Raw genomic sequence first — 57,671 nt, 5'->3', positions numbered from 1 at the left:
CGTACCCCAACGGCAAAGATGACATCAGAATTATGCATCGTCATGTTGGCTTCGTAAGTGCCGTGCATACCGAGCATACCGAGCGCCTGACGATGCGTGGCCGGGAACGCTCCGAGCCCCATCAAGGAAGAAGCCACCGGCAAATTCAGCTTTTCGGTAAGTGCACGCAGCTGCGTTTCACACTGAGCGTTCACCGCCCCGCCGCCAACATAGACCACCGGTTTTTTTGCCGACATCAGAGTCTGCAACGCTCGCTTAATCTGGCCCTTATGACCCTGGGTGGTAGGGTTGTAAGAACGCATGCTTACCGACTCCGGCCAGACATAAGGCAGTTTGTTGGCCGGGTTCAAAATATCTTTAGGAAGATCAACCACCACCGGGCCAGGACGTCCGCTTGCCGCCAGCCAGAAAGCTTTTTTCAACACTCCTGGAATATCTTCCGTCTGTTTGACCAGGAAGCTGTGCTTCACCACCGGTCGGGAGATGCCGACCATATCGCACTCCTGAAAGGCATCGTAGCCAATCAGCGAGGTCGCCACCTGACCGGAAAGCACCACCATTGGGATGGAATCCATATACGCAGTGGCGATGCCGGTAATGGCATTCGTTGCGCCAGGGCCGGACGTGACCAGCACGACGCCCACTTCACCTGTCGCACGCGCCAGTCCGTCGGCCATATGCACGGCGGCTTGTTCATGACGCACCAGAACGTGGTCGATACCGCCAACGGTATGTAGCGCATCGTAAATATCGAGGACCGCGCCTCCAGGGTAACCGAACACTTGCTTCACGCCCTGATCGATTAACGATCGGACGACCATTTCGGCGCCAGACAACATCTCCATGATTTGCCTCCAGGCTTATCGTTTCAGACGGACAGCAGAGACACACAATGCGCCGTCTTTTTTGTCAGGGTTACCCCTGGCGTTTTTTTATTGTGCAGAGTGACAGTTACCATAACCGCTCGCCGGAAGGCAGGCAATTAGCAAACCTGCGCCTGTACATAAACAAGAAAGAAGAAATATGAGGTATTAATATTTGTTATGGATAAATCCACTACGATAACGAAGAGTAGTGAGCTTTCATCATTTAAAACGGGAGAGGTGCAGTAATTCATGCATTTTTGCTGCTCTGCAAGGGCAGCAAAAAAAATAACAACAGGATAAAAGTTCAGTAATTAAAAGAAAATCAGGATAAATAACAGATTCACAGCTATTTATCCTGAAGGTAATTAGCGGCGACAAACGCTTACCAGCAGCTCTTCCATCCACTGATGACCTTTATCGCGCCCGGCGGCTTCATGCCAGGAAAGGTAGCATGTGCGCGAATTCAGATTCAAAGGCAGCGGCAATATTCGCAAGTTCAGCGGTCCGGCAAACTCTTCGGCCAACCAGCGCGGCGCAATGGCAACCAGTTGCGTCTGCGAGACAACATTTAAAACGCTGACCATCGCCATCCCCTGATAGGCCACGCAGGCCTGCCTGTCCGGAGTGTCATACCATGGCTGACTAAAGGATGCATAGCGATCAAGGGCAACCACGGCATGCTGTTCACGATAAATATCGCTTTCCAGCAGTGCGCCATGTAAACGCGGGTGAGTTTTGCTGGTCACCAGCACCATTTCATCTTTGAACAGTGGGATACAGGAAAATTCCGGACGGCGGAACTCTTCATAGCCAATAACGAACTCTGTTTCCTGGTAACGCAGCTGATGCTCTGTATTCTGATTAAGGGATGATTTGAAAACCAGATGAATATTAGGTGCGACCTGTTCAACTTTATTATAAATAAGCGAGGTCAGATAATTGTCGAGCGGGCTGCACACACACAAATGGAAAATACGTTCGCTGCTGGAGGAGTCGAAACCCGATCCCGGCAGCTCATTCTGCACTAACTGCAATGCCTGACGTACTGACGCAAACAGCTGAAATGCACGGGCAGTGGGCTGGATCCCACGTCCATAGCGAACAAACAATTCGTCGTTAAACATCACCTTAAGCCTGGCGACGGCGTTACTGACAGCGGGCTGAGACATCCCCAGCGACTGGGCGGCACGGGTGATGTTTTGCTCCTGCATCACCGCATCAAATACCGTTAACAGATTCAGATCCACCGTGCGGAGCTGCGGTTTTGCCCCATCCAAAGCGGCCGGTTTTTCAATTTTTTCTTCAGACATATCCTGCTCCACTGTCACGCTAAACTCCCTTTACTCGTCTGCAACAATAAATTTAAAAAATATGATTTATCACGCATATAAAACAAGAAAAAGAGAAATGTTACAAATTAGGAATATATAAATACCCGTCAACGGTGACAGGAGTAAGGTACAAGACAAGAGAACATGTTCAGATGAGTAAAAAAACATACCTGTCGATTAATGAGTCGAATGAAATCATAATTTACGCAAATAAACAATATGGCGTTCAGTTAAGGTATATTTAAGTTTTAATCAAATATTAATAGCACTTTAATTTAAATATTTAACATTTTACTATCAATGATATTACTTTCGCCTGCTTAACACGCTAAGCATTATGATAACGTAATGAAAGTTAACACATTCACAAGCTGGATGTATTGTTTCTAAAGTTTACGTAATTGCAATGAAGTATATTCAAATAAGTCAGATGATGAATGCAACGGCATTACGCAGAAGAACAAAATTGCCGAAAAGGGAAAAACCAGCACAATAAGCTAATTCGCTTTTCGCGGGTCGACAGGCCGAAAGACCGTTTTCACCTTCCGGGGGTTGACATCGCCGAGCGTATCCAGTACCACTAAAAGCATATCTAATTTATCTGGGGCATGATTCATGATTCGCAGCATTCGTTTCACCGGTCTACTACTACTAAACGCATCCACTGTGCGCGGTAGACTGGCGGGCGAAATTCAGCATTGAATCGTTCTCTGGTTAAGACAAAAAACCCGCGCCACTGCGCGGGTTTTTTTATGCTCGTAGCAAGGCGCCCAAATTCAGACAAGGACCTAACCCATGAGCCAGCAAGTCATTATTTTCGATACAACCTTACGTGACGGTGAACAGGCATTACAGGCAAGCCTGAGCGTTAAAGAAAAATTGCAGATTGCTCTGGCCCTTGAACGTATGGGCGTAGACGTCATGGAAGTGGGTTTCCCGGTCTCGTCTCCGGGGGATTTTGAGTCTGTGCAGACCATCGCTCGCACCATCAAAAATAGCCGGGTATGTGCGCTGGCTCGTTGCGTAGAGAAAGACATTGATGTCGCAGCAGAGTCGCTGAAAGTTGCCGAAGCTTTCCGCATTCACACCTTTATTGCTACCTCACCGATGCATATCGCCACCAAGCTGCGCAGCACGCTGGACGAGGTGATTGAGCGCTCCATCTATATGGTAAAACGCGCCCGCAATTATACCGATGACGTTGAGTTTTCTTGTGAAGATGCAGGCCGCACGCCGATTGACGATCTGGCCCGGGTAGTTGAAGCAGCCATCCATGCGGGTGCCACCACCATCAACATCCCGGACACCGTCGGCTACACCATGCCGTTCGAGTTCTCCAATATCATTACCGGGCTGTATGAGCGTGTGCCAAACATTGATAAAGCGATTATCTCTGTTCACACCCATGACGATTTAGGCCTGGCGGTGGGTAATGCTATTGCCGCGGTCCATGCCGGTGCGCGTCAGGTGGAAGGCGCCATGAACGGTATCGGTGAGCGCGCGGGCAACTGTTCGCTGGAAGAAGTGATCATGGCGATCAAAGTGCGTAAAGACATCATGAACGTGCAGACCCGCATCAATCATCAGGAAATCTGGCGCACCAGCCAGACCGTCAGCCAGATCTGCAACATGCCTGTTCCGGCGAACAAAGCGATTGTGGGTACCGGTGCCTTCGCCCACTCCTCCGGTATCCACCAGGACGGCGTACTGAAGAACCGCGAAAACTACGAAATCATGACCCCCGAATCCATCGGTCTGAATCAGGTGCAGTTGAACCTGACCTCCCGCTCCGGCCGTGCAGCAGTAAAACATCGCATGGAAGAGATGGGATATAAAGATACCGACTACAACATGGATCACCTGTACGACGCCTTCCTGAAACTGGCCGATAAGAAAGGTCAGGTCTTTGACTACGATCTGGAAGCGCTGGCGTTTATCAACAAACAACAGGAAGAGCCAGAGCATTTCCGTCTGGATTACTTCAGCGTGCAGTCAGGTTCAAGCGATATCGCCACCGCCTCCGTCAAGCTGGCCTGCGGTGATGAAGTGAAGGCCGAAGCGGCCAACGGTAACGGTCCGGTGGACGCCATCTATCAGGCCATTAACCGCGTCACCGAGTACGACGTTGAGCTGGTCAAATATGACCTGACGGCGAAAGGCCAGGGCAAAAACGCGCTGGGTCAGGTTGATATCGTGGTCAACTATAACGGTCGCCGCTTCCACGGTGTAGGTCTGGCGACCGATATCGTCGAGTCCTCCGCTAAAGCGATGGTTCACGTTCTGAACAATATCTGGCGCGCCGCGGAAGTTGAAAAAGAGTTGCAACGCAAAGCTCAGAATAAAGAGAACAATAAGGAAACCGTGTAATGTCGAAGAATTACCATATTGCTGTGTTACCGGGCGACGGAATTGGTCCGGAAGTTATGGCACAGGCACTGAAAGTTCTGGAAGCTGTCCGCACTCGTTTTGCGATGAAAATTACCACCAGTCACTACGATGTGGGCGGTATCGCGATCGATAACCAGGGGACGCCATTGCCGCAGGCAACGGTGACCGGCTGTGAGAATGCCGACGCGATCCTGTTCGGGTCAGTAGGTGGCCCGAAATGGGAACACCTGCCGCCGGCTGAGCAACCAGAGCGCGGCGCGCTGCTGCCATTGCGTAAACATTTCAAGCTGTTCAGCAACCTGCGTCCGGCCAAACTGTATCAGGGGCTGGAAGAGTTTTGCCCGCTGCGCGCCGATATCGCCGCCAACGGCTTCGACATTCTGTGCGTGCGTGAACTGACCGGCGGCATCTACTTCGGTCAGCCGAAAGGCCGCGAAGGCAGCGGCCAGCACGAAAAAGCGTTTGATACCGAGGTATATCACCGTTTCGAGATCGAACGTATCGCCCGTATCGCATTTGAATCGGCGCGTAAGCGCGGCCATAAAGTGACCTCTATCGATAAGGCGAACGTGCTGCAATCCTCGATCCTGTGGCGCGAAATCGTTAATGAGATCGCGCAGGCGTACCCGGACGTTCAGCTCTCACATATGTATATCGATAATGCCACCATGCAGCTGATTAAAGATCCGTCCCAGTTCGACGTCCTGCTGTGCTCTAACCTGTTCGGGGATATTCTCTCCGACGAGTGCGCGATGATCACCGGCTCCATGGGGATGCTGCCGTCCGCCAGCCTGAACGAAGAAGGTTTTGGCCTGTACGAACCGGCAGGCGGCTCCGCACCGGATATCGCAGGCAAAAACATTGCTAACCCGATTGCCCAGATCCTCTCCCTGGCACTGCTGCTGCGCTACAGCCTGGATGCTGACGACGCGGCAACGGCCATCGAAAGCGCCATCAACCGCGCGCTGGAAGAGGGCATTCGCACCGGTGATTTGGCCCGTGGCGCGGCCGCAGTCGGTACTGATGAAATGGGTGATATCATCGCCCGCTATGTCGCTGAAGGGGTGTAATCATGGCGAAGACGCTGTACGAAAAATTGTTTGATGCTCACGTGGTCTTCGAAGCGCCTGACGAAACCCCGCTGCTCTATATTGACCGCCACCTGGTGCATGAGGTGACGTCACCTCAGGCATTTGATGGCCTGCGCGCGCACCACCGTCCGGTGCGTCAGCCCGGTAAAACCTTTGCGACGATGGACCATAACGTCTCGACGCAGACGAAAGACATCAACGCTTCCGGCGAAATGGCCCGTATTCAGATGCAGGAGCTGATTAAGAACTGCAAAGAGTTTGGCGTTGAGCTGTACGATCTGAATCACCCGTATCAGGGTATTGTCCACGTAATGGGTCCTGAGCAGGGCATCACCCTGCCAGGCATGACCATCGTCTGCGGTGATTCCCATACCGCGACCCATGGCGCGTTCGGCGCGCTGGCATTCGGTATTGGTACGTCGGAAGTTGAACATGTGCTGGCGACCCAGACCCTGAAACAGGGCCGCGCCAAAACCATGAAAATTGAAGTCACCGGCGAGGCCGCACCCGGCATCACCGCCAAAGACATTGTGCTGGCGATCATCGGTAAAACCGGCAGCGCTGGCGGTACCGGGCATGTGGTGGAATTTTGCGGAAGCGCAATCCAGGCCCTGAGCATGGAAGGCCGTATGACGCTGTGCAACATGGCCATTGAAATGGGTGCCAAAGCCGGCCTGGTTGCGCCGGATGAAACGACCTTCAACTATGTGAAGGGCCGCTTGCACGCTCCAAAGGCTCAGGATTTTGACGAAGCGGTCGCGTACTGGAAAACCCTGAAAACTGACGACGGCGCGGTGTTCGACACCGTTGTCACTCTGCGCGCTGAAGAGATTGCGCCGCAGGTCACCTGGGGCACTAACCCGGGCCAGGTTATCTCCGTTAGCGACAATATTCCCGACCCGGCCTCGTTCGCCGATCCGGTTGAGCGCGCCAGCGCAGAGAAAGCGCTGGCCTATATGGGGCTGAAACCGGGCGTACCCTTGACCGACGTGAGCATTGATAAAGTATTTATCGGCTCCTGCACCAACTCGCGTATCGAAGATTTACGTGCGGCGGCAGAAGTCGCGAAAGGCCGTAAAGTCGCGCCAGGCGTGCAGGCGCTGGTGGTTCCTGGCTCCGGCCCGGTAAAAGCGCAGGCGGAAGCCGAAGGTCTGGATAAGATTTTCATTGAAGCAGGCTTTGAGTGGCGTCTGCCAGGTTGCTCCATGTGTCTGGCGATGAACAACGATCGCCTGAACCCAGGCGAGCGCTGCGCCTCCACCAGTAACCGTAACTTTGAAGGACGCCAGGGGCGCGGTGGGCGCACACATCTGGTCAGCCCGGCAATGGCCGCGGCAGCAGCAGTGACCGGCCATTTTGCCGATATTCGCAGCCTGAAATAAGGAGACCATCATGGCAGAGAAATTTACCCAACATACTGGCCTGGTGGTCCCACTGGACGCGGCTAACGTCGACACTGATGCCATCATTCCGAAGCAGTTTTTGCAGAAGGTGACCCGCACCGGTTTTGGTGCGCATCTGTTTAACGACTGGCGTTTTCTCGACGACAAAGGCGAAGTGCCGAACCCGGAGTTCGTGCTGAACTTCCCGGCCTTTAAAGGCGCGTCGATTCTGCTGGCGCGGGAAAACTTTGGCTGCGGCTCGTCGCGCGAGCATGCGCCCTGGGCGCTGACCGATTACGGTTTCAAAGTGGTGATTGCACCGAGCTTTGCCGATATCTTCTACGGTAACAGCTTCAATAACCAGCTGCTGCCGGTGACCTTAAGCGATGAGCAGGTCGACGAACTGTTTACGCTGGTGCAGGGCAACCCAGGCATCACTTTTGAAGTGGATCTGGAAGCGCAGGTGGTTAAAGCCGGGGATAAAACCTACAGCTTTACTATCGACGCGTTCCGCCGCCACTGCATGATTAACGGCCTGGACAGTATCGGGCTGACCCTGCAGCACGAAGACGCCATTGCGGCCTACGAGAGCAAGCAGCCGGCCTTTATGGGATAAATTAATGGCCCGCAAAGCGGGCCATTAAAAAGACGCCTGAGCCAACCCGTCACACTGGAAAAGCGGGGGAAACTCCCCCGCCCTCGCCTTAACGTTTCACATCGCAAGCTAACACCGCCGCCAGCTCTGTATGGTCCTGTCTGAACCGCAGCTCGCACAGCGAGTCACGAACCATCCTGGTGAAAGTCAATAAAGTCATACAGATCATCAACAAACCTGACAGCAGAGTACGTTTTGGCATTCCAGCCTCCTTATTGCTTTACAGCGATGAAGAGGCTGCCCTCATAGGGTCAGTTACGTTGAGTGGGGCTTTCTTCTGTTCACCCTCCCGGCAATGCTTCAGGCAAACAGCCTCAAGCACCCGCGTAAACTCTATTCGTATTACGCCCTGCTGTCAGAACGGGCGTTCATTTCGTGAAGCCGCCTTCCAGAATTTCATTCTCTTTCACGCGCCAGGTGAGCACCAGCGCTACCAGCGAAATAGCCGCAATCACCCAGTACACCACAGAGTGGCCATAGCTTTGCGCCAGCGCTCCCTGAACGATCCCCGCCAGAATTACCCCGGTTGAAATGCTGTTGGTGAACAAGGTAGTGGCCGAGCCTGCGCGCCCCGGCATCAGATCCTGGAACCAGAGCATACCGATCCCGGCGACGATCCCGATAAAGACCGCATTAAACAGCTGCAGGGCAAGCAGCGCTTCACGGCTGTGAAAGAGGATCAATCCCAGATAAAACAGCGCGCCGGCCGCCACTGCAATCACCATCATTCGCCGCTTGCCAAAATATTTGACGTAATAGCCTGCAAGGATCATCGCCGGGATTTCCAGCCCGGCGGCAGTTCCCATTAAGATCCCGGCCAGCTTGTCCGGCAGCCCCAGATCGCTGCTGATCCACAATGGCATATCGATGATGTACATGGTGTTGCAGGTCCACATCAGCGTGGAGGCGATAAACAGCCTGCGAACATTCTTGTCCTTCCAGCCGCTGATCTGCGTCACCGGAACGGCGGTGGCCGACTCCACCCGGCTAACGGAAGGCAGCGCGAAGGCAATCAGCGCCAGGCTGATGGCAAAAATGGCTGCCGCAATGGTGAACATGGCGGTAAAGCCATAGTTGAGCGCCAGCATAAACGCCAGCGGCGGGCCGATGACCCACGCCAGCGAAAGCTGCGCACGCATCACCGAGCTGAACATCACCACCTCACGCGCGGAGCTGTCGGCATATTCCCGTGCCAGGGCAAACAGTTGCGGCATGGCGGTGTTGGCCAGCGAGGCCAGCAGCACGCCACAGGTTAACAACGTCAGATAGTGACGATTAAAGGCAAACAGCAGCGCGTTGCCAATCGCCATCGCGCAGCAAAAGAGGATCAGCCTGCGGCGATCGCCCTGGCTGTCTGAACGCTTCGCCAGCCACAGGCTGACCAGGATCCCGGCGACGGCGTTGACCGTGTAGAACAGGCCCACCCAAAACGGCTCGGCGCCCACCTCACGGCTCAGGAACAGACTCAGGGTCGGCGCCTGCAGTGCTCCGGCTACGCCCATCATAAAAGCCACCATTAAAAAAGCGGCATAAACACCGTTGAGACGGCGTCCCATTGTCATTAACCAGAGCATCACTGTTCCCTTTAGCGCACGTGAAAACGAAAAAAGCCAGCAGATAATACCTGCTGGCGTGGTGATTGGCACCAATACTCAGTCACACATGATTGAAGCAATTCAGCGTTCAGAGGTCGACGTTGTCACCTCCCACTGCATCAGATCTTCCAGTATTTTCAGCCGCTGCTCTGCACACCGGCGGGCCAGCCAGGACACTCCCTTTGTCGCTGAGAAGTACTGTTGGTAAAACTGATTTGTGGCAGACCTCTTCATGTTCACCTCCTCACTTCATCGAAGTGAATTATTGGCTTAATATAGGGATTAATAAATTGCTGATTTTTTGTCAGGAGTTCCCCTTTTATGCCTTCTGGTCGTCTGCAACAACAATTCATTCGCCTGTGGCAGTGCTGTGACGGCCAGACCCGGGACACCACGCTCAGCGAGCTGGCCGAGTTACTCAGCTGTTCGCGTCGTCATATGCGCACCCTGCTTAACACCATGCAACAGCAGGGCTGGCTGAGCTGGGAAGCCGAAGCCGGACGCGGTAAGCGTTCGCGCCTCACCTTCCTGTACACCGGCCTGGCGCTTCAGCAACAGCGGGCGGAAGATCTGCTGGAGCAGGATCGCATTGAGCAGCTGGTGCAGCTGGTGGGGGATAAAGCCGCGGTACGCCAGATGCTGGTCTCCCATCTCGGGCGCAGCTTCCGCCAGGGCAAGCACATCCTGCGCGTGCTCTATTACCGCCCGATGAAAAACCTGTTGCCCGGCAGCGCGCTACGGCGCTCCGAAACCCATATGGCCCGGCAGATTTTTAGCGGGCTGACGCGTATAAATGAGGAAAATGGGGAACTGGAAGCCGATATTGCCCATCACTGGCAGCAACTCTCTCCCCTGCACTGGCGATTTTTTTTGCGCCCCGGCATCCATTTCCATCATGGTCGCGAGCTGGAGATGACCGATGTCATTGCCTCGCTGGCGCGCATCCGGGAACTTCCCCTCTATTCACACATCAGCCGGATCCAGTCGCCCACCGCCTGGACTCTTGATATCCAGCTCACCCAGCCCGACCGCTGGCTTCCCTGGCTTTTGGGGTATGTGCCGTCGATGATCCTGCCGCGCGAGTGGGAAACGATGCACAATTTTGCCAGCCATCCGGTTGGCACCGGGCCGTACGCCGTTTCCCGCAACAATAATAACCAGCTGAAAATCCGCGCCTTTGAGGAGTATTTTGGCTATCGGGCATTGATTGACGAAGTAAACGTCTGGGTGTTGCCGGATATCAACGAAGAGCTGAGCGTCGGCCTGACGCTGGAGGGCCCCACCGAAGGAGAGAAAGCGGTGGAGAGCCGCCTTGAGGAAGGCTGTTACTATCTGCTCTTCGACGCCCGCTCACATCGCGGCGCCAGCGCCGAGGTACGCCAGTGGATAAGCCGGATCCTTTCACCTGCTAACCTGATTTATCAGGCCGAAGAGGTATACCAGTCCTACTGGTTCCCGGCGTATGGCCTGCTGCCGCGCTGGCACCATGCCCGCCCGGGACGGGGCGACAAACCGGCCGGGCTGGAGAGCATCACTCTGACGTTCTATCGTGAACATATCGAACATCGGGTGATCGCGAGAATGATGAGCGAACTGTTGGCCGCTGAGCAGGTGACACTGAACATTCAGGAAGTCAGTTACGAGGAGTGGCATCGCGGCGAAGCCGTGAGCGACATCTGGCTCAACAGCGTCAACTTCACCCTGCCGCTGGATTTCTCGCTATTCTCGCATCTGTATGAAGTGCCGCTTCTGCAAAACTGCATCGTGCGTGACTGGCAGCAGGACGCCGCCCAGTGGCGCGCAGGCGAGATGAATCTTGCGATCTGGTGTCAGCAGCTTCTGGCGCAACAGGCGATCGTCCCACTGATCCACCACTGGCTGATGATCCAGGGGCAGCGCAGTATGCGCGGTTTGCGCATGAACACCCTGGGCTGGTTTGACTTTAAATCAGCGTGGTTTGCGCCACCGGAACCATAACACTTTCGTAATATTCACCAAATCATTACAATACCGCCGTTCTCAACGGGGTGCTGCGTGAAAACGTGTGCTGAGAAAATACCCGTCGAACCTGATCCGGATAACGCCGGCGAAGGGATTTGAGGCTGTCGCTCAAAATCCTTTGCCACTCTCAAACAATGAGGTGCAAAGTGTTCAAAACTGTTCTTTCCCTGCTGGCGCTGGTTGCGCTGCCTGCCGTTGCCAGTCCTGTACTGATGGTCTACACCTACGACTCTTTCGCTGCCGACTGGGGCCCGGGTCCGGCGGTCAAAAAGGCCTTTGAAGCCGACTGCAAATGCGAGCTGAAGTTCGTGGCGCTGGAAGATGGCGTCTCGCTGCTGAATCGCCTGCGCATGGAAGGCAAAAACAGCAAAGCCGACGTGGTGCTGGGTCTGGACAACAACCTGCTGGAAGCGGCGACGCAAACCGGGCTGTTCGCCAAAAGCGGCGTGGCGACCGATGCGGTTAACGTCCCTGGCGGCTGGAAGAACGACACCTTTGTGCCTTTCGATTACGGCTACTTCGCTTTTGTCTACGATAAAAACAAGCTGAAAAATCCGCCGAAAAGCCTGAAAGAGCTGGTGGAGAGCGATCGGAAATGGCGCGTGATCTATGAAGATCCACGTACCAGCACCCCGGGGCTGGGCCTGCTGCTGTGGATGCAAAAAGTGTACGGCGATAAGACCCCAGAGGCGTGGCAGAAACTGGCTGCCAAAACCGTCACCGTCACCAAAGGCTGGAGCGAAGCCTACGGCCTTTTCCTGAAGGGGGAGAGCGATCTGGTGCTGAGCTACACAACGTCCCCGGCCTATCACATCATTGAAGAGAAAAAAGAGAACTACGCCGCCGCCGATTTTGCCGAAGGCCACTATCTGCAGGTTGAAGTCGCCGCCCGTACCGCGGCCAGCAAACAGCCGGAACTGGCTGAGAAATTCCTGAAATTTATGGTTTCCCCGGCGTTCCAGAGCGCCATCCCGACCGGCAACTGGATGTATCCGGTCACGAACGTGACGTTACCGGCAGGTTTTGAGACCCTGGTGAAGCCGCAAACCACGCTGGAATTTACCCCGCAGGACGTCGCCGGGAAACGTGCAGCCTGGATCAGTGAATGGCAACGCGCCGTCAGCCGCTGATCGCCGGCTGGTTACTCCCGGGGCTGCTGGCCGCCACCCTGATGGTGACCGTCGCCCTGGGGGCATTTCTGGCGCTGTGGTTTAACGCGCCTGCCACCGATGTCGCAGCGCTGCTACACGACAGCTATCTGTGGCACGTTATCCGCTTCTCTTTCTGGCAGGCGTTTCTCTCCGCCCTGCTCTCCGTCGTGCCGGCCATTTTTCTTGCCCGCGCCCTCTACCGGCGCCGTTTCCCGGGCAGGCAGGCACTGCTGCGCCTGTGCGCCATGACCCTGATCCTGCCGGTGCTGGTGGCGATATTTGGCATTCTCAGCGTCTACGGGCGTCAGGGCTGGCTGGCCACCCTTTGCCAGGCGCTCGGGCTGGAGTGGTCCTTCTCGCCCTATGGCCTGCAGGGCATCCTGCTGGCGCACCTCTTTTTCAATATGCCGATGGCGACGCGCCTGCTGCTGCAGGCGCTGGAAAATATTCCCGGCGAGCAGCGCCAGCTCGCCGCCCAGCTCGGAATGCGCGGCTGGTCATTTTTCCGCTTTGTTGAGTGGCCGTGGTTACGCCGCCAGATCCCGCCGGTCGCCGCACTGATCTTTATGCTCTGCTTTGCCAGCTTCGCCACCGTGCTCTCACTCGGCGGCGGGCCGCAGGCCACCACCATCGAGCTGGCCATTTACCAGGCCCTGAGCTACGACTACGATCCGGGCCGTGCAGCACTGCTTGCGATAGTGCAGATGATTTGCTGCCTCGGGCTGGTAATGCTGAGCCAGCGGCTGGGTAAAGCCATTCCCGTGGGCGCCAGTCAGCTCACAGGCTGGCGCGATCCGCAGGACAGCCTGCGGAGCCGTCTGACTGATGGCCTGCTCATCACCTTCGCCCTGCTGCTGCTGCTCCCGCCGCTGCTTGCGGTGGTGGTCGATGGCCTGAACCTCAACCTGCTTGCGGTGCTGCAACAGCCGGTGCTGTGGCAGGCGCTGGGCACCTCGCTGCGCATTGCGCTGGGGGCCGGGCTGCTCTGCGTGCTGCTGACCATGATGCTGCTGTGGACCAGCCGCGAGCTGTATGCCCGCCAGGCGTTCGTGGCCGGACAGGCTCTGGATCTCAGCGGCATGCTGATTCTGGCGATGCCCGGCATCGTGCTGGCGAGCGGGTTTTTCCTGCTGTTCAACAGCACCGTCGGCCTGCCCGAATCGGCCGATGGCATTGTCATCTTCACCAACGCCCTGATGGCGATCCCCTACGCGCTGAAAGTGCTGGAAAACCCGATGCGCGATCTCAGCGCCCGCTATACCCTGCTTTGCGGTTCGCTGGGAATGCACGGCTGGCAGCGACTGAGGATGGTAGAGCTGCGCGCCCTGAAGCGACCGCTGGCTCAGGCCCTGGCCTTTGCCTGCGTGCTGTCAATTGGTGATTTCGGCGTGGTGGCGCTGTTTGGCAATGATGATTTCCGCACCCTGCCGTTCTGGCTTTATCAGCAGATAGGTTCGTATCGCAGCCAGGATGGCGCCGTCACGGCGCTGCTGCTGTTGCTGTTATGCTTTGCGTTATTTACCGTTATCGAAAAACTCCCGGGGCGTGATGTTAAAACTGACTGATGTAACCTGGCTTTATCAGCACCTGCCGATGCGCTTCACGTTAACCGTGCGCCAGGGCGAGCTCATCGCCGTGCTCGGCCCCAGCGGCGCAGGGAAAAGCACGCTTCTCAATCTGATCGCCGGTTTTCTGCAACCGGCCAACGGTAGCATCACCATTGATGGCCATGATCACACGCGCACGCCGCCTGCTGCGCGACCGGTGTCGATGCTGTTCCAGGAAAACAATCTTTTTACCCATCTGACCGTGCGTCAGAACATCGGTCTGGGTATGCATCCGGGCCTCAGGCTGAGCGCCGGGCAACAGCAGAAGCTCAGCAGCATTGCGCTTCAAATGGGCATCAGCGATCTGCTGGAGCGCCTGCCGGGGGAGCTCTCAGGCGGTCAGCGTCAGCGCGTCGCGCTGGCGCGCTGTCTGGTACGTGAACAGCCCATCCTGCTGCTGGACGAGCCTTTTTCGGCGCTCGACCCCGCGTTACGTCAGGAGATGCTGTTGCTGGTCAAAGAGGTGTGTGAGCGCCAGCAGCTGACGATGTTAATGGTGTCGCACAGCGTGGAGGATGCGGTCAGAATCGCCCGCCGTTCGGTGGTAATTGCTGATGGCCGTATCGCCTGGGATGGCGATACGGAACAGCTGGCAAGCGGCAAGGCCAGCGCGTCGCGCCTGCTGGGGATCCACTAGCCGCGGTCAGCGGCTGACAACCTTGAGCAGGATCTCACCATATACCGGCATCAGCGGGTGGCGAACCAGCATCACCAGTGCCACCAGCGCCACGCCCAGCGTGACGGGCGCCAGCCAGAGTAAGCGCCCACGCGGCAGATATTCGCTCAGACGATCCGATCCCGCTTTCCCGCTGCGCCATAGTCGCCAGCAGAGCCATGCCGCCAGCCACAACAGCAGCGCGGTCGCCAGCAAGAGCCATTTAAAGCCCCCACTTTGAGCATCGGCAGGAATATCAATCGCCGCGCCGGCGAGGATACCCGGCAGGAAGTAAACCGGCGGCCAGAACAGGCAGCCAATCAGGTTCGGCACGATAAATTTTGACACCGGCAGATCCAGCATCCCTGCCACCATCGGCACCAGCGGGCGCGTCGGGCCGACAAAGCGCCCCACCAGAATCGTAAACATGCTGTGCTGATGCAGGGCGTGCTCGGTTTTATCGAGCAGGGCTTTGTTCTTCTTCATGAATGACCAGCGGTGCAGTGGCTTTTTAAAGCGCCAGCCCAGCCAGAATGAGATCCAGTCGCCCAGCAGACAGCCAATGATCCCCGCCAGCCACGCCTGCCAGAAGTTAACCTCCCCGCTGCCAATGAGCGCGCCGAGCCCGGCCATCATCACCGTGCCGGGCAGGATCAGTCCAACCAGCGCCAGTGATTCGAGAAAAGCCACTAACGCCACGGCGAAGAGCGAGTAAATAACGGACTGGGTAATGAAATGTTCCAGCAATGCCTGCATAACAGTTCCGGTCAGGTGACGAAGCAGGGATTCTGCGAAGAGCGCCCTGCGGCGTCAAGACAACAATTGTCTGAATAGTTTACCGGGTGTGAACAAGATCCAGCGAATTTGTTTAGTTTTATTTACTTTTTATTCGCAGCCCGCGCGGAATTCGCTCGGGCTGGCGCCGGTGCATTTTTTGAAAACCCGGGAAAAGTAGAGCTGATCCTCAAAGCCCACGTTGCGCCCGACGGTGGCGATCGGCATGCGGGTGGTGCTGAGCAGCAGTTTGGCCTGGCTGATGCGCTGATCTTCGCGCCAGCTCAGCACGCTCACCCCAAGCTGCTGACGGAACAGATGCGACAGACGCGACGGCGACAGGCAGACATGCTGGGCGACGCTGGCAATATCGAACTGGCTGTCTGCCAGATGATCGCTGATGTACTGACAGGCTTCGCGCACCCGGTGATCCAGCGGTGGGTTCAGCGATTCGTTGATCGCCTCCATCCGGCGCAGCAGCAGCTGCTCCAGCAAATTGATGGCCAGCAGTTCGGCATAGCGTCCGCCGGCCTGTCCGGCCTCGATGATCTGGGCAAAGAGTTCACGAAACTGCGGCTGATGCGCTTCATCCGGGCGATAAAAACCGGTATGGGCAAACATCGACGGCCAGGCCAGCCACTCCTGCCAGTAGGCGCGCGGACGGAAATAGACCCACTGGTGATACCACTCCCGGGCATCGGGATGACGGCCATAGTGATGAATTTCTCCCGGCGGGAAGAGCAGAATATCGCCCGGACGGCAGACAAAGGTCCGATCACCATTCTTGATGACCCCTTCTCCGCGCACGGTCAGGTTGAGGATATAGCCCTTCATCCCCAGCGGTCGGTCAACGTAAAAATCGAGATACCCTTCAGCCTCAATAGGCGTCAGTCCCGCAACCAGATGCGCGTTAAACGAGTAGCCCGGCAGCAGGGGATCGCTTTGTGTTTCAGCCATATTTTCAGTACTCCCGGCGGTCCCGAAGGAAACCATTTGTCCATATCATCAAAAGCGACATAAAAAGGGGGCACTTAAAGATCGAAAAGATATCAGCCCGCTTTTAGGTCCGCCATCATAACGCTTCCGTTGCGATTTATCCGTAACATCGAGCGGTTCGGCAGTAACAAAAGTGTCTATAACCACGGCAGAAATGTCCACATTGAATATTTGCACGGCGTCACACTTTCTCATGTCACAGCAAAATCATCCATAAGATTAGCGGATCCTGCCTGACGATTTTCCCCCTCACTCTCTAATGTTCATTCATATCTGTTTTTTGATGGAGCAACACCATGGCAATTGCAATTGGCCTCGATTTTGGCAGTGACTCAGTACGTGCCCTGGCAGTGGAGTGCACGACGGGTCAGGAGATAGCGACCAGCGTAGAGTGGTATCCGCGCTGGCAGGAGGGGCGCTTTTGCGATGCGCCGAACAATCAGTTCCGCCATCATCCACGCGACTATATCGAGTCGATGGAAGCGGCAATCAAAACCGTACTGGCAGAGTTAAGCGCGGAGCAGCGCGCTCAGATCGTCGGCATTGGCGTGGACAGCACCGGCTCAACCCCGGCGCCCATCGACGCCGACGGCCACGTCCTGGCGCTGCACCCGGCGTTCGCGGATAACCCGAACGCCATGTTCGTGCTGTGGAAAGACCATACCGCGGTGGAAGAAGCCGAAGCCATCACCCGTTTGTGCCATCAGCCGGGCAAAAATGACTACTCCCGCTACATCGGCGGCATTTATTCGAGCGAATGGTTCTGGGCGAAGATCCTGCACGTCACCCGTCAGGATCCGCAGGTGGCGCAGGCGGCCGTCTCCTGGATTGAGCTGTGTGACTGGGTACCTGCCCTGCTCTCTGGCACCACCCGCCCGCAGGCGATCCGTCGCGGTCGCTGCAGCGCCGGGCATAAATCCCTCTGGCATGAAAGCTGGGGTGGCCTGCCGCCTGCCGCCTTCTTTGATGAACTCGACCCGATCATCAACCAGAACCTCGACTATCCGCTCTTTACTGATACCTGGACGGCGGATATCCCGGTCGGCACGCTGTGCGCCGAGTGGGCGGAACGCCTTGGACTGCCACAGACCGTTGCCATCTCCGGCGGCGCATTTGACTGCCACATGGGCGCAGTCGGTGCGGGCGCACAGCCTAACACGTTGGTGAAAGTGATCGGCACCTCCACCTGCGACATCCTGACGGCGGATAAAGCCAGCGTCGGCGATCGCGCCGTGAAAGGCATCTGCGGCCAGGTCGATGGCAGCGTGGTGCCCGACTTTATCGGCCTGGAAGCGGGTCAGTCCGCCTTCGGCGACATCTACGCCTGGTTTGGTCGCGTGCTGGGCTGGCCGCTGGATCAGCTGGCCGCCGCCCATCCTGAACTAAAAACCCAGATTGCTGAGAGCAAAAAACAGCTGCTGCCGCAGCTGACGGATGCCTGGGCGAAGAATCCTTCCCTTGATCATCTCCCGGTGGTCCTCGACTGGTTTAACGGTCGCCGCACGCCGAATGCCAACCAGCGCCTGAAAGGGGTGATCACCGATCTCAACCTCGCCACCGATGCCCCGGCGCTGTTCGGCGGGCTGGTGGCTGCCACCGCCTTTGGCGCACGCGCCATTATGGAGTGCTTCACCGAACAGGGGATCGCCGTCAATGAGGTGATGGCCCTGGGCGGTATCGCCCGTAAGAACCCGGTGATCATGCAGGCCTGCTGCGACGTGTTGAACCGTCCGCTGCAGATTGTCGCCTCGGATCAGTGCTGTGCCCTGGGCGCGGCGATCTTCGCCGCGGTGGCGGCGGGCGTACATGCCGATATCCCGACGGCGCAACAGCATATGGCGAGCAAGGTGGAAAGCACCCTGCAGCCGCGCGCGCAGCAGGCGCAACGTTTTGAACAGCTTTATCAGCGCTACCAGCAGTGGGCGAAGAGCGCTGAGCAGCACTATCTCCCTGTCGCCGCCCCGGTTAAGAGCATCCCGGAATCTACGGCAACCCTGACACATTAAGGACACGATAATGACGATTTTTAATAATTATGAAGTGTGGTTTGTGATTGGTAGCCAGCATCTTTACGGGCCGGAAGCCCTGCGCCAGGTGACTCAGCACGCCGAACATGTGGTTAACGCCCTGAATGCGGAAGCAAAACTGCCGTGCAAACTGGTGCTGAAACCGCTGGGCACCTCGCCGGATGAAATCACCCACATCTGCCGCGACGCCAACTACGATGACAAATGCGCGGGTCTGGTGGTGTGGCTGCACACCTTCTCCCCGGCCAAAATGTGGATCAACGGCCTTTCTATTCTCAACAAACCGCTTTTGCAGTTCCATACCCAGTTCAACGCGGCGCTGCCGTGGGACAGCATCGACATGGACTTCATGAACCTGAACCAGACCGCTCACGGCGGCCGCGAGTTCGGCTTCATCGGCGCGCGTATGCGTCAGCAGCACGCGGTGGTAACCGGCCACTGGCAGGACAAACAGGCTCATCAGCGTATTGGCTCCTGGATGCGCCAGGCGGTATCGAAGCAGGATACCCGCCAGCTGAAAGTGGTGCGCTTCGGCGACAACATGCGTGAAGTGGCGGTAACCGACGGCGATAAAGTGGCCGCGCAGATTAAATTTGGCTTTTCCGTTAACACCTGGGCGGTGGGCGACCTGGTGCAGGTGGTCAATGAAATCAGCGATGGCGACGTGAATGCGCTGGTGGATGAGTATGAAAGCAGCTATCGCCTGACGGCGGCGGCGCAGGTGAATGGTGATAAGCGCCAGAACGTGCTGGATGCGGCCCGTATCGAGCTGGGCATGAAGCGCTTCCTGGAACAGGGCGGCTTCCATGCTTTCACCACCACCTTTGAAGATCTTCACGGCCTCAAGCAGCTGCCAGGCCTGGCGGTACAACGTCTGATGCAGCAGGGCTACGGTTTTGCCGGTGAAGGCGACTGGAAAACTGCCGCTCTGCTACGCATCATGAAAGTGATGTCGACCGGTCTGCAGGGCGGCACCTCCTTTATGGAGGATTACACCTACCACTTCGAGAACGGCAACGATCTGGTGCTGGGCTCGCACATGCTGGAAGTCTGTCCGTCGATCGCCGTGGATGAAAAACCGATCCTTGACGTGCAGCACCTCGGCATCGGCGGCAAGGCCGATCCGGCGCGTTTGATCTTCAACACCCGCACCGGTCCGGCCATTAACGCCAGCCTGATCGATCTGGGCGATCGCTTCCGCCTGCTGGTGAACTGCGTCGATGCCGTAGAAACCCCGCATTCCCTGCCAAAACTGCCGGTGGCGAACGCGCTGTGGAAAGCGCAGCCGGATCTGGCGACCGCTTCTGAAGCCTGGATCGTGGCGGGTGGCGCGCACCATACCGTCTTCAGCCATGCGCTGGATCTCAACGACATGCGTCAGTTCGCCGAACTGCACGACATCGAACTGACGGTCATTGATAACGACACCCGTCTGCCGGCCTTTAAAGATGCGCTGCGCTGGAACGAAGTCTACTACGGTTCAAAACGTTAACAGGGGAACCTTTGGCCTGCCGCAGGGCGGGCCTTTTTTCCTGGAGGATACATGCTGGAAGATCTCAAACGTCAGGTGCTTGAAGCCAACCTGGCCCTGCCTGAACATAATCTCGTTACCCTCACCTGGGGCAACGTCAGTGCCGTCGACCGTGAAGCAGGCGTGTTCGTGATTAAACCATCCGGCGTCGACTACCGGGTGATGACCGCCGAGGATATGGTGGTGGTCAGCCTTGCCACCGGTGAGGTGGTTGAAGGGAAGAAAAAGCCCTCTTCCGATACCCCAACCCACCGCCTGCTGTACCAGGCCTTCCCGTCCATCGGCGGCATCGTTCATACTCACTCCCGTCACGCGACTATCTGGGCGCAGGCGGGCCAGCCAATCCCGGCAACCGGCACCACCCACGCCGACTACTTCTATGGCACCATCCCCTGCACCCGCAAGATGACCGATGCTGAGATCAACGGCGAGTATGAGTGGGAAACCGGCAATGTTATTGTCGAAACCTTCGAGAAACAGGGAATCGATGCCGCGCAGATGCCGGGGGTGCTGGTTCACTCTCACGGCCCATTCGCATGGGGGAAAAATGCCGAAGATGCCGTGCATAACGCCATCGTGCTGGAAGAGGTGGCCTATATGGGCATCTTCTGTCGCCAGCTGGCGCCGCAGCTGCCGGATATGCAACAAACCCTGCTGGATAAGCATTACCTGCGCAAGCACGGCGCGAAGGCGTACTACGGGCAGTAAAACATGCCCCTCACCCTAACCCTCTCCCCGGAGGGGAGAGGGAACCGCACGGTGCGGTCTTTTCCCCCTCGCCCCTTTGGGGAGAGGGTCGGGGTGAGGGGATACCTGTATAAAACCCCAGCAAAACATCCTTAACCAGGCTATACTCACGCCTGGTTTTGTTTTATGAGAGAACGGCGTGGCTCAGGCGCAAGAAGGCTTTTTACTGACCCGACACTGGCGGGATACCCCGCAGGGTACCGAAGTGGAATTCTGGCTGGCGACCGATAACGGCCCGCTGCATATCACTCTGCCGCCACAAGAGTCCGTCGCGTTTATTCCCGGGCCAGACGTCGAAAAAGCCCGACAGCTGCTGCGCGGCGAGAATGGCTGGCGGCTGACCCCTCTTGAACTGAAAGATTTCCAGCGCCGCCCGGTGTACGGCCTTTACTGCCGTGCCCATCGCCAGCTGATGCGCTATGAAAAGCTACTGCGTGAGGCGGGCGTGACCCTCTTTGAGGCCGATGTTCGCCCTCCGGAACGCTTTCTGATGGAGCGCTTTATCACCGCCCCGGTCTGGGTGGACGGGACGCCCCAGGGCGATCGGCTGATCAATGCCCGCCTCAAACCCAATCCGCACTATCGCCCGCCGCTGAAATGGGCGTCGGTAGATATTGAAACCACCCGCCACGGCGAGCTGTACTGCATCGGCATTGAAGGCTGCGGCCAGCGGGTTGTCTATATGCTGGGGCCGGCGAACGGCGATGCTTCCGTGCTCGATTTTCAGCTGGAGTACGTCAACAGCCGCCCGCAGCTGATCGAGAAACTCAACGCCTGGTTTGCCCGGCACGATCCGGACGTCATCATCGGCTGGAACGTGGTGCAGTTTGATTTGCGGATGCTGCAAAAACACGCCGAGCGCTACCGCATCCCACTGCTGCTCGGGCGCGGCAACAGCGAGCTGGAGTGGCGTGAGCACGGGTTTAAAAACGGCGTTTTCTTTGCCCAGGCGAATGGGCGCCTGATTATCGACGGCATCGAGGCGCTGAAATCGGCCTTCTGGAGCTTCTCGTCGTTTTCGCTGGAAGCGGTGTCGCAGGAGTTGCTGGGCGAAGGCAAATCCATCGACAATCCGTGGGACAGGATGGATGAAATTGACCGCCGGTTCGCCGAAGATAAACCGGCGCTGGCGACCTACAACCTGAAAGATTGCGAGCTGGTGACGCGCATTTTTCACAAAACCGAGATCATGCCGTTTCTGCTGGAGCGCGCCACGGTTAATGGCCTGGCGGCCGATCGGCACGGCGGCTCGGTTGCCGCCTTCAGCCACCTCTATTTTCCGCGCATGCACCGGGCGGGCTATGTGGCCCCGAATTTCGGTGATGTGCCGCCGCAGGCCAGCCCTGGCGGCTATGTGATGGACTCCCGTCCCGGCCTGTACGACTCGGTGCTGGTGCTGGATTACAAAAGCCTCTATCCGTCGATCATTCGCACCTTCCTTATCGACCCGGTCGGGCTGGTAGAGGGCCTCGCGCAACCGGACGAGCAGCACAGCACCGAGGGATTCCTCGGGGCGCGTTTCTCCCGGGAAAAACACTGCTTACCGGAGATCGTCAGCCAGATCTGGTACGGACGTGAAGAGGCCAAGCGTCACGGTAATAAGCCGCTTTCCCAGGCACTGAAGATCATCATGAATGCCTTCTACGGCGTGCTCGGCACCAGCGCCTGTCGTTTCTTCGACCCGCGTCTGGCCTCGTCGATTACCATGCGCGGCCACGAGATCATGCGCCAGACTAAAGTGCTGGTTGAATCCCAGGGCTATGACGTGATTTATGGCGACACCGACTCCACCTTCGTCTGGCTCAGGGGCGCACGGGACGAAGCCGAGGCCGCCGCCATCGGTCAGTCACTGGTGGAACAGGTTAACGGCTGGTGGCGAACCCACCTGCAGGATGCGGGCCTGACCAGCGCCCTGGAGCTGGAGTATGAGACCCATTTCTGCCGCTTTTTGATGCCCACCATCCGGGGGACCGATCAGGGCAGCAAAAAGCGCTATGCCGGGCTTATCCAGGAGGGAGAAAAGCAGCGGATGGTGTTCAAAGGGCTGGAAACCGTGCGCACCGACTGGACACCGCTGGCGCAGCGCTTTCAGCAGGAGCTGTATCTGAAAATCTTCCGTCGCGAGCCCTATCAGGAATTTGTGCGTGAGACCATCGCCAGCCTGATGGCGGGCGAACTGGACGACCAGCTGGTGTACCGCAAGCGCCTGCGTCGGCCGCTGGCGGAGTATCAGCGCAACGTGCCGCCCCACGTTCGCGCCGCCCGGCTTGCCGATGAAGAAAACGTTCGTCTCGGGCGGGCGCCGCAGTACCAGAATCGCGGCACTATTAAGTACGTCTGGACCACTAACGGCCCGGAGCCGGTGGATTACCAGCGTTCGCCGCTTGACTATGAGCACTACCTTACGCGCCAGCTACAGCCCGTCGCGGAGGGAATATTACCCTTCATGGACGACGACTTTGCTACACTGATGACAGGTCAGTTGGGGCTATTTTGACAGGTGACGAAATCGCTGCCATCCAGTACCATAGCGCCCTTTCCATTCCCGGACCCATTATTCGACGACCGTCATTCCTGAACGGTGGTTGAACTATTGCCTGCAATTAAAGATTAGAGCCGAACAAATATGCCTTTTACACTTGGTCAACGCTGGATCAGCGACACAGAAAGCGAACTTGGGTTAGGAACCGTGGTTGCGCTGGATGCGCGTATGGTAACTCTCCTTTTCCCCGCCACCGGTGAAAACCGTCTGTATGCTCGCAATGATTCCCCTGTGACCCGCGTGATGTTCAACCCGGGCGACACCGTTACCAGCCATGAAGGCTGGCAGCTGAAGATTGAAGACGTAAAAGAAGAGAATGGACTGCTCGCCTATATCGGTACCCGCCTTGATACCGACGAAACGGGGGTGATGCTGCGCGAAGTGCTGCTCGACAGCAAACTGGTGTTCAGCAAACCTCAGGATCGCCTGTTCGCCGGTCAGATTGACCGCATGGACCGCTTCTCCCTGCGCTATCGCGCACGCAAGTTCCAGAGCGAGCAGTACCGCATGCCGTGGAGCGGCCTGCGCGGCCAGCGCACCAGTCTGATCCCGCATCAGTTAAACATTGCCCATGACGTGGGCCGCCGCCATGCGCCGCGCGTCCTGCTGGCGGATGAAGTCGGTTTAGGTAAAACCATCGAAGCAGGCATGATTCTGCATCAACAGCTGCTTTCCGGCGCGGCCGAGCGCGTGTTGATTGTGGTGCCAGAAACTTTACAGCACCAGTGGCTGGTGGAGATGCTGCGTCGCTTCAACCTGCGTTTCTCCCTGTTTGACGACGAGCGCTATGCCGAAGCCCAGCACGACGCCGATAACCCGTTCGAAACCGAACAGCTGGTGATCTGCTCCCTGGACTTCGTTCGCCGCAGCAAGCAGCGTCTTGAGCACCTGTGTGATGCCGAATGGGACATCATGGTGGTCGATGAAGCGCACCATCTGGTGTGGAACGTCGATGCCCCGAGCCGCGAATATATGGCGATTGAGCAGCTGGCCGAGCGCGTGCCCGGCGTGCTGCTGTTGACCGCTACCCCGGAACAGCTGGGCCTGGAGAGCCACTTTGCGCGTCTGCGCCTGCTGGATCCAAACCGTTTCCATGACTTCGACCTCTTTGTCGAAGAGCAGAAAAATTACCGCCCGGTGGCGGATGCCGTTGCCCTGCTGCTGGCGGGCAAGCACCTCTCCAACGAAGAGCTCAACACCCTGAGCGATCTGATTGGCGAACAGGATATCGAACCGTTACTGCAGACCGCCAACAGCGATCGTGAAGGCGCCGACGCCGCACGCCAGGAGCTGGTCTCCATGCTGATGGACCGCCACGGCACCAGCCGCGTGCTGTTCCGCAACACCCGTAACGGGGTGAAAGGCTTCCCGAAACGCGAGCTGCACACTATTCGTCTGCCGCTGCCAACCCAGTACCAGACGGCGATTAAAGTCTCCGGCATTATGGGCGCGCGTAAAACGGCGGAAGAGCGCGCCCGCGATATGCTCTATCCGGAACAGATTTATCAGGAGTTTGAAGGCGATACCGGCACCTGGTGGAACTTCGACCCGCGCGTTGAGTGGCTGATGGGCTACCTGACCGCTAACCGCTCCCAGAAGGTGCTGGTCATCTGCGCCAAAGCCACTACCGCGCTCCAGCTTGAGCAGGTTCTGCGCGAGCGGGAAGGTATTCGCGCGGCGGTGTTCCACGAAGGCATGTCCATTATCGAACGCGACCGCGCGGCGGCGTGGTTCTCTGAAGAGGACAGCGGCGCGCAGGTACTGCTGTGCTCTGAGATCGGCTCCGAAGGGCGTAACTTCCAGTTCGCCAGCCGTCTGGTGATGTTCGATTTACCGTTCAATCCGGATCTGCTGGAGCAGCGTATCGGCCGTCTGGATCGTATTGGTCAGGCGCATGACATTCAGATCCACGTGCCATATCTGGAAAAAACAGCCCAGTCCGTGCTGGTGCGCTGGTTCCACGAAGGGCTGGACGCGTTTGAACATACCTGCCCGACCGGCCGTACCATTTACGACAACGTGCATAACGAGCTGACAGGCTACCTGGCGACGCCGGAAAATACTGACGGTTTCGACGATTTGATCAAAACCTGCCGCGAACAGCACGAAGCCCTGAAAGCGCAGCTGGAGCAGGGCCGTGACCGTCTGCTGGAGATCCACTCTAACGGCGGCGAAAAAGCCCAGCAGCTTGCAGAGAGCATTGAAGAGCAGGATGACGATACCAGCCTGATCAGCTTCGCCATGAACCTGTTTGATATCGTCGGTATCAACCAGGACGATCGCGGCGAGAACATGATTGTGCTGACCCCATCTGACCATATGCTGGTGCCGGACTTCCCGGGCCTGCCGGAAGATGGCTGCACCATCACCTTCGAGCGTGATGTGGCACTTTCCCGCGAAGACGCACAGTTCATCACCTGGGAGCATCCGCTGATCCGCAACGGTCTGGATCTGATCCTTTCCGGTGACACCGGCAGCAGCACCATTTCGCTGCTGAAGAACAAAGCGCTGCCGGTCGGTACTCTGCTGCTGGAGCTGATCTATGTAGTGGAAGCCCAGGCACCGAAACAGCTGCAGCTCAACCGCTTCCTGCCGGCCACACCGGTGCGCCTGCTGCTGGATAAAAACGGCACCAACCTGGCGGCGCAGGTCGAGTTTGAAAGCTTTAACCGCCAGCTGAGCGCGGTGAATCGCCATACCGGCAGCAAACTGGTCAACGCGGTTCAGCAGGATGTGTATGCCATTCTCCAGCAGGGTGAAGCCCATGCAGAGAAAGCAGCGCGTGCCCTGATTGACGCAGCGCGTAGCGAAGCGGATGAAAAACTGTCGGCGGAGCTGTCTCGTCTGGAGGCTCTGCGTGCGGTTAATCCGAATATTCGTGACGATGAACTGGCGGCGATTGAAACCAATCGTCAGCAGGTGCTTGAGAGCCTGAATCAGGCGGGATGGCGTCTGGATGCGCTGCGTCTTATCGTTGTGACGCATCAGTAAGCGGAGCGAATCATGTTGATGGAACCCTACAATCCGCCGCAGGATCCGTGGCTGGTCATTCTGTATCAGGATGAGCACATTATGGTGGTCAACAAGCCGAGTGGTTTGTTGTCCGTGCCAGGCAGGCTGGATGAGCATAAAGACAGCGTGATGACGCGTATTCAGCGCGACCATCCGCAGGCGGAGTCTGTCCACCGTCTGGACATGGCGACCAGCGGTGTGATTGTGGTGGCGCTGACCAAGGCGGCAGAGCGCGAGCTGAAGCGTCAGTTTCGCGAGCGCGAGCCGAAGAAGCAGTACCTTGCGCGCGTCTGGGGACATCCACAGCCTGCTGAAGGGCTGGTTGACCTGCCGCTCATCTGCGACTGGCCTAATCGCCCGAAACAGAAGGTCTGCTACGAAACCGGCAAGGCAGCGCAAACCGAGTATGAGGTGCTGGAGTACGCGGCGGATAACAGCGCCCGCGTGCTGTTAAAACCGATAACCGGCCGCTCGCACCAGCTGCGTGTGCATATGCTGGCATTGGGCCACCCGATTCTGGGGGATCGCTTTTATGCCACGCCGGAGGCCCGGGCCATGGCGCCGCGCCTGCAGCTGCAGCTGCACGCTGAGATGCTCACCATTACCCATCCGGAATATGGTACGCCGATGACCTTTAAGGCACCGGCAGACTTTTGATCCGTTGCCCGGCGGCACAACGCCTGCCGGGCCAACATCTTCCTTACTTAAAGCCCTTCTGCTCTTTGATAAGCTCGTAAGCTTTCTGAATTTCCTGCGCTTTTTGTTTCGCCATCTCCATCATTTCTGGTGGTAAACCTTTCGCCACCAGCTTATCCGGGTGATGCTCGCTCATCAGCTTACGGTAGGCGCGTTTGATGGTTGTCGGCTCATCAGTTGGCTTCACACCCAGCACGTTACAGGCATCTTCCAGCGTGGGCCCACGCTGCGCCTGCTGCTGCCAGCCGCCACCGCCCGCCTGCTGTTGCTGATAGCCGCCGCCAAACTGTGCCCCGCCCTGCATCATGCGCAGGAACTGATCGAACTGGGTACGGGAAATACCCAGCTCCTCCGCGATGACATACAACACCTCACGCTCGTTCGGATGCAGCGAGCCGTCGGCGAATGCCGCCTGAATCTGAATTTCCAGAAACATCCGGATTAAGTCGAAACGCCCGAAGCAGATACTGCGGAACTGGCGCATTTTCTCGCGTAAGGGGTAGTTATCCGCCTTGCCGATACGAAAGGCGTGTTGCGCCGCTGCCCGGGAGTCACCGTGCAGGTTCATGCGATCCATAAACTGGCTGGCAATGTGGATGTCGGCCTCGGTCACCCGCCCTTTCGATTTGGTCAGATGGCCCATTACCTCAAACGTCGTCGCAAAAAAAAGCGCCTGGCGTTCACGCTGGTTGGCAAACCAGGCCATTTTACGACTTCGTGCTTTATCAAACATATGGCCGATAAGCAGCCCCAGTACGATACCCCAGAAGCCCGCGCCCATCAGTAAAGCGAACGCTACGCCGATAATTTTTCCCCAATACTGCATATACTCCCCAAATGGTGATGTATTTGATCCAGCGCAACGCCATCATTCCGGTGGCCTGGCCACGGTCAAGTGAAGGACATCGCCTATAATTTGCATTATCATACTCGTCATTCAATAACGAGCCTATCACCATGGCTCGTTTACGGGCAGGATTAACGCTGGCACTGTGATGATGAGTAAGATAGTCTCTGACCGTTTGCCAGCGATAAGCCACTGATGACGGAACAATAAATAAAACGTATGAAAAAACGTATCCCCACCCTCCTGGCCACGATGATAGCTACGGCTCTGTACAGTCAACAGGGTCTGGCAGCCGATCTCGCCTCGCAATGTATGCTGGGTATTCCCAGCTATGATCGCCCGCTGGTAGAGGGCGATACGAACGCGCTGCCGGTGACCATCACCGCTGACAATGCGAAAGGGAATTATCCTGACGATGCCGTGTTTAGCGGGAAGGTGGATATTAACCAGGGCAACAGCCGCTTGCAGGCTGACGAAGTTCAGTTGCACCAGAAACAGCCAGAAGGCGCGGCCGAACCGGTACGAACGGTGGATGCGCTGGGTAATGTGCACTATGACGATAATCAGGTCATCCTGAAAGGTCCGAAAGGCTGGTCAAACCTGAATACCAAAGATACTAATATCTGGGAAGGTGATTACCAGATGGTAGGCCGTCAGGGGCGCGGTAAAGCCGACCTGATGAAACAGCGCGGTGAAAACCGCTATACCATTCTTGAGAACGGCTCCTTTACCTCCTGTCTGCCGGGTTCTGATACCTGGAGCGTGGTGGGTAGCGAAGTGATCCACGACCGCGAGGAGCAGGTTGCGGAGATCTGGAATGCCCGCTTTAAGCTCGGCCCGGTGCCGGTCTTCTACAGTCCGTATCTGCAATTGCCCGTGGGTGATAAACGTCGCTCAGGCTTCCTGATCCCGAACGCCAAGTACAGCACCTCAAACTATTTTGAGTTTTATCTGCCGTACTACTGGAACATCGCGCCCAATGTAGACGCCACGATCACGCCGCACTATATCCATAAGCGCGGCAACATCATGTGGGAGAACGAGTTACGCTATCTGACACATGCGGGTTCTGGTCTGATGGAGCTGGACTATCTGCCGTCGGATAAAGTTTATGAGGATGATCCAAGGAACACCTCCGGGGATAATCGCCATCGCTGGTTATACTACTGGCAACACTCTGGCGTAATGAATCAGGTGTGGCGTTTCAACGTCGACTATACCAAGGTCAGCGACTCGAGCTATTTTAACGACTTTACGTCTAAATACGGCTCAAGTACCGATGGCTACGCCACGCAGAAATTTAGCGCGGGCTATGTGGTACGGAATTTTGACGCGACCGTTTCAACCAAACAGTTCCAGGTCTTTAGTGACCAGACGCAAAGCACCTATGCTGCAGAGCCTCAGCTTGATGTTAACTGGTACCAGAATGATGTAGGGCCTTTTGACACCCGGGTCTACGCCCAGGCAGTGCATTTCGTCAATACTGACTCCGACATGCCTGAAGCGACGCGTCTGCACCTTGAACCAACGATTAACCTGCCTGTTTCAAACGACTGGGCCAGCCTCGATACCGAAGTGAAGCTGATGGCGACGCACTATCAGCAGGATAATCTGGAAAAGTACAACGCCAATCATGGCACTCATCTGGAAGATTCCGTTAATCGCGTGCTGCCGCAGTTTAAAGTGGACGGCAAACTCATCTTCGAGCGCGATATGGACTGGAGCGAGGGTTACACCCAGACGCTGGAGCCGCGTGCCCAGTATCTGTATGTGCCGTATCGCGATCAGAGCAATATCCAGAACTATGACTCTTCATTCCTGCAATCAGATTACAGCGGCCTGTTCCGTGACCGTACCTATGGCGGTCTGGACCGTATTGCATCGGCCAACCAGGTCACCACCGGGGTCACAACGCGTATTTATGATGATGCTGCAGTTGAACGTTTTAATGCTTCTGTGGGTCAAATCTACTACTTCACCGAAGCACGCACCGGTGATGACAATATTCAGTGGGAAAAGGACGACAAAAAGGGATCGCTGGTATGGGCCGGAGATACTTACTGGCGCATAACCGATCGTTGGGGTCTGCGCAGCGGCGTGCAATATGATACGCGGTTGAACAACGTTGCCACGGGTAGCGGTTCAATCGAATACCGTCGTGATGCAGACCGAATGGTGCAGCTCAGCTACCGTTACGCCAGCCCGGAATATATCCAGGCGACGTTGCCTAACTTTGCTACGTCCGAACAAACCAAAGAGGGCATTTCGCAGGTAGGCGGCACGGCAAGCTGGCCAGTTGCCGATCGCTGGTCGGTCGTGGGGGCTTACTACTTTGATACTAATCAGAGCAAGTCGGCAGATCAGATGCTGGGAGTGCAGTATAACTCCTGCTGCTACGCGATCCGCGTCGGTTACGAGCGTAAGCTGAACGGTTGGGATCCAGACAAGGGTCAGAGCGAATACGATAACATCATCGGCTTTAACATCGAACTGCGTGGCCTGAGTTCCAACTACGGTCTGGGCACTCAGCAGATGCTGCGCTCACCGATTCTGCCGTACCGTAGTTCATTGTGATGTACTTGATTTAAAACGTAATCCGCTTTGCGGTTAATTGATATGGAAAAAGTATGAAGAACTGGAAAACGCTGCTGCTCGGTATCGCCATGGTCGCGAATACCAGCTTCGCGGCCCCACAGGTTGTCGACAAAGTCGCTGCCGTTGTGAACAACGGTGTGGTACTTGAGAGCGACGTTGATGGTTTAATGCAGTCTGTGAAGCTCAACGCGGGTCAGGCAGGTCAGCAACTTCCGGATGATTCCACGCTGCGTCATCAGATCCTTGAACGTCTGATCATGGATCAGATCGTTCTGCAGATGGGTCAAAAGATGGGTGTGAAGATCTCTGACGAGCAGCTCGATCAGGCTATCGCAAACATTGCGAAGCAGAACAACATGTCCGCTGACCAGATGCGCAGCCGTCTGGCCTACGACGGCATCAGCTATTCGACCTACCGTAATCAGATCCGTAAAGAGATGCTGATTTCAGAAGTGCGTAATAACGAAGTGCGTCGTCGCGTAACGATCCTGCCGCAGGAAGTGGAGGCGCTGGCCAAGCAGGTAGGTAATCAAAACGATGCCAGCACCGAGCTGAACCTGAGCCACATCCTGATCCCACTGGCAGAGAACCCATCGTCTGACCAGGTGGCAGAGGCGGAAAGTCAGGCACGTTCTATCGTCGATCAGGCGCGTAACGGCGGTGATTTCGGCAAACTGGCAATCACCTATTCGGCTGACCAGCAGGCGCTGAAAGGCGGCCAGATGGGCTGGGGTCGTATTCAGGAGCTGCCTTCTATCTTTGCCCAGGCGCTGAGCACGGCGAAGAAAGGCGATATCATCGGCCCAATCCGCTCCGGTGTTGGCTTCCATATTCTTAAAGTGAACGATCTGCGCGGCCAGAGCCAGAGCATTTCCGTCACGGAAGTGCATGCCCGTCACATTCTGCTTAAAACCTCTCCGATCATGTCTGATACCCAGGCGCGCGCCAAGCTGGAGCAGATTGCCGCCGATATTCGCAGCGGTAAAACCTCCTTTGCCAACGCGGCGAAAGAGTTCTCTCAGGATCCGGGTTCTGCGAATCAGGGCGGAGATCTGGGCTGGGCGGCAGCGGATATTTACGATCCGGCCTTCCGCGATGCGCTGATGAGAATGAACAAAGGTCAGCTGAGCGAACCGGTTCACTCCACCTTTGGCTGGCACCTGATCGAGCTGCTGGACACCCGGAATGTGGATAAAACCGATGCGGCGCAAAAAGATCGTGCATACCGCATGCTGTTCAACCGTAAGTTCTCTGAAGAAGCTGCGACCTGGATGCAGGAACAACGCGCCAGCGCCTACGTCAAAGTTCTGAGCAACTAATGAAACAACATCGTGTTGTCATCACTCCCGGCGAACCTGCCGGGATTGGTCCCGACCTGGTCGTCCAGCTTGCCCAGCGCAGCTGGCCGGTCGAACTGGTGATCTGCGCCGATGCCAGCGTACTGGAGGCGCGGGCGAAGCAGCTTAATCTGCCGCTGACGCTTCTGCCTTATCAGGCAGAAAACGCTCCCCTCCCCCAGCAAGCGGGCACCTTAACGCTGCTACCTGTCCCACTGCGCACCCCGGTTACTCCAGGGCAGTTAAGTACCGAAAACGGCCATTATGTGGTGGAGACCCTGGCGCGCGCCTGTGATGGCTGCCTGAGCGGGGAATTCGCCGCGCTGATCACCGGCCCCGTTCACAAAGGGGTGATCAACGATGCAGGGATCGCTTTTACCGGTCATACCGAGTTTTTTGAGGCGCGTTCCCACAGCCCTAAAGTGGTGATGATGCTGGCAACGGAGGAGCTGCGGGTGGCCCTGGCTACTACACATCTACCGATCAAAGCCGTTTCCGATGCCATTACGCCGGATCTACTGCGTGACGTCATCATCATCCTGCACCACGACTTACGCACTAAATTTGGCATTGCCGATCCGCACGTGCTGGTGTGCGGCCTCAACCCGCACGCGGGCGAAGGCGGGCATATGGGAATGGAAGAGATCGACACCATCATTCCGGTGCTGGATGAGATGCGGGCGCAGGGGATGAAACTCAGCGGTCCGCTGCCCGCCGATACCCTGTTTCAACCGAAATACCTGGATCATGCAGACGCTGTGCTGGCGATGTACCACGATCAGGGCCTTCCCGTGCTAAAATACCAGGGATTTGGCCGCGGGGTGAATATCACCCTCGGTTTACCCTTTATTCGAACTTCTGTTGACCATGGCACTGCGCTCGATTTAGCAGGTCAGGGAAAAGCAGATGTCGGCAGTTTTATTACGGCGCTTAATCTCGCCATCAAAATGATTGTTAATACTCAATGAATAATCGCGTCCACCAGGGCCATTTAGCCCGTAAACGTTTCGGGCAAAACTTCCTCAACGATCAGTTTGTGATCGAAAGTATTGTTTCGGCTATCAATCCACAAAAAGGCCAGGCGATGGTCGAGATCGGGCCGGGCCTTGCCGCATTGACCGAACCGGTTGGCGAGCGTCTGGATGAACTGACCGTCATCGAACTGGACCGCGATCTGGCAGCACGCCTGCAGACGCACCCGTTCCTTGGGCCGAAGCTGACTATTTATCAGCAGGATGCCATGACCATGAACTTTGGCGAACTGTCGGAGAAACTCGGTCAGCCGCTGCGCGTTTTTGGCAACCTGCCGTATAACATCTCCACGCCGCTGATGTTCCACCTGTTTAGCTATACTGATGCCATTGCCGACATGCACTTCATGTTGCAAAAAGAGGTCGTCAATCGACTGGTTGCAGGGCCAAACAGTAAAGCGTATGGTCGTTTAAGCGTGATGGCACAATATTTCTGTAACGTAATCCCGGTACTCGAAGTGCCGCCATCAGCATTCACGCCGCCACCAAAAGTCGATTCTGCGGTGGTGCGTCTTGTGCCGCATAAAACGATGCCTTACCCGGTGAAAGATCTGCGTGTGCTGAGCCGCATCACTACAGAAGCCTTTAACCAGCGTCGCAAAACGATACGTAACAGTCTTGGCAATCTGTTTACCGTTGAAGTGCTGGCTCAGTTGGGTATCGACCCGGCCATGCGCGCGGAGAATATCTCCGTTGAGCAGTACTGCAAGCTGGCTAACTATATCAGCGAAAATGCGCCGCCGAAGGAGAGCTAAGCCATGATTAATTCGCCCCGCGTATGTGTTCAGGTGCAAAGCCTTTATATCGAGTCTCAATCCACGCCGGATGAAGAACGTTTTGTTTTTGCATACACCGTTACCATTCGCAATCTCGGGCGAACCCCTGTACAGCTACTGGGGCGCTACTGGCTTATCACCAACGGCAATGGTCGTGAAATTGAAGTGCAGGGCGAAGGTGTGGTGGGCGAACAGCCGCACATTGCGCCCGGCGAAGAGTATCAGTACACCAGCGGTGCGGTAATCGAAACGCCGCTGGGTACGATGCAGGGCCATTACGAAATGGTCGATGCCGAGGGCAATGCATTCCGCATTGCCATTCCTGTTTTCCGTCTGGCTGTACCAACACTCATTCACTAAACATGTCTACATATCTCATTGGCGACGTTCACGGTTGCTACGATGAACTGATCGCATTGTTAAAGCAGGTGGAATTTACCCCGGGTACAGACACGCTGTGGCTCACGGGCGATCTCGTTGCCCGCGGCCCTGGCTCGCTGGAAGTCCTGCGCTATGTTAAATCCCTGGGCGACAGCGTGCGGATCGTCCTCGGCAATCACGATCTGCATCTGCTGGCGGTCTATGCGGGGATCAGCCGTAATAAACCGAAAGACAGGATCTCGCCGCTGCTGGACGCCCCTGACGCCGATGAGCTGATTAACTGGCTGCGCCGCCAGCCGCTGATGCAGATAGACGAAGAGAAAAAACTGGTGATGGCGCACGCGGGCATAACGCCGCAGTGGGATCTGCAAACCGCGAAAGAGTGCGCGCGTGACGTCGAAGCGGTGCTCGCCAGCGACTCATACCCGTTTTTCCTCGATGCCATGTACGGCGACATGCCTAACAACTGGAGCATGGAGCTCAGCGGCGTTGCGCGTCTGCGTTTTATCACTAACGCCTTCACCCGCATGCGCTACTGCTTCCCGAATGGTCAGCTGGATATGTACTGCAAGGATGTGCCGGAAAACGCGCCGACCCCGCTTAAGCCGTGGTTTGCAATCCCCGGGCCGGTGACTGACCAGTACAGCGTGGTCTTTGGTCACTGGGCGTCGCTGGAAGGCAAAGGTACGCCTGAGGGCATTTACGGGCTGGATACAGGTTGCTGCTGGGGCGGTGAACTCACCTGTCTGCGCTGGGAAGATAAAGCCTGGTTTATGCAGCCGTCGAACCGGCACCTGGATTTAGGTGAAAATGAAGCGGTAGCGTCGTAACGAAGAGCTGCACCTCTCCCGGCGGGAAAGGTGCAGAAAAACATTAGCGGCGTTCAAGGATCTCGAAGCAGTAGCTATGCGAGTTTTGCGCATCTGCGTCGTGGAATTCGCTGAACACCGATTCCCACTCGTCAGGATCGTAGTCAGGGAAATGGGTATCCCCTTCCACTTCAGCATCAATGTGGGTCAGATATAATTTCTGTGCTTTCGGCAGGAACTGCTCATAAACACGCCCCCCGCCAATCACCATTATCTCTTCAGCATCGCCGCAGGCAGCAATCGCTTCGTCGATGGATTTGACCCACTCGACACGATCGTCCGTGCCGGACTGGCTGCTTATTACGATGTTTTTACGGCCCGGCAACGGGCGCCCGATTGACTCCCAGGTCAGGCGACCCATTACTACCGGCTTGTTCAACGTTGTACGCTTAAACCACGCGAGATCGGCAGGCAGATTCCACGGCATGGCGTTTTCCATACCAATCACGCGATCTACTGCAAGCGCCGCAATCAGACTGATCATTGACTATTTCCCGGATGCAAAAAATTGCCGCCACTATACGGAAAGCTTAATCTTTCGTCGACTGGCGGCGGAGTAAAGAACAGGAAATTTTTTATATTTGCTGGCAACCCCTCTTCACGCCACAGGTTTGCTTTCCGGCTCATCGAGCGGATCGCCGGTATGCTTACCCTCTTCCGTTCCCTGCCAGCCATGACGCTGCGTCAGAGAGAGATGATTTCGATCTTCATTAATGATCTCCGTCAGCATAGCGCTGGTGCGTTTGAACACTGCCGCACGCGACTTAGCGTCGCTTTCAACCATCTCCACCATCTCCTCGACCATCTCCGTATTAAACCGACGGAACAGGTCAGCACGCTCCCGGGCTTCATAGGCACCAAGACCCAGGCTCTCCAGCGCCAGTCGGCCGGATTTGAGCGCACCTTCGAAGGTTTCACGCTCCGGGGCGTCGATCCCCATCTGGCGAAGCTGGATGTAATGATCGACATCACGTGCGCGGGAGATGATTTTCAGATGCGGGAAGTGCGTCTTCGCCAGCTCCGCCAGCTGCAGGCTGTTCTTCGGATCGTCTATCGCATTGATTAATACCTCGGCCTTGTGGGCGCCAGCAGACTCCAGCAGATCAACGCGGGTGGCATCACCGTAAAAGACCTTCATGTCAAACTTACGTAACGTCTCAACATGGTCAGGATCGTGATCAAGGATGACCATTTTCACACCACTGGAAAGCAGCAAACGACCCGCAATCTGACCGAAGCGGCCAAACCCGGCAATGATCACCCGCGGTTGTTCTTCGTCAATTTCGTCTGCCTCATGTTCCTGGCCGCTGTCGGCAGCTTCCAGACGGGTCAATACCACCAGCAGCAGCGGGGTCACCGCCATCGACAGCGCCACCGCCAGCGTCAGCGCTTTGGCCCATTCAGGATCGAGCACGTTCGCCATGCTCGCCGCGCCAAACACCACAAACGCGAACTCACTGCCCTGCCCCAGCAGTACAGCAAACCAGCGACGCTGTTTGGCGGGTACCTTCAGCGGCCGAGCCACCAGCCACAGCATGACCATTTTAATGACCAGGAAGCCCACCAGCAGGATCGCGATGCGCAGCGGATGCGTCACTAAGGTTCCGAAGTCAACGGACATTCCTACGCCGATGAAAAACAGCCCCAGCAGCAGCCCTTTAAAGGGCTCGATATCGCTTTCCAGCGCGTGGCGATACTCGGAGCTTGCCAGCAGAACGCCCGCCAGAAACGCACCCATAGCCATAGAAAGACCGGCCTCCTCCAGCATCAGGCCAAAACCGAAGACCAGGAACAGGGCCACGGCGCTAAAGACTTCACGCAGGCCGGAACGGGCGACAAAACGCAGCAGCGGTCGGCTGACGTACCGCCCGAGCAGCACCACCAGAGTCAACGCCGCGGCAACCTTTAATGCCGAAAGGGCAAAGGCACCCAGGGTGGTGGATGCCCCGGATGCGGCGAGCAGCGGGATCATCGCCACCAGCGGAATAGCGGCGATATCCTGAAACAGCAGCACCGAGAAGGCGCTACGCCCCATCTGCGAAACCGTCAGGTTGCGTTCGTTCATGGCCTGCATGGCGATCGCCGTGGACGAGAGGGCGAGGGTCATGCCAATTAACTCCGCCACTTTCCAGTCCATACCCAGAAGAATGCAGAACCCGCCCAGCAATAGACCACAGGCCAGCATTTGTAATGCTCCGCCGCCAAACACCGATGCACGCAGTTTCCACAGGCGACGCGGATCCAGCTCCAGACCAATGACAAAGAGCATCAGCACCACGCCGATTTCCGCGAAGTGCAGAATCGACTCGGCATCGGTAACGAGCCGAAATCCCCACGGGCCAATGACGCATCCGGCGATCAGATAGCCCAGCACGGATCCCAGACCGAGGCGTACGGCAATCGGCACAATCAGCGCCGCTGCGCCTAAATAGATCAGGGCCTGAATCAGCGTATGGCTATCCATGATGCGTCTCCTGCCAGTCGAGTAAACGTTGTTTATAATGGCGCGCCTGCGCCTGTAAGGTTTCGTCGTCGCAAACGAACGTGCAGTGCATGGCAAACGGCGGGAGCCAGTTCAGCCCGCAATAGAGTGCGGTGGCCTGCAGCGGTTGCGCCAGGACTTCAAAGCCTGGGAAGGAGCCAATATCAAAATGGCTTTCACCGCCACCGGTGGTCACCGCCCAGAGCAGGCTTTTACCCTTAAGCGCCTGGCCGTTATGCCCATATGCCCAGCCGTGCGAGAACACTTTATCGATCCACAGCTTTAGCAGCGGCGGTGTGCTGTACCACTGCATCGGATGCTGCCAGACGATAAGATCGGCGCGTGCCAGCGCAGCCTGTTCGGCGGCGATATCAATATTGAAATCGGGATAGAGCTGGTAGAGCGAGCGGATCTCCACCCCTTCCAGCGTCTTTACCTGGTCAAGCATCCGTTTATTCGCATGGGAGTGATGCGGGTAAGGATGGGCATAAATAATGAGTATCATGATTAACCTGGTTAACTGCTTTCTTGTTGTAAGCCTCAGTGTAGACAGGAAAACGAGGCGTTTGAAGGGGTCTGTGGCCCCGCAGACGTTAACCGCAAAGAATGATAAGTCAGTAGCCAGATAAATCTATCGTTTTAAAAAATACATATCGCACAAGAATATTATTTATTAAATAGATCAGTTAAACGCAAACAATAAAATGTGCGGAACATTTAATTTATTATAAATCCATAATTTAAAATGAATGGCTATACACAATTCATTTCAGAATCAATAATTTCGCTTTTAAGTTATTGTTTAAATATTACATAACAATAGTTTATGAAAAAAGCATTATTAATAATGCACATTTTTTAATCACAAAATGGATGTGGCAATGAAAAGCAAAAATCCGCAATTAAACAAGACAACAAAAACATTAAAAAGTCTTTTCCCCGCTTTATTCTTATTCACCCCATTAATGGTATCCGCTGAAACGACAATCAGTGGAACTACGAATAACGCGCAAATTTTTTCTGCTGATACTGTATTTAATATTAGCGAAGGTGCCATCATTAGCCCCACAACAAATGAGCCATCTGTCACCATCTCAGGGGAAGAAGTTATCAGTGTAACAAATAATGGTAAGATTACGGGCGCAGGTGACGGGCTTTATATCTTTACGGATGGACAAGAACTTGTCATCAATAACCAGCAAGGAAAGCTTATCGAATCAACCGCGGCCAACGGAATTACAGTCATCGAAATGGGTGGTGACATAAATAATGCCGGAACAATTTCAGGCGCAGAGAATGGCATTAACGTCGGAGAAGGCGCGGGGAATTTTAGCATTACTAACACCCAAACAGGTGTTATTCAGGGTAAAAATGCTGTTTCATCCAATACGGGTTTTAACCTTAATAATGCGGGCAAACTGGCAGGCACGTCCGGAAATGGTGTTGAACTGTTTAAAAGTGGCATTACTAAATTTGTAAATACTGGGACGATCGAAGGTGCTAATCATGGCATCATCACTTCAGATAGTAATAAACTTCAGCTCATTAACTCCGGCAGTATTACGGGTTCAGAAAGCGCTATCACTCTGGCAAGCGATCAAAACAACTCGTTAACGCTTAAAAGAGGCTCTCAGCTTGAAGGCGATGTCATCTCGACAAATTCAAAAGGTAACACATTAAAATTAGTTGAGTCAGGTTCAGAAGACAGCAACTTCCGCGGCCTGAACGCAGGTGACGGCTTCGCTTCACTGACCATGAACGGCACTGACTGGGCTCTGACTGGCAACGTCGATATCATCGGCACCGGTGATTCAATTCAGGTTAACACAGGTAAACTGACCCTGGCAGGCGATGTAAAAAATGATGCCGGTAATACCCTTATTGCCAACGATGCTACGCTGCAGCTAGGTGATGGCACGAATACCGGCTCACTCACCGGGACCGTAACCAATAACGGCACCTTTACCTTTAACCAGGGCTCTGACTCCACCTTTGCTTCTGATATTACCGGCAGCGGCAGCGGCAGCGTGGAAAAAACAGACAGCAACCTGCTCACCCTGACCGGCAACAACAGCTACACCGGCAATACCCTTCTGAGCAGCGGCACCACTCTGGTAGCAGAAGGCGCAACCCTGGGAAGCGCAGGAAACACGGCCACCATCACCGTTGACAACGGCGCAACTTTTGCCAGCGCAGGCACCGTAAACAATAACATTGATATCCTGACTGGGGGCGTGCTCGCCTCATGGAATGCAGTGCAAGGGAACAGCGCGTCCAGTTCTTCTACCCTTAACACCATCAACGGCAACGTCAACAACAGCGGCACGCTGCAGATCAGTGGTCTCAACAACTATGTCGGCAATAAATTTACGATTAACGGCAATTATACCGGCCAGAGCGGCAGCCAGATCGTGATGAACAGTATCCTTGGCGATGACAATTCCCCGACCGATCATCTGACCATCACCGGTAACAGCGCAGGTGAATCCGGGATCAAGCTCAGTAACATTGGCGGTCAGGGGGCGCAAACTGTCAACGGGATGGAAATCATCAACGTGGGGGGGAACTCGGATGCGACCTTTACCTTATCTAAACCTGCCGTTGTAGGTGCCTGGGAATACAACCTGAATAAAAAGAGCGATGGCAACTGGTATCTGGAATCCAAAACGCCACCTTCTGACGACGATCAGAACGGCGGAGAAGACAGCAATGATAACAACGGCAACGATAACGGCAACAACGGTGACAACGGTGGCAATCACAATAATGGCGGAGATGATATTCCTGACGGTCCGCAGGTAATGGCACCTGAAGTCGGCGCCTATCTGGGTAACTATCTGGCCGCCCAGGATATGTTCCTGCACAAGCGCGACGACCGCGATCAGCTGACGCTTCGCAATGACGAAGATCTTAATACCTGGATGTACGTCAAAGGCCGCTACCACGATAACGATATTGCCGGCGGTAAAGTCAGCTATGATACAACCCAGTATGTGATGCAGGTTGGGAGCGACTTCTTCAGCAAACAGCTCGATCACGGTGTGCTACATTCCGGCATGATGTTCGGTGCTGGTCAGGCGAAGACCGACTCAACGGCACGCCACAACGCACGTAGCGCACAGGGTAAAGTTGACGGTGTTAATGTGGGCGTGTACGCCACCTGGCAGGAAGACCAGCAGTTACGTAAAGGCAGCTATATCGACAGCTGGGCCTCTTTCGGCTGGTATCACAACAAGCTGAGAAGCGACGATCGCAGCAACGAGTCCTATAACAGCCACGGCTTTGCCGTCTCGCTGGAAGCAGGCCACGCCTGGATCCTTGATTCAGAAAGTGAAAGAACCTGGAAAATCGAGCCGCAGATCCAGGCCGTGTACAGCTATCTTGACCAGGAGAATCATACCGACGCTGACGGTGTGCGTATTTCGACTCTTGATAATGACAGCGTACTGGGACGCGTGGGTGTGAAATCCAGCTACTTCAACCAGAAAGATGTCCAGGCGTGGCAGCCTTACGTCGCCGTGAACTGGTTGAAAGGCGCTGGTCAGAACGATATCGCCATCAACGGAGAGGTGTTCAGTAACAATACCCCAGACGATCGCCGCCAGCTTGAGCTGGGCATAACCGGTAAGCTCAATGAGACGACACTCGTCTCCCTGCGCGCCAGCGGTGAATGGGGCGAAAACAGCTATGACGCCTATGGCGGTCATATCCTGTTAAATCACCGCTGGTAATCGCCTTTCCGCAACAGCAGATGCAGTGGCCCGGGCCGCTGCATTTTTTTATCAGTTATCCAGCTCACCCATGGATTTTACCTGATCGCGGTTGATCTGCTCGGTCTGCCCGGTTTCCGCATTTTCATACGAGACCAGACCGGTGTCATCATCTACCTGCGGTTTGCCGTCGGTGATAATGGTTTTACCGTCGGTGGTTTTTACCGCCTGGTTAGATGAACATCCGGCTACGGTGAACAGTGCTGCGGCTGCAAAAATTGAGGTCAGCAAAAGATTGTTTCGCATGGTGTACTCCCTGCTTTTCAGTTGGATTTAATTATTGACCTGATAATTTTAGGCTAACTGACTGACGGGAGATGGAAAAGCAGAAGGTTCTGAAGGGGTTCAGCGCCATCGTAGGGCGGGTAAGCATACGCGATACCCGCCGTTTTCCCGGCGGCGCTTGCGCTTACCGGGCCTACGATAACATGCCTGTTACTTGTTAATTTGCGCGTGCATCTCTTGTACCGAAATCACCTTCTCGGTGGCATCCGCGTTCAGCGCCATGGCTGTCGCAAAACCGCCGTTCAGGGTGGTGTCGTAGTGCACTTTGTACTGCAGTGCGCTGCGGCGAATCAGCTTGGAGTCCTCAATCGCCTGACGTCCTTCGGTGGTATTGATGATGTAGGTATATTCGCCATTCTTGATACGGTCCTGAATGTGCGGACGACCCTCATGCACCTTATTCACCAGACGTGGGTTGATGCCCGCTTCACCCAGCACAATCGCGGTGCCGTGGGTCGCGTCCAGCTCGAAGCCATATTTCAGCAGTTTCGCCGCCAGGTCTACCACACGCTCTTTATCCCCTTCACGGACAGACAGCAGCGCGCGGCCCTGTTTCTTCATGGTGGAGTTACTGCCCAGTTGCGCTTTAGCAAAGGCTTCTGCGAAGGTGCGGCCCACGCCCATAACTTCACCGGTAGAGCGCATTTCTGGCCCTAACAGCGGGTCAACGCCCGGGAATTTGTTGAACGGCAGCACCACTTCTTTCACCGAGTAGTACGGCGGGATAATCTCTTTGGTTACGCCCTGCTGTGCCAGAGTCTGGCCCGCCATCACGCGTGCCGCCACTTTTGCCAGCGGGATGCCGGTAGCTTTGGAGACGAACGGGACGGTACGTGCCGCACGCGGGTTGACTTCAATCAGGTAGACTTCGTTGTCTTTGACCGCAAACTGCACGTTCATCAGACCGCGAACCTGCAGTTCGAAGGCCAGCTTCTGAACCTGATCGCGCATTACATCCTGAATTTCCTTGCTCAGCGTATAGGCTGGCAGAGAACATGCGGAGTCGCCGGAGTGAACGCCCGCCTGCTCGATGTGCTCCATGATGCCGCCAATCAGTACTCTTTCGCCGTCGCAGATGGCATCGACGTCAACTTCCACCGCATCGTCCAGGAAGCGGTCCAGCAGCACTGGCGCATCGTTAGAGACGCTGACCGCGGTCTGGAAGTAACGGCGCAGGTCGGCTTCGTCGTAGACGATTTCCATTGCACGACCACCCAGGACATAGGACGGACGCACCACCAGTGGATAGGTGATCTCTTTGGCCTTCTCAACCGCCTGCTCGATGGTGGTGACGGTGGCGTTAGCTGGCTGTTTCAGCTTCAGACGGTCAACGGCATGCTGGAAACGTTCGCGGTCTTCAGCACGGTCAATCGCATCCGGGCTTGTGCCGATAACCGGCACGCCAGCCGCTTCCAGCGCGCGGGCCAGTTTCAGCGGAGTCTGGCCGCCGTACTGCACGATAACGCCTTTTGGCTTCTCAATGCGTACGATTTCCAGCACGTCTTCCAGCGTTACCGGCTCGAAGTAGAGGCGGTCGGACGTGTCGTAGTCGGTGGAGACGGTTTCCGGGTTACAGTTGACCATGATGGTCTCGTAACCGTCTTCGCGCAGCGCCAGCGAGGCGTGTACGCAGCAGTAGTCGAACTCGATGCCCTGGCCGATACGGTTTGGACCGCCGCCCAGCACCATGATTTTGTCGCGGTCAACGGACGGGTTCGCTTCGCACTCGTCTTCATAAGTGGAGTACATGTAAGCGGTATCGGTCGCAAACTCTGCCGCACAGGTATCCACGCGCTTGTAGACCGGGTGCAGGTCATACTGGTCACGCAGCTTGCGGATTTCTGCTTCGCGCACGCCCGCCAGTTTTGCCAGACGCGCATCGGCAAAGCCTTTACGCTTCAGCATGCGCAGGAAGTCAGCGTCGAGACCGTTGATGCCGAGCTCAGCCACTTTCTCTTCCAGACGTACCAGCTCTTCAATCTGCACCAGGAACCAGCGGTCGATGTTGGTCAGGTTGAAGACGCCGTCAACGGACAGACCAGCACGGAAGGCATCGGCGATGTACCAGATACGCTCGGCACCGGCATCTTTCAGCTCGCGACGAATTTTGGTCAGTGCTTCCGGGTCATCCAGGCTCACTTTCGGGTCGAAACCGGTCGCCCCCACTTCCAGGCCACGCAGCGCTTTCTGCAGCGATTCCTGCTGGGTACGGCCAATCGCCATGACTTCGCCGACAGACTTCATCTGGGTAGTCAGACGGTCATTGGCACCGGCAAATTTCTCGAAGTTGAAGCGAGGGATCTTGGTTACGACGTAGTCGATAGACGGCTCGAACGACGCCGGGGTACGACCGCCGGTGATATCGTTCATCAGCTCGTCAAGGGTGTAACCCACCGCCAGTTTCGCCGCCACTTTGGCAATCGGGAAGCCGGTGGCTTTCGAGGCCAGCGCAGAGGAGCGAGACACGCGCGGGTTCATTTCGATAACAATCAGACGACCATTCTTCGGGTTAACCGAGAACTGTACGTTAGAACCGCCGGTTTCGACGCCAATTTCACGCAGTACCGCCATCGAGGCGTTACGCATGATTTGGTACTCTTTATCGGTCAGGGTCTGGGCCGGCGCCACGGTGATGGAGTCACCGGTATGGATACCCATGGCGTCAAAGTTTTCGATAGAGCAGACAATGATGCAGTTGTCGTTTTTATCACGCACCACTTCCATCTCGTACTCTTTCCAGCCGATCAGCGATTCGTCAATCAGCAGCTCGTTGGTTGGAGAGAGGTCCAGACCACGGGCGCAAATCTCTTCGAACTCTTCACGGTTGTAAGCGATACCGCCGCCGGTGCCGCCCATGGTGAAGCTAGGACGGATGATGCACGGATAACCCACGTCGGCAGCAACCGCCAGCGCTTCTTCCATATTGTGAGCGATGCCGGAACGCGCGGTGTCGAGGCCGATTTTTTTCATTGCCACGTCGAAGCGACGGCGATCTTCTGCTTTATCAATCGCATCGGCGGTGGCACCAATCATGGTTACGCCGAACTCAGCCAGCACACCCTGACGCTCCAGCTCCAGCGCGCAGTTCAGCGCCGTCTGGCCACCCATGGTCGGCAGTACCGCATCAGGACGCTCTTTTTCAATGATTTTGCGTACCACTTCCCAGTGAATCGGCTCAATGTAGGTGGCATCGGCCATTTCCGGGTCGGTCATGATGGTTGCCGGGTTGGAGTTCACCAGGATAACGCGGTAACCCTCTTCACGCAGGGCTTTACACGCCTGGGCGCCCGAGTAGTCGAATTCGCAGGCCTGGCCGATAACGATCGGGCCAGCGCCAAGGATCAGGATGCTTTTTATGTCTGTACGTTTTGGCATGGTCTTCTCGGCTCCTGATTATTTAGCGGTCTTACGGTATTGCTCGATAAGTTCGATGAAGTGATCGAACAGCGGCGCGGCGTCATGCGGGCCTGGGCTGGCTTCCGGGTGCCCCTGGAAGCTGAACGCCGGTTTGTCGGTGCGATGAATGCCCTGCAGGGTGCCGTCAAACAGCGACTTGTGCGTTACGCGCAGGTTGGCAGGCATAGAGGCTTCATCGACGGCAAAACCATGGTTCTGTGCGGTAATCATTACCGTGTTGTTGTCGATATCTTTCACCGGGTGGTTACCACCGTGGTGACCGAACTTCATCTTCACGGTTTTCGCGCCGCTCGCCAGCGCCAGCAGCTGATGGCCGAGACAGATACCGAATACCGGGATATCGGTTTCAAGGAAGGTTTTAATCGCGTCAATAGCGTAGTCGCACGGTGCCGGGTCGCCCGGACCGTTAGAGAGGAAGATCCCATCCGGGTTCATCTTCAGGACTTCGTCTGCCGGGGTTTTGGCCGGCACAACGGTCAGGCGGCAGCCGCGGTCAACCAGCATTCGCAGGATATTGCGCTTGGCGCCGTAGTCGTAGGCCACCACGTGGAACGGCAGTTCTTCCTCTTTTTTCGCTTCCGGCAGTTCGCCCGCCAGCGTCCAGCTACCCTGAGTCCAGCTGTAGGATTCAGCGGTGGTCACTTCTTTTGCCAGATCCATGCCGTTCAGACCCGGGAAGGCTTTAGCTTTTTCTAGCGCCAGGGCCGCATCCAGGTTGTCGCCTGCGATGATGCAACCATTCTGGGCACCTTTTTCACGCAGCAGACGCGTCAGCTTACGGGTATCGATATCGGCAATCGCCACGATGTTATGGCGTTTAAGGTAGGACGAGAGGTCTTCAGTGTTGCGGTAGTTGCTGGCAATCAGCGGCAGGTCACGAATAATCAGACCTTGTGCATGTACCTGGGAGGACTCTTCATCAGCGGCGTTAGAGCCGACATTACCAATATGGGGATAAGTTAAAGTGACGATTTGGCGGGAATAGGAAGGATCAGTGAGGATTTCTTGATAACCGGTCATTGAAGTATTGAAAACGACTTCCCCAACCGCCGAACCTGTTGCCCCAATGGCCCGACCGATAAACTGGGTTCCGTCTTCCAGAACCAATAGCGCTGACTTAATCAAAACACCCTCCAGAGAATATTCACTCACTTTATTTGCATATTAATTCATAACAAGGGTACGAATCAATGCAAATCTGCTGCCAGTGGATTTTCGGCAAACGGCGGCATTCTGGAGATTTGGCAGGGGAAAGTCAACTTAAAAAGTGGGATTTATTTGTGGTTTTTGCGTCACTGATGAGCTGCATGGTTGTTAACGGGCAAAAAGATCAACTAAATCACTTAAGAAAACGCTTGCGAGACATTTTTATTGTTAAAAGTTAATCTGCTGCCTTAAAAAGTGGACCATTTGGTCAAAATTCACAATTTTGAAACAAAAATAATGTATATAACTTTGATTTATGACCACTTAAAATAAAAATAGCACCAAAACAGGTAAAATTGAAGGGCAATAAAATATTGCCCTCTGCAATCAAAGGATTATGACTGCAATAACCACATCACGAAGGGTAATCATGATTATAAATTGTTAAGATCAAGCACATCTCGCATGTCAAAGAGACCATCTTTTTTGCCTTTCAGCCAAATTGCAGAACGAACTGCGCCATTTGCGAATGTCATACGACTGGACGCTTTATGGGTGATTTCAACGCGCTCGCCAATATCGGCAAACATCGCGGTATGTTCGCCTACGATGTCACCTGCACGCACGGTGGCAAAACCAATGGTGCCAGGAACACGTTCGCCGGTATGACCTTCCCGTGTGTAGACAGCGCACGCTTTCAGATCTTTATCCATCGCCTGAGCAATAGCCTCACCCATCGCCAGCGCAGTGCCGGACGGCGCATCTACTTTATAACGGTGGTGCGCTTCGATGATTTCAATGTCGGTATAATCGCCCATCACCTTCGCCGCCTTCTCAAGCAGTTTAAGCATAACGTTCACACCCACGCTGAAGTTTGCAGCAAAGACAATCGCTATTTCGTTTGACGCATCCTGAATGGCTTGTTTACCGGCATCATCAAAACCGGTGGTGCCAATCACCATTCCTTTGCCGTGCTGACGGCAAAATGCCAGGTGCTGAAGCGTACCTTCAGGACGGGTAAAATCGATGAAGACATCGAAGTCATCTTTGACCGCCTCAAGGCTGCTTTGTACGGTAACGCCCGTCTTACCTGCGCCCGCCAGTTCGCCCGCGTCAGCTCCCAGAAGTGATGAGCCTTCACGCTCCAGCGCCGCGCCAAGTGCCACGCCATCCATTTGTAGTGCCGCCTGAATCAGCTGACGACCCATACGGCCACCCGCGCCTGCAATGGCGACGCGGATCTGTGCATCATGCATAGTTATTCTCTTACGTTAAAAATGAGGTAAATCGTTTTCAGATTAACCAGCCTTCGCAAAGGCTGCCACAGAAAACGCCGATAATTAGAATTTAATGATAAACAGGGAGAGATATCAGTTAAAGACATGATCGTCAGTGAAAACCGCATGATTCCCTTATCAGCGCAGGGGGCAGGATGATCCGCTTAAGCGGCTGGTCATGACTCTAAATGCGGGTAAACAGCTGCTCGCCCGCCTTAGAGCGATCTCTTTGGCGGTTAATACCGCATCAGCATGTCCGACCATGCCGGGCCAGACTGCCGGTGCAGAAAGCGTGTCGTCACCCGGAGTTAATCACACTCCTGTTACTCCTGCTCGTGAAGGGCATAAGTGACCACCAGCTGTCCTTTTTTCATTTTCAGCCCGAGGATCTGCATCTCACCTGTGTCTGCCAGCTGTTTAACGTGCGTTCCGCCACACGAATAGGCCGGAAGATTGCCAAACCGAACCTTGCGCCTGCCCGCTTCAATTTCGGTATGAAGAAGCAGGTTTTCCGCTTTCCAGCCGTTAATAAGGGCAAGCAGCGCGCAGGCATCGGGTATTGACGCCTGCGGCTCTCGGGACATAAAAGTAATCCGTCCTTCACCAGGCCAGTGATGGGCTTTTACCGGTTGCCAGCCAAATCGCTCACCGGCATAACCAATCAAATGGCCTGCGCTGTGCCAGCGGGAATGACGCACTCGCACGCTTTTATCGACCTGAATGTCCACCTCGCCTGGTGCCAGCGGTCGAGCCAGAATGTGAATGACCTCTTCCCCACGCAGGCTCACGCTCTCCACCGCAATGCCCGCGATTAAGCCCCGATCCGCGGGTTGTCCGCCGCCCTGCGGATGGAACAGGGTCTGATTGAGTTCAATAGCGTAACGGCCGTCAGGCTCCTCAGTGCAACGGATCACCTGTGCCTGGCCTTCTGTCGCTTCACTTATGTAATAAAGTCGCTCTGTCATAGTTGTCCTCCTCTGTACCCTGACAGTATATTCATTACTTAAGCATCGATAATCCTCCTTTCAAACAATGCACTATTGCCTGGTATACACAAATGAAACCTGCCCTGCTTCCCGATCTTGCTACCTTCGTGACCATCGTAGAACACGGTAATTTTTCAACTGCAGCCCGTACTACAGGAGCTACGCCCTCGGCAATCAGTCGCTGTGTTTCACGCCTTGAGAAGGAGATGGGATGTAAGTTACTGCACCGTACCACACGCAAGCTGGCACTTACCGAAACCGGAAAATCGGTTTATGAACATGCGCTGGATATGCTGGAAGCGGCACAGCAGGCAATAGATTCAGGTAGTAGTTTGCAAACCGTTGCGCAGGGAAAGCTCACGGTGAGCGTGCCGAAAGCCGTGGGACGGTTTGTGATCCATCCGCTGATCCCGGCGTTCCTGGAGCGCTACCCGCAAATTGACGTCTGCCTGCGTCTGGAAGATCGCTACATGGATCTGATCGATGATGGTGTCGATCTGGCATTACGCATCACCAACACGCCGTCTCCTGGCCTGTACGGAAAACCGCTGATGCCGGTAAAACATATTATTTGCGCGACGCCAGAATACCTTCGTCGCGCAGGCACTCCTCAGCATCCGCAAGACCTCCAGACGCATAGCTGTATTTCGCTCGGTGAAACCCCGGCCGATTCACGCTGGAAATTTACGTTGCAGGGGAAAACGGAGATGGTACAGACGCACGGCCGCTACGCGGCTAACCACACTGGCGTGCGGCTGGATGCGGTCAAACGTCATGTCGGCATCGGGAGTTTACCGCTGTTTACGGCGCGTGAGGATCTGGAACGAGGGGAAATCGTACAGGTTCTGCCTGCATGGGAGTTTATCAGCAGCTATACGGGCGACCTCTGGCTGCTATGGACCCGTAACAAACATATGCCAGCCCGAATGCGGGCGATGATCAACTATCTGAGTGAAAAAATGCCAGTCATTCAGTGACTGGCATTTTTTAAACTTTATTCAACTTCTCGCGCGTCGATACGCAGCTCTTTCGGCACTTCGAAGACGATATTCTCTTCGCGGCCCGCCAGCGGAATGGCTTCGCCGCCGCCCAGCTCCTGTAGACGTACAATCACGTTCTGCACCAGAATATCCGGCGCAGACGCCCCTGCAGTGACACCGACGCAGGCCGCGTCTTTAACCCAGGCTTCCTGGATATCGCTGGCATCATCAATCAGGAAGGCTGCTTTCCCCATTCGCTGCGCCAGTTCGGCCAGGCGGTTGGAGTTAGAGGAGTTTTTCGAGCCGACGACAAGCACCACGTCCGCCTGCTCCGCCAGGGCGCGCACTGCTTCCTGACGGTTGGTAGTGGCGTAGCAGATGTCATCTTTACGCGGACCGACGATTTTCGGGAAGCGCTGGCGCAGCGCATCAATGACGTCAGACGTATCATCCACGGAGAGCGTGGTCTGGGTCATAAACGACAGCTTCGCTTCGTTTTTGACGTTCAGGGTCAGTACATCTGCCGGGGACTCCACCAGATACATGCCCCCTTCCGGGTTGCTGTATTGCCCCATGGTCCCTTCCACTTCCGGGTGGCCTGCGTGGCCAATCAGGATCGACTCTTCACCACGGCGGCTGGCACGGGCCACTTCCATATGCACTTTGGTGACCAGCGGGCAGGTGGCGTCGAAAACGGTCAGATCGCGATTTTTCGCTTCGTTACGTACCGCCTGAGAGACGCCATGCGCGGAGAAGATCAGGATTGCGCCATCCGGCACTTCGTCGATCTGCTCAATAAAGATTGCCCCGCGTGCGCGGAGACTATCCACCACGTAGCGGTTATGCACCACCTCGTGACGAACATAAATAGGCGCGCCGTAAAGCTCCAGCGCGTTTTCGACAATGCTGATAGCGCGGTCTACTCCGGCGCAGAAGCCGCGCGGGTTAGCCAACAGGATCTGCATTCACATCCTCCAGTACCGGGTCGATTTCCAGTACTTCAACATCAAAATGGACGGTACGCCCGGCGAGAGGGTGGTTGAAATCGACGGTAATCGAGTCGCCGTTGATTTCACGGATCACGCCTGGCATTTCGCTGCCATCCATAGCGGTAAAGAGCATAATTGCCCCAATCTCCGGTTCGCCCGCGTCCATAAATTCACGACGCGAGAAGTACTGGATCAGGTCCGGGCTCGGCACGCCAAACGCGGCATCCGGCTCCAGAGAGAACGATTTTTTCTCCCCCTCTTTCAGCCCCAGCAGCTGTTGCTCAAGACCTTCAGACAGAGAGGTATCACCCAGACGAAACAGCGCTGGTTTGCCGTTATTGCGGGTGGACTCCGCGGTGGAGCCATCATCAAGTTTCAGCGTGAAATGCACCAGCATCGCGCTGTTGGACTGTACGGATTTGGACATGCAATTTTGCCTGTGGTTTACCCGGTAGCGCTGCGCTTACAGGGCCTACAAAATCGTAGGCCGGTGCAAGCGAAGCGCCACCCGGCGAGTTTTGTTACGCCTGCTCTTTCGCTGCGGGCTTCGGCAGGAAGCCTTCCAGCACAATCAGCGCCGCGCCGATACAAATCGCCGTATCGGCCAGGTTGAAGGTGGCGAAGTGCCAGTTGCCGACGTAGAAGTCGATCATATCGACCACAAAGCCGTGCCACAGACGGTCGAACAGGTTACCCAGCGCGCCGCCAATGATCAGCGCGTAGGCAATGTTATTCAGCTTCTGCGTGGCTTTCCCGCGGTACATCAGCACGGCCAGCACCACGCAAATACCGAGAGCGATACCCGCAAAGAACCAGCGCTGCCAACCGCCGCTGTCAGCCAGGAAGCTAAACGCCGCGCCGTAGTTACGCGCATAGTGCAGATTAAGCGACGGGAACAGCGGTACGGTATCCCCCAGAGCAAAGTTCTGGAGGATCAGGTACTTACTACCCAAATCAATAATCAGCACGACCACTACCAGCCACAGCCAGCGCAGCCCTGTCGAAGAGAGTGATTTACTCATCAGGCAAACTTACGTTTTTCGCCATCACCGGCGACGTTGCTGACACAGCGTCCGCAGATCTCTGCGTGTTCCGCCACCTGACCGACATCGGTAGTGTAATGCCAGCAGCGCGGGCACTTCTCACCATCGGCTTTCGCCAGCGCGACTTTCAACCCTTTGAGCAGTTCGCTCTGCTGGGCGTCAGCGCTCGCCTCGGCATAATCCGCAACTTTCGCACCGGAGGTCAACAGGACAAATCGCAATTCATCCCCCAGCGCCGTCAGCTTCGCCGCCAGCTCTGGCTCAGCGTACAGGGTCACTGCCGCTTCCAGAGAGCCGCCTACTTTCTTGTCGGTACGCGCCTGCTCGATCACCTTGTTCACTTCACCGCGCACTTTCAGCAGCTCGTCCCAGAAAGCATCGTTCATGGCTTCGGTCTCAGCCAGACCAAACAGACCTTCATACCACTCGCCGGTGAAGACATACTTCTCACGATCGCCCGGCAGGTAGCCCCAGATCTCATCTGCGGTAAAGGACATGATCGGCGCCATCCAGCGCACCAGCGCTTCTGCGATATGATACAGCGCCGTCTGGCAGCTACGACGCGCCACGCTGTCTGCTTTCGCGGTGTACTGACGGTCTTTGATGATGTCGAGGTAGAACGAGCCCATTTCAATGGAGCAGAAGCGCATCAGGCGCTGCACCACTTCGTGGAAGTCGTATGAGTCATACGCTTTAACGATATCTTCCTGCGCCGCCTGCGCACAGCCTACCGCCCAGCGATCCAGTACCACCATATCTTCCGGTTTCACCATGTCTTTCGCTGGATCAAAACCGTTCAGGTTTGCCAGCAGGAAGCGCGCGGTGTTACGGATACGACGATAGCTGTCGGCAGCACGTTTCAGGATCTCGTCAGAGACCGCCATTTCGCCAGTGTAGTCGGTTGATGCCACCCACAGACGCAGAATGTCAGCGCCCAGTTTGTTCATCACATCCTGTGGAGAAACGGTATTACCGATAGATTTGGACATTTTGCGTCCCTGACCATCCACGGTGAAACCGTGAGTCAGCACCTGACGGTATGGCGCTTTGCCCTTCATGGCGGTGGAGATCATCAGCGATGACATGAACCAGCCACGGTGTTGGTCAGAACCTTCCAGATACATGTCGGCTGCGTGACCAGCAAACTCAGGGCGCACATCAACCACGGAAGAGTGGGTGGACCCGGAGTCAAACCAGACGTCCAGGGTATCCGGCACTTTCTCGTAGCTGTCAGCGTCAGCGCCCAGAATGTCGCGGGAGTCGAGATCCCACCACGCCTGAATGCCGTCCACTTCAACGCGTTTAGCGACTTCTTCCATCAGCTCCAGCGTGCGTGGGTGCAGTTCCTGCGTCTCTTTATGCACGAACAGCGACATCGGCACGCCCCAGGTACGCTGACGAGAGATACACCAGTCAGGACGGTTAGCCACCATAGATTCGATACGCGCCTGGCCCCAGTCCGGGATCCACTGCACGCCTTTGATCTCAGAAAGTGACTGCGCGCGCAGGCCTTTCTGATCCATGCTGACGAACCACTGCGGGGTTGCACGGAAGATGATCGGCGTCTTGTGGCGCCAGCAGCATGGATAGCTGTGCTGCATTTTTTCAACGTGCAGCAGCGAGCCGTTGTCGCGCAGCATGTTGACGATGATGTCGTTAGCTTTAAAGACGTTGATACCGTCCAGCGTCGGGTATGTGCCAGGCAGGTAAGCGCCATCCGGACCAACCGGGTTAGCGATTTCCAGACCGTACTGCAGGCTGATGTTGTAGTCATCCGGGCCGTGACCACCGGCGGTATGTACCGCACCGGTACCCGCTTCCAGGGTGACGTGCTCGCCCAGGATCGCCGGAACATCGAAATCGAGGAACGGGTGCTTAAAGCGCATCAGCTCCAGCTCAGCGCCTTTCACGGTGCCGAGTACGGTGTAGTCGGTGATGTTTGCGCGTTTCAGTACGCTCTCAACCAGATCTTTCGCCAGGATCAACGCACGGCCTTCAACCTGTACCAGCGCGTATTCAAACTCTGCAGACAGGGAGATCGCACGGTTGGCAGGCAGGGTCCACGGGGTGGTGGTCCAGATTACCAGCGAGATCGGGCCGTTGACGCCCGGCAGGCCAAACTTACCCTGCAGCGCAGCCTGATCGACGCCTTCAAAGGCTACATCGATGGACGGGGAGGTTTTGTCGTAATACTCCACCTCTGCCTCTGCCAGCGCAGAGCGGCAGTCCACGCACCAGTGCACTGGCTTGGCGCCTTTATGCAGGTGGCCGTTGCCGATGATTTTACCCAGCGCACGGATGATGTTGGCTTCGGTTTTGAAGTCCATGGTCAGGTACGGGTGCGACCAGTCGCCCAGCACGCCCAGACGGATAAAATCTGCACGCTGACCATCAACCTGCGTGGCAGCGTATTCGCGGCATTTGGCGCGGAATTCAGCAGCGGTGAACTTCTCACCCGGCTTACCAAACTCCTGCTCCACTTTCAGCTCGATCGGCAGACCGTGGCAGTCCCAGCCTGGAACGTAAGGCGAGTCATAGCCCATTAAGCCCTTGGACTTAACGATAATGTCTTTCAGAATCTTGTTTACAGAGTGACCAATATGAATGCTGCCATTCGCATAGGGAGGGCCATCATGCAGAATGAAAGTTTTTTTACCTTTTTTGGCTGCACGGATGATGCCGTACAGGTCATCATCGGTCCAACGCGCCAGCATTCCCGGTTCGCGCTTGGCAAGGTCGCCGCGCATCGGGAACCCTGTTTCCGGCAAATTCAGGGTTGATTTATAGTCACTCATCAGATTCTCGGTTCCGTATTTATATCTCAGGCATTAAGCCGGGTTCGATAGCCCAAACATTTCGCGGGCTGTTAATTCATCTCTCGCGATTTGCGCTTTCAGCTCATCAAGCGAGGCGAATCGCTGCTCATTGCGTATTTTTTTACGCAGGATTACATCTATATGGCGACCGTAGAGGTCCATTACAACGTCCAGCAAATGCACTTCGAGCTGCTGGCGCACGCCAGCAACCGTTGGACGGGTACCAATATTGGCGACGCCCGGTAAAGGCTTATCCCCCAGCCCCGTCACTTCTACCGCATAAACCCCTTTGACCGGGGAAACCTGACGGCGCAGCGGTAGATTCGCCGTAGGGAAACCAATGGTGCGACCCAGTTCATCGCCATGCACGACCCGCCCGGAAATGGAAAAAGGGCGCCCGAGCAGTTTTGCTGCGCTATCCAGATCGTCATCGGCTAATGCTTGTCGAACTGCCGTGCTGCTGATGCGCACGCCGCCTTCGCAAAAGGTCTGGGTGCTGGTGACGTCAAAGCCATACTCGAGACCAGCCTTCTGTAATAGCAAGAAATCCCCCTGACGACCAGCGCCAAAGCGGAAATCATCGCCCACCGCCAAAAACTGCACGCCAAGGCGATCGACCAGCAGGTCGCCGACAAAATTTTGTGCCGTCAGGGCTGCAAAGCGTCGGTCGAATCGGATGCACAGGACATAGTCCACGCCGCACTGCGCGAGGTAACATAATTTTTCACGCAGGCGGGTCAGGCGCGCAGGCGCCTTTTCGCCGGCAAAAAGCTCCAGCGGCTGCGGTTCAAAAATCATGACGACCACCGGCAGACCCCGTGCCCGCCCCTCTTCACGTAATCCCTGCAACAGCACCTGATGCCCACGATGCACGCCGTCGAAATTACCAATAGTCAGCACACACCCGTGCGGGGCCTGACTGAGATTATGTATGCCGCGTATCAGCTTCATGACTGGCTCAAAACAGTGAAAATCGCCAGAGTATACCTTGTACAGCGGTCAAGGTTAACCGGCGATTGTCACCGCTAAACAGAAAGCCGTAATGATTTCATGATGCTGACCTTTCGGAGCGAAAAAAACTGTCAGCAGATAACGATTTTTGTACCGAAAAGCTGTATTCAGGAACGACAAGCTGGTAGAATCCTGCGCCATCACTACGTAACGTAGCGTCGCCACATTAACGGCGCTTATTTGCACAAATCCATTGACAAAAGAAGGTATAGAGGGCATATTCCTCGGCCTTTGAATTGTCCACATAGATCATATTTGGGAGTTGGACCTTGGCTAATATCAAATCAGCTAAGAAACGTGCTATCCAGTCTGAAAAGGCTCGTAAGCACAATGCAAGCCGTCGCTCTATGATGCGTACTTTCATCAAGAAAGTATACGCAGCTATCGAAGCTGGCGACAAAGCTGCTGCGCAGAACGCATTTAACGAAATGCAACCAATCGTGGATCGTCAGGCTGCTAAAGGTCTGATCCACAAAAACAAAGCAGCGCGTCATAAGGCTAACCTGACCGCGCAGATCAACAAACTGGCTTAATCGCTATTTGTTGTTGCTTGTTTTAAAAGAACCCGCTTAACGCGGGTTTTTTTATGGCTTCAGAGTGCTGGTGGCGTAAACAGCGCGGAATAATCCTCATTACAGATACGCTGCACCGCCGGATGTTGAATCATCCGTTCGGCAAATATCGCGTGATACTCTTCCATCACGTTATCCACCCGGCCTATCTCGGTAATTTTCTCGTCCGCATAAAGATCCTGGGCATATAGCGTCGGGGCGACAAAAATCGCGTTATGCGCTTCACCGAACGCTTTCATCAGCGCGGCATCGTCGAACTCACCCAAAATTTCAACATTCAGCCCCTGAGAGTTAAACCAGTTCAGCAGCTTGCGTCCCAGCATCGAACGTCGCCCGGGAACCAGTAAACGTCGCTCTTCCAGACAGGCAGGAAAGGGTTTTTCCGGCGGCGGATTGCTGCACCAGAAGCTAACGCCGCATTCGCCAATTTTCACAGAAAAAAGACCTTCCTGCTGCGTGGAATCGATGGGGCAATCGGAGATAATCATATCCAGCTTATGCTGGCTCAACTGCTCCAGCAGCATCTCGTGCGTCGATTCAAAGCAGCGCAGATGGATCTGCTCATCATGTACGACTGCCGCGTCCAGTACCCCGCTGACCAGCCGTTTTGACAGTGCATCCGCAATGCCCACATCGAACAGCAGGTTCGACTCCTTGCGGTAATTCACAATGTCCAGCATCTCCTGGCTCAGGGTAAACATTTTGTCTGCGTAGCGAAACACCAGCTCGCCAAGTTCGCTTGGCTCAATACCACGTCCTTTGCGTTTGAACAGCTTCCCCTGCAGGCGCTCCTCCAGCGCTTTTATCTGCCCGGTAATGGTCTGCGGCGTCAGATAGAGCGCCTCTGCTGCGCCGACAACCGAGCCCTCTTTATAGACATGCCAGAAGTAATATAGATGGTTGTAGTTAAGATGAGACATGCGATCCTCGCTCCCTGATAGTGTTAACGGGAGGGCTGCCTGTCCCTCCCGGAGTCCCGTTACGCCGGATGCGCCTGCGACGGCAATTTCGTCTTCAGTAACATATAACCCACAAACGCAGCCATCAGCGATCCGGTTAAGATAGCCAGTTTAGCCCAGATGATAAGTTCCGGAGCATGCGCGCCAAACGCCAGTGTTGAGATGAAGATCGACATTGTAAAGCCGATCCCGCACAGCACGCCAACGGCCATGATCTGCCGACGGGTAGTTCCGTGCGGCAAAGTGGCCAGCTTGAATTTCAGCGCCAGCCAGCAGAAGAGGCTGATCCCGAGCGGCTTACCGATAAACAGTCCGGCAATGATCCCCAGCGGCAGCATTGACGTCAATCCACCCAGAGTGACCCCCTCAAGTGACACACCCGCGTTAGCGAATGCAAAGAGCGGCAGGATCATAAAAGCGACCCACGGATGCAAAACGTGCTCTAACTGTTTCGCCGGCGATTTGCCTTCCTGCGGCTTTAGCGGCACAAAGAAGCCGATAATCACCCCGGCCAGGGTGGCATGCACCCCCGATTTCAGCACGGCCGTCCACAGCACCATCCCAACCAGAACATAGATACCAATACGACGAACATTGCAGATATTGAGCAGCGCCAGCACTGCGATGGCTGCAGCAGCAACCGCCAACGACAACACCGACAATTCGCTGGTATAGAACAGAGCAATAATGACGATTGCGCCCAGGTCATCGATGATTGCCAGCGCCATCAGGAAAATTTTTAACGCCATCGGCACGCGGTTGCCTAACAGTGCCAGAACACCCAATGCAAAGGCGATGTCCGTTGCTGCCGGGATCGCCCAACCGTCCCGGGCAATGGGATCCTGATAGTTAAAGGCCAGGTAGATGAGCGCCGGAACCACCATCCCGCCGATGGCGGCAATAACCGGGAACGCTGCGCGCTGACGGCTGGCCAGAGAGCCTTGTACCAGCTCACGCTTGACCTCCAGCCCCACGAGCAGGAAAAAGACCGCCATCAGTGCATCGTTGATCCACAGCAGCATGTTCTTGTTGATTTCCAGTAAACCGACCCGCAA

General features: G+C 55.7%; 47 protein-coding genes and 1 riboswitch (2 of these 48 only partly in view). Of the genes, 24 read left to right on the top strand and 23 right to left on the bottom strand.

Annotated elements, in window-relative coordinates:
• Positions 1–845: the 5' end (the start) of an acetolactate synthase 3 large subunit gene (ilvI, locus tag MXM41_RS13275; protein ID WP_325932453.1), read on the bottom strand. It extends 880 nt beyond the left edge of the window; 845 of the gene's 1,725 nt are visible here — the first part of the coding sequence; its start codon is at positions 843–845; its stop codon lies off the left edge, out of view.
• A gap of 386 nt (positions 846–1,231) precedes the next feature.
• Positions 1,232–2,176: a transcriptional regulator LeuO gene (gene leuO / locus MXM41_RS13270; protein ID WP_325932452.1), complete on the bottom strand. Its 945-nt coding sequence runs from the start codon at positions 2,174–2,176 to the stop codon at positions 1,232–1,234.
• A 636-nt stretch (positions 2,177–2,812) separates the two neighbouring features.
• Here leuO and leuL point away from each other — a divergent pair.
• The 5 genes from leuL (at position 2,813) to leuD (ending at position 7,674) form a co-directional block, all read left to right on the top strand.
• A complete protein-coding gene (leuL, locus tag MXM41_RS22845; RefSeq protein ID WP_142490058.1) occupies positions 2,813–2,899 on the top strand; it encodes a leu operon leader peptide in 87 nt (28 codons plus the stop codon).
• A 93-nt stretch (positions 2,900–2,992) separates the two neighbouring features.
• Positions 2,993–4,564, top strand: coding sequence for a 2-isopropylmalate synthase (leuA, locus tag MXM41_RS13265; protein WP_325932450.1), 1,572 nt, complete (start codon positions 2,993–2,995; stop codon positions 4,562–4,564).
• Complete coding sequence (gene leuB / locus MXM41_RS13260) at positions 4,564–5,655, top strand: 3-isopropylmalate dehydrogenase (RefSeq protein ID WP_325932449.1); 1,092 nt, start codon at positions 4,564–4,566, stop codon at positions 5,653–5,655. The genes leuA and leuB overlap by 1 nt, the downstream gene beginning before the upstream one ends.
• A gap of 2 nt (positions 5,656–5,657) precedes the next feature.
• Positions 5,658–7,058, top strand: a complete 1,401-nt coding sequence (gene leuC / locus MXM41_RS13255; RefSeq protein WP_325932448.1) for a 3-isopropylmalate dehydratase large subunit — start codon at positions 5,658–5,660, stop codon at positions 7,056–7,058.
• A 10-nt stretch (positions 7,059–7,068) separates the two neighbouring features.
• Positions 7,069–7,674, top strand: a complete 606-nt coding sequence (gene leuD / locus MXM41_RS13250; RefSeq protein WP_325932446.1) for a 3-isopropylmalate dehydratase small subunit — start codon at positions 7,069–7,071, stop codon at positions 7,672–7,674.
• Positions 7,675–7,762: 88 nt separating this feature from the next.
• Here leuD and MXM41_RS13245 read toward each other — a convergent pair whose 3' ends face one another.
• The 3 genes from MXM41_RS13245 to sgrT all read right to left on the bottom strand — a co-directional run bounded on the left by MXM41_RS13245 (position 7,763) and on the right by sgrT (position 9,542).
• Positions 7,763–7,915 (bottom strand): Hok/Gef family protein, encoded by a 153-nt coding sequence (locus MXM41_RS13245; RefSeq protein ID WP_325932445.1) that lies wholly within the window; start codon positions 7,913–7,915, stop codon positions 7,763–7,765.
• Between the two features lie 166 nt (positions 7,916–8,081).
• Complete coding sequence (locus tag MXM41_RS13240; protein ID WP_325932444.1) at positions 8,082–9,287, bottom strand: sugar efflux transporter; 1,206 nt, start codon at positions 9,285–9,287, stop codon at positions 8,082–8,084.
• A gap of 102 nt (positions 9,288–9,389) precedes the next feature.
• Entirely contained in the window at positions 9,390–9,542 is a 153-nt protein-coding gene (gene sgrT / locus MXM41_RS13235; protein WP_072036676.1) for a glucose uptake inhibitor SgrT, read from the bottom strand.
• An 87-nt stretch (positions 9,543–9,629) separates the two neighbouring features.
• Here sgrT and sgrR point away from each other — a divergent pair, with 87 nt between their 5' ends.
• The 4 genes from sgrR (at position 9,630) to thiQ (ending at position 14,704) form a co-directional block, all read left to right on the top strand.
• Entirely contained in the window at positions 9,630–11,285 is a 1,656-nt protein-coding gene (gene sgrR, locus MXM41_RS13230) for an HTH-type transcriptional regulator SgrR (RefSeq protein ID WP_325932443.1), read from the top strand.
• Positions 11,286–11,321: 36 nt separating this feature from the next.
• A riboswitch (TPP riboswitch) is annotated at positions 11,322–11,421 on the top strand.
• Positions 11,422–11,455: 34 nt separating this feature from the next.
• On the top strand, positions 11,456–12,439 hold the full coding sequence (gene thiB, locus MXM41_RS13225; RefSeq protein WP_325932442.1) for a thiamine ABC transporter substrate binding subunit: 984 nt from the start codon (positions 11,456–11,458) through the stop codon (positions 12,437–12,439).
• On the top strand, positions 12,415–14,025 hold the full coding sequence (thiP, locus tag MXM41_RS13220; protein ID WP_325932441.1) for a thiamine/thiamine pyrophosphate ABC transporter permease ThiP: 1,611 nt from the start codon (positions 12,415–12,417) through the stop codon (positions 14,023–14,025). The genes thiB and thiP overlap by 25 nt, the downstream gene beginning before the upstream one ends.
• Complete coding sequence (gene thiQ / locus MXM41_RS13215) at positions 14,009–14,704, top strand: thiamine ABC transporter ATP-binding protein ThiQ (protein ID WP_325932439.1); 696 nt, start codon at positions 14,009–14,011, stop codon at positions 14,702–14,704. Before thiP ends, thiQ begins: the two co-directional genes overlap by 17 nt.
• A gap of 6 nt (positions 14,705–14,710) precedes the next feature.
• On the opposite strand, the gene MXM41_RS13210 is transcribed toward thiQ, so the two are convergent.
• Both MXM41_RS13210 and araC read right to left on the bottom strand, forming a co-directional pair.
• Positions 14,711–15,478: a DedA family protein gene (locus MXM41_RS13210; RefSeq protein ID WP_325932438.1), complete on the bottom strand. Its 768-nt coding sequence runs from the start codon at positions 15,476–15,478 to the stop codon at positions 14,711–14,713.
• Between the two features lie 129 nt (positions 15,479–15,607).
• Positions 15,608–16,453, bottom strand: coding sequence for an arabinose operon transcriptional regulator AraC (gene araC, locus MXM41_RS13205; protein WP_325932437.1), 846 nt, complete (start codon positions 16,451–16,453; stop codon positions 15,608–15,610).
• Positions 16,454–16,788: 335 nt separating this feature from the next.
• Here araC and araB point away from each other — a divergent pair, with 335 nt between their 5' ends.
• The 6 genes from araB (at position 16,789) to rluA (ending at position 27,008) form a co-directional block, all read left to right on the top strand.
• Positions 16,789–18,498, top strand: coding sequence for a ribulokinase (araB, locus tag MXM41_RS13200; protein ID WP_325932436.1), 1,710 nt, complete (start codon positions 16,789–16,791; stop codon positions 18,496–18,498).
• 10 nt (positions 18,499–18,508) lie between these two features.
• Positions 18,509–20,011 carry an L-arabinose isomerase gene (gene araA / locus MXM41_RS13195; RefSeq protein WP_039030399.1) on the top strand — a complete coding sequence of 501 codons (1,503 nt, stop codon included), beginning with the start codon at positions 18,509–18,511 and terminating at the stop codon, positions 20,009–20,011.
• Between the two features lie 51 nt (positions 20,012–20,062).
• Positions 20,063–20,758, top strand: coding sequence for an L-ribulose-5-phosphate 4-epimerase (araD, locus tag MXM41_RS13190; RefSeq protein WP_325932435.1), 696 nt, complete (start codon positions 20,063–20,065; stop codon positions 20,756–20,758).
• A 178-nt stretch (positions 20,759–20,936) separates the two neighbouring features.
• A complete protein-coding gene (gene polB, locus MXM41_RS13185; protein WP_325932434.1) occupies positions 20,937–23,294 on the top strand; it encodes a DNA polymerase II in 2,358 nt (785 codons plus the stop codon).
• 129 nt (positions 23,295–23,423) lie between these two features.
• Positions 23,424–26,330 carry an RNA polymerase-associated protein RapA gene (gene rapA, locus MXM41_RS13180; RefSeq protein WP_325932433.1) on the top strand — a complete coding sequence of 969 codons (2,907 nt, stop codon included), beginning with the start codon at positions 23,424–23,426 and terminating at the stop codon, positions 26,328–26,330.
• A gap of 12 nt (positions 26,331–26,342) precedes the next feature.
• Positions 26,343–27,008, top strand: a complete 666-nt coding sequence (gene rluA / locus MXM41_RS13175) for a bifunctional tRNA pseudouridine(32) synthase/23S rRNA pseudouridine(746) synthase RluA (protein WP_325932432.1) — start codon at positions 26,343–26,345, stop codon at positions 27,006–27,008.
• Between the two features lie 43 nt (positions 27,009–27,051).
• On the opposite strand, the gene djlA is transcribed toward rluA, so the two are convergent.
• On the bottom strand, positions 27,052–27,873 hold the full coding sequence (gene djlA, locus MXM41_RS13170) for a co-chaperone DjlA (RefSeq protein WP_325932431.1): 822 nt from the start codon (positions 27,871–27,873) through the stop codon (positions 27,052–27,054).
• A gap of 240 nt (positions 27,874–28,113) precedes the next feature.
• Here djlA and lptD point away from each other — a divergent pair, with 240 nt between their 5' ends.
• The 6 genes from lptD to apaH are packed head-to-tail and all read left to right on the top strand — an operon-like array spanning position 28,114 to position 34,844.
• Entirely contained in the window at positions 28,114–30,468 is a 2,355-nt protein-coding gene (gene lptD / locus MXM41_RS13165; RefSeq protein ID WP_325932430.1) for an LPS assembly protein LptD, read from the top strand.
• Between the two features lie 53 nt (positions 30,469–30,521).
• A complete protein-coding gene (gene surA, locus MXM41_RS13160) occupies positions 30,522–31,808 on the top strand; it encodes a peptidylprolyl isomerase SurA (protein WP_325932429.1) in 1,287 nt (428 codons plus the stop codon).
• A complete protein-coding gene (gene pdxA, locus MXM41_RS13155; RefSeq protein WP_325932428.1) occupies positions 31,808–32,794 on the top strand; it encodes a 4-hydroxythreonine-4-phosphate dehydrogenase PdxA in 987 nt (328 codons plus the stop codon). The genes surA and pdxA overlap by 1 nt, the downstream gene beginning before the upstream one ends.
• Positions 32,791–33,612: a 16S rRNA (adenine(1518)-N(6)/adenine(1519)-N(6))-dimethyltransferase RsmA gene (gene rsmA, locus MXM41_RS13150; RefSeq protein ID WP_325932427.1), complete on the top strand. Its 822-nt coding sequence runs from the start codon at positions 32,791–32,793 to the stop codon at positions 33,610–33,612. Before pdxA ends, rsmA begins: the two co-directional genes overlap by 4 nt.
• 3 nt (positions 33,613–33,615) lie before the next feature.
• Positions 33,616–33,993 (top strand): Co2+/Mg2+ efflux protein ApaG, encoded by a 378-nt coding sequence (gene apaG / locus MXM41_RS13145; protein ID WP_039030409.1) that lies wholly within the window; start codon positions 33,616–33,618, stop codon positions 33,991–33,993.
• 2 nt (positions 33,994–33,995) lie between these two features.
• The gene (apaH, locus tag MXM41_RS13140) at positions 33,996–34,844 is read left to right on the top strand and encodes a bis(5'-nucleosyl)-tetraphosphatase (symmetrical) ApaH (RefSeq protein WP_325932425.1); all 849 of its coding nucleotides are present in this window, start codon (positions 33,996–33,998) and stop codon (positions 34,842–34,844) included.
• A 43-nt stretch (positions 34,845–34,887) separates the two neighbouring features.
• Here apaH and folA read toward each other — a convergent pair whose 3' ends face one another.
• The 3 genes from folA to kefF all read right to left on the bottom strand — a co-directional run bounded on the left by folA (position 34,888) and on the right by kefF (position 37,870).
• On the bottom strand, positions 34,888–35,367 hold the full coding sequence (folA, locus tag MXM41_RS13135) for a type 3 dihydrofolate reductase (RefSeq protein WP_325932424.1): 480 nt from the start codon (positions 35,365–35,367) through the stop codon (positions 34,888–34,890).
• A 114-nt stretch (positions 35,368–35,481) separates the two neighbouring features.
• A complete protein-coding gene (kefC, locus tag MXM41_RS13130) occupies positions 35,482–37,347 on the bottom strand; it encodes a glutathione-regulated potassium-efflux system protein KefC (protein WP_325932423.1) in 1,866 nt (621 codons plus the stop codon).
• Positions 37,340–37,870 carry a glutathione-regulated potassium-efflux system oxidoreductase KefF gene (gene kefF / locus MXM41_RS13125; protein ID WP_325932421.1) on the bottom strand — a complete coding sequence of 177 codons (531 nt, stop codon included), beginning with the start codon at positions 37,868–37,870 and terminating at the stop codon, positions 37,340–37,342. Before kefF ends, kefC begins: the two co-directional genes overlap by 8 nt.
• A gap of 376 nt (positions 37,871–38,246) precedes the next feature.
• On the opposite strand from kefF, the gene MXM41_RS13120 reads away from it, so the two are divergent.
• On the top strand, positions 38,247–41,096 hold the full coding sequence (locus MXM41_RS13120) for an autotransporter outer membrane beta-barrel domain-containing protein (RefSeq protein WP_325932419.1): 2,850 nt from the start codon (positions 38,247–38,249) through the stop codon (positions 41,094–41,096).
• Between the two features lie 51 nt (positions 41,097–41,147).
• Here MXM41_RS13120 and MXM41_RS13115 read toward each other — a convergent pair whose 3' ends face one another.
• The 5 genes from MXM41_RS13115 to MXM41_RS13090 all read right to left on the bottom strand — a co-directional run bounded on the left by MXM41_RS13115 (position 41,148) and on the right by MXM41_RS13090 (position 48,225).
• Positions 41,148–41,381, bottom strand: a complete 234-nt coding sequence (locus tag MXM41_RS13115; protein WP_325932418.1) for a YgdI/YgdR family lipoprotein — start codon at positions 41,379–41,381, stop codon at positions 41,148–41,150.
• A 189-nt stretch (positions 41,382–41,570) separates the two neighbouring features.
• Positions 41,571–44,795 carry a carbamoyl-phosphate synthase large subunit gene (carB, locus tag MXM41_RS13110; RefSeq protein ID WP_325932417.1) on the bottom strand — a complete coding sequence of 1,075 codons (3,225 nt, stop codon included), beginning with the start codon at positions 44,793–44,795 and terminating at the stop codon, positions 41,571–41,573.
• An 18-nt stretch (positions 44,796–44,813) separates the two neighbouring features.
• Positions 44,814–45,962, bottom strand: a complete 1,149-nt coding sequence (gene carA / locus MXM41_RS13105) for a glutamine-hydrolyzing carbamoyl-phosphate synthase small subunit (RefSeq protein ID WP_325932416.1) — start codon at positions 45,960–45,962, stop codon at positions 44,814–44,816.
• Positions 45,963–46,417: 455 nt separating this feature from the next.
• Positions 46,418–47,239: a 4-hydroxy-tetrahydrodipicolinate reductase gene (dapB, locus tag MXM41_RS13100; protein ID WP_325932415.1), complete on the bottom strand. Its 822-nt coding sequence runs from the start codon at positions 47,237–47,239 to the stop codon at positions 46,418–46,420.
• A gap of 344 nt (positions 47,240–47,583) precedes the next feature.
• Positions 47,584–48,225 carry an alanyl-tRNA editing protein gene (locus tag MXM41_RS13090; RefSeq protein WP_325932414.1) on the bottom strand — a complete coding sequence of 214 codons (642 nt, stop codon included), beginning with the start codon at positions 48,223–48,225 and terminating at the stop codon, positions 47,584–47,586.
• Positions 48,226–48,317: 92 nt separating this feature from the next.
• Between MXM41_RS13090 and MXM41_RS13085 the strand changes: the two genes are divergently transcribed.
• The gene (locus tag MXM41_RS13085; RefSeq protein ID WP_325932413.1) at positions 48,318–49,223 is read left to right on the top strand and encodes a LysR family transcriptional regulator; all 906 of its coding nucleotides are present in this window, start codon (positions 48,318–48,320) and stop codon (positions 49,221–49,223) included.
• A 17-nt stretch (positions 49,224–49,240) separates the two neighbouring features.
• Here MXM41_RS13085 and ispH read toward each other — a convergent pair whose 3' ends face one another.
• The 5 genes from ispH to ribF all read right to left on the bottom strand — a co-directional run bounded on the left by ispH (position 49,241) and on the right by ribF (position 55,025).
• Positions 49,241–50,191 (bottom strand): 4-hydroxy-3-methylbut-2-enyl diphosphate reductase, encoded by a 951-nt coding sequence (gene ispH / locus MXM41_RS13080; protein ID WP_325932411.1) that lies wholly within the window; start codon positions 50,189–50,191, stop codon positions 49,241–49,243.
• Positions 50,172–50,642: an FKBP-type peptidyl-prolyl cis-trans isomerase gene (gene fkpB, locus MXM41_RS13075; protein ID WP_325932410.1), complete on the bottom strand. Its 471-nt coding sequence runs from the start codon at positions 50,640–50,642 to the stop codon at positions 50,172–50,174. Before fkpB ends, ispH begins: the two co-directional genes overlap by 20 nt.
• Before the next feature lie 94 nt (positions 50,643–50,736).
• On the bottom strand, positions 50,737–51,237 hold the full coding sequence (lspA, locus tag MXM41_RS13070) for a signal peptidase II (RefSeq protein ID WP_039030431.1): 501 nt from the start codon (positions 51,235–51,237) through the stop codon (positions 50,737–50,739).
• A complete protein-coding gene (gene ileS / locus MXM41_RS13065) occupies positions 51,237–54,053 on the bottom strand; it encodes an isoleucine--tRNA ligase (RefSeq protein WP_325932409.1) in 2,817 nt (938 codons plus the stop codon). The genes lspA and ileS overlap by 1 nt, the downstream gene beginning before the upstream one ends.
• Before the next feature lie 33 nt (positions 54,054–54,086).
• Positions 54,087–55,025 (bottom strand): bifunctional riboflavin kinase/FAD synthetase, encoded by a 939-nt coding sequence (gene ribF, locus MXM41_RS13060; RefSeq protein WP_325932407.1) that lies wholly within the window; start codon positions 55,023–55,025, stop codon positions 54,087–54,089.
• A gap of 329 nt (positions 55,026–55,354) precedes the next feature.
• Between ribF and rpsT the strand changes: the two genes are divergently transcribed.
• On the top strand, positions 55,355–55,618 hold the full coding sequence (gene rpsT / locus MXM41_RS13050; RefSeq protein WP_008502037.1) for a 30S ribosomal protein S20: 264 nt from the start codon (positions 55,355–55,357) through the stop codon (positions 55,616–55,618).
• Between the two features lie 59 nt (positions 55,619–55,677).
• On the opposite strand, the gene nhaR is transcribed toward rpsT, so the two are convergent.
• Entirely contained in the window at positions 55,678–56,577 is a 900-nt protein-coding gene (gene nhaR / locus MXM41_RS13045; protein ID WP_325932405.1) for a transcriptional activator NhaR, read from the bottom strand.
• Positions 56,578–56,636: 59 nt separating this feature from the next.
• Positions 56,637–57,671, bottom strand: the 3' portion of a protein-coding gene (nhaA, locus tag MXM41_RS13040; RefSeq protein WP_325932403.1) for a Na+/H+ antiporter NhaA. The gene runs 141 nt beyond the window's last position; only the last 1,035 of its 1,176 coding nucleotides appear in the window; its start codon lies off the right edge, out of view; its stop codon occupies positions 56,637–56,639.

The sequence above is a fragment of the Leclercia adecarboxylata genome (assembly GCF_035787115.1).
Classification (GTDB): domain Bacteria; phylum Pseudomonadota; class Gammaproteobacteria; order Enterobacterales; family Enterobacteriaceae; genus Enterobacter; species Enterobacter adecarboxylatus_E.
The sequence above is the reverse complement of the archived record's forward strand: the minus strand, read 5'-3'. Positions and strand labels throughout refer to the sequence as shown.

Bases quoted from the DNA above. Each gene is read 5' to 3' on its own strand.
- leuO (WP_325932452.1), bottom strand. From the start codon at position 2,176: ATGTCTGAAGAAAAAATTGAAAAACCGGCCGCTTTGGATGGGGCAAAA.
- leuL (WP_142490058.1), top strand. From the start codon at position 2,813: ATGATTCGCAGCATTCGTTTCACCGGTCTACTACTACTAAACGCATCC.
- leuA (WP_325932450.1), top strand. From the start codon at position 2,993: ATGAGCCAGCAAGTCATTATTTTCGATACAACCTTACGTGACGGTGAA.
- leuB (WP_325932449.1), top strand. From the start codon at position 4,564: ATGTCGAAGAATTACCATATTGCTGTGTTACCGGGCGACGGAATTGGT.
- leuC (WP_325932448.1), top strand. From the start codon at position 5,658: ATGGCGAAGACGCTGTACGAAAAATTGTTTGATGCTCACGTGGTCTTC.
- leuD (WP_325932446.1), top strand. From the start codon at position 7,069: ATGGCAGAGAAATTTACCCAACATACTGGCCTGGTGGTCCCACTGGAC.
- MXM41_RS13245 (WP_325932445.1), bottom strand. From the start codon at position 7,915: ATGCCAAAACGTACTCTGCTGTCAGGTTTGTTGATGATCTGTATGACT.
- MXM41_RS13240 (WP_325932444.1), bottom strand. From the start codon at position 9,287: ATGCTCTGGTTAATGACAATGGGACGCCGTCTCAACGGTGTTTATGCC.
- sgrT (WP_072036676.1), bottom strand. From the start codon at position 9,542: ATGAAGAGGTCTGCCACAAATCAGTTTTACCAACAGTACTTCTCAGCG.
- sgrR (WP_325932443.1), top strand. From the start codon at position 9,630: ATGCCTTCTGGTCGTCTGCAACAACAATTCATTCGCCTGTGGCAGTGC.
- thiP (WP_325932441.1), top strand. From the start codon at position 12,415: ATGGCAACGCGCCGTCAGCCGCTGATCGCCGGCTGGTTACTCCCGGGG.
- thiQ (WP_325932439.1), top strand. From the start codon at position 14,009: ATGTTAAAACTGACTGATGTAACCTGGCTTTATCAGCACCTGCCGATG.
- MXM41_RS13210 (WP_325932438.1), bottom strand. From the start codon at position 15,478: ATGCAGGCATTGCTGGAACATTTCATTACCCAGTCCGTTATTTACTCG.
- araC (WP_325932437.1), bottom strand. From the start codon at position 16,453: ATGGCTGAAACACAAAGCGATCCCCTGCTGCCGGGCTACTCGTTTAAC.
- araB (WP_325932436.1), top strand. From the start codon at position 16,789: ATGGCAATTGCAATTGGCCTCGATTTTGGCAGTGACTCAGTACGTGCC.
- araA (WP_039030399.1), top strand. From the start codon at position 18,509: ATGACGATTTTTAATAATTATGAAGTGTGGTTTGTGATTGGTAGCCAG.
- araD (WP_325932435.1), top strand. From the start codon at position 20,063: ATGCTGGAAGATCTCAAACGTCAGGTGCTTGAAGCCAACCTGGCCCTG.
- rapA (WP_325932433.1), top strand. From the start codon at position 23,424: ATGCCTTTTACACTTGGTCAACGCTGGATCAGCGACACAGAAAGCGAA.
- rluA (WP_325932432.1), top strand. From the start codon at position 26,343: ATGTTGATGGAACCCTACAATCCGCCGCAGGATCCGTGGCTGGTCATT.
- djlA (WP_325932431.1), bottom strand. From the start codon at position 27,873: ATGCAGTATTGGGGAAAAATTATCGGCGTAGCGTTCGCTTTACTGATG.
- lptD (WP_325932430.1), top strand. From the start codon at position 28,114: ATGAAAAAACGTATCCCCACCCTCCTGGCCACGATGATAGCTACGGCT.
- surA (WP_325932429.1), top strand. From the start codon at position 30,522: ATGAAGAACTGGAAAACGCTGCTGCTCGGTATCGCCATGGTCGCGAAT.
- pdxA (WP_325932428.1), top strand. From the start codon at position 31,808: ATGAAACAACATCGTGTTGTCATCACTCCCGGCGAACCTGCCGGGATT.
- rsmA (WP_325932427.1), top strand. From the start codon at position 32,791: ATGAATAATCGCGTCCACCAGGGCCATTTAGCCCGTAAACGTTTCGGG.
- apaG (WP_039030409.1), top strand. From the start codon at position 33,616: ATGATTAATTCGCCCCGCGTATGTGTTCAGGTGCAAAGCCTTTATATC.
- apaH (WP_325932425.1), top strand. From the start codon at position 33,996: ATGTCTACATATCTCATTGGCGACGTTCACGGTTGCTACGATGAACTG.
- folA (WP_325932424.1), bottom strand. From the start codon at position 35,367: ATGATCAGTCTGATTGCGGCGCTTGCAGTAGATCGCGTGATTGGTATG.
- kefC (WP_325932423.1), bottom strand. From the start codon at position 37,347: ATGGATAGCCATACGCTGATTCAGGCCCTGATCTATTTAGGCGCAGCG.
- kefF (WP_325932421.1), bottom strand. From the start codon at position 37,870: ATGATACTCATTATTTATGCCCATCCTTACCCGCATCACTCCCATGCG.
- MXM41_RS13120 (WP_325932419.1), top strand. From the start codon at position 38,247: ATGAAAAGCAAAAATCCGCAATTAAACAAGACAACAAAAACATTAAAA.
- MXM41_RS13115 (WP_325932418.1), bottom strand. From the start codon at position 41,381: ATGCGAAACAATCTTTTGCTGACCTCAATTTTTGCAGCCGCAGCACTG.
- carB (WP_325932417.1), bottom strand. From the start codon at position 44,795: ATGCCAAAACGTACAGACATAAAAAGCATCCTGATCCTTGGCGCTGGC.
- dapB (WP_325932415.1), bottom strand. From the start codon at position 47,239: ATGCATGATGCACAGATCCGCGTCGCCATTGCAGGCGCGGGTGGCCGT.
- MXM41_RS13090 (WP_325932414.1), bottom strand. From the start codon at position 48,225: ATGACAGAGCGACTTTATTACATAAGTGAAGCGACAGAAGGCCAGGCA.
- MXM41_RS13085 (WP_325932413.1), top strand. From the start codon at position 48,318: ATGAAACCTGCCCTGCTTCCCGATCTTGCTACCTTCGTGACCATCGTA.
- ispH (WP_325932411.1), bottom strand. From the start codon at position 50,191: ATGCAGATCCTGTTGGCTAACCCGCGCGGCTTCTGCGCCGGAGTAGAC.
- fkpB (WP_325932410.1), bottom strand. From the start codon at position 50,642: ATGTCCAAATCCGTACAGTCCAACAGCGCGATGCTGGTGCATTTCACG.
- lspA (WP_039030431.1), bottom strand. From the start codon at position 51,237: ATGAGTAAATCACTCTCTTCGACAGGGCTGCGCTGGCTGTGGCTGGTA.
- ileS (WP_325932409.1), bottom strand. From the start codon at position 54,053: ATGAGTGACTATAAATCAACCCTGAATTTGCCGGAAACAGGGTTCCCG.
- ribF (WP_325932407.1), bottom strand. From the start codon at position 55,025: ATGAAGCTGATACGCGGCATACATAATCTCAGTCAGGCCCCGCACGGG.
- nhaR (WP_325932405.1), bottom strand. From the start codon at position 56,577: ATGTCTCATCTTAACTACAACCATCTATATTACTTCTGGCATGTCTAT.